The organism is Exiguobacterium sp. KRL4, assembly GCF_001870785.1.
Taxonomy (GTDB): domain Bacteria; phylum Bacillota; class Bacilli; order Exiguobacteriales; family Exiguobacteriaceae; genus Exiguobacterium_A.
On record NZ_MOLV01000028.1, the window covers coordinates 1 to 57,671 of the forward strand.

General features: G+C 48.1%; 50 protein-coding genes and 1 riboswitch (1 of these 51 running past the window's edge). Of the genes, 34 read left to right on the forward strand and 16 right to left on the reverse strand.

The features are described 5' to 3' along the window. Positions 1-172: 172 nt before the first annotated feature. A complete protein-coding gene (locus BLD48_RS13670; RefSeq protein ID WP_071500709.1) occupies positions 173-1,051 on the reverse strand; it encodes a helix-turn-helix domain-containing protein in 879 nt (292 codons plus the stop codon). Positions 1,052-1,196: 145 nt separating this feature from the next. On the opposite strand from BLD48_RS13670, the gene BLD48_RS16335 reads away from it, so the two are divergent. The 4 genes from BLD48_RS16335 to BLD48_RS13685 all read left to right on the forward strand — a co-directional run bounded on the left by BLD48_RS16335 (position 1,197) and on the right by BLD48_RS13685 (position 3,870). Continuing rightward, positions 1,197-1,343: a hypothetical protein gene (locus BLD48_RS16335; protein WP_161487724.1), complete on the forward strand. Its 147-nt coding sequence runs from the start codon at positions 1,197-1,199 to the stop codon at positions 1,341-1,343. 82 nt (positions 1,344-1,425) lie between these two features. Then, positions 1,426-2,637: a hypothetical protein gene (locus BLD48_RS13675; protein WP_071500710.1), complete on the forward strand. Its 1,212-nt coding sequence runs from the start codon at positions 1,426-1,428 to the stop codon at positions 2,635-2,637. Further along, positions 2,630-3,373, forward strand: coding sequence for a hypothetical protein (locus BLD48_RS13680; RefSeq protein WP_071500711.1), 744 nt, complete (start codon positions 2,630-2,632; stop codon positions 3,371-3,373). The genes BLD48_RS13675 and BLD48_RS13680 overlap by 8 nt, the downstream gene beginning before the upstream one ends. 179 nt (positions 3,374-3,552) lie before the next feature. Further along, positions 3,553-3,870 (forward strand): hypothetical protein, encoded by a 318-nt coding sequence (locus tag BLD48_RS13685; RefSeq protein WP_071500712.1) that lies wholly within the window; start codon positions 3,553-3,555, stop codon positions 3,868-3,870. A 75-nt stretch (positions 3,871-3,945) separates the two neighbouring features. On the opposite strand, the gene BLD48_RS13690 is transcribed toward BLD48_RS13685, so the two are convergent. After that, positions 3,946-4,356: a helix-turn-helix domain-containing protein gene (locus BLD48_RS13690; protein ID WP_236630041.1), complete on the reverse strand. Its 411-nt coding sequence runs from the start codon at positions 4,354-4,356 to the stop codon at positions 3,946-3,948. Positions 4,357-4,593: 237 nt separating this feature from the next. Here BLD48_RS13690 and BLD48_RS13695 point away from each other — a divergent pair, with 237 nt between their 5' ends. The 5 genes from BLD48_RS13695 (at position 4,594) to BLD48_RS13715 (ending at position 7,965) form a co-directional block, all read left to right on the forward strand. Beyond that, a complete protein-coding gene (locus tag BLD48_RS13695) occupies positions 4,594-5,088 on the forward strand; it encodes a VanZ family protein (protein ID WP_236630037.1) in 495 nt (164 codons plus the stop codon). 95 nt (positions 5,089-5,183) lie between these two features. Further along, complete coding sequence (locus tag BLD48_RS13700) at positions 5,184-5,393, forward strand: hypothetical protein (protein ID WP_071500715.1); 210 nt, start codon at positions 5,184-5,186, stop codon at positions 5,391-5,393. 124 nt (positions 5,394-5,517) lie between these two features. After that, the gene (gene tnpA / locus BLD48_RS13705) at positions 5,518-5,919 is read left to right on the forward strand and encodes an IS200/IS605 family transposase (protein WP_071500716.1); all 402 of its coding nucleotides are present in this window, start codon (positions 5,518-5,520) and stop codon (positions 5,917-5,919) included. 4 nt (positions 5,920-5,923) lie between these two features. After that, positions 5,924-7,000: an RNA-guided endonuclease InsQ/TnpB family protein gene (locus BLD48_RS13710; protein WP_071500717.1), complete on the forward strand. Its 1,077-nt coding sequence runs from the start codon at positions 5,924-5,926 to the stop codon at positions 6,998-7,000. A gap of 149 nt (positions 7,001-7,149) precedes the next feature. Next, positions 7,150-7,965, forward strand: coding sequence for an ATP-grasp domain-containing protein (locus tag BLD48_RS13715; RefSeq protein ID WP_071500718.1), 816 nt, complete (start codon positions 7,150-7,152; stop codon positions 7,963-7,965). A gap of 68 nt (positions 7,966-8,033) precedes the next feature. Here the strand turns inward: BLD48_RS13715 and BLD48_RS13720 are convergent, their stop codons facing one another. Both BLD48_RS13720 and BLD48_RS13725 read right to left on the reverse strand, forming a co-directional pair. Then, positions 8,034-8,792, reverse strand: coding sequence for a hypothetical protein (locus tag BLD48_RS13720; protein ID WP_071500719.1), 759 nt, complete (start codon positions 8,790-8,792; stop codon positions 8,034-8,036). 31 nt (positions 8,793-8,823) lie between these two features. Further along, on the reverse strand, positions 8,824-10,113 hold the full coding sequence (locus BLD48_RS13725) for an O-antigen ligase family protein (RefSeq protein ID WP_236630039.1): 1,290 nt from the start codon (positions 10,111-10,113) through the stop codon (positions 8,824-8,826). 327 nt (positions 10,114-10,440) lie between these two features. Between BLD48_RS13725 and BLD48_RS13730 the strand changes: the two genes are divergently transcribed. From BLD48_RS13730 to BLD48_RS13795, 15 genes are all read left to right on the forward strand, one after another. Continuing rightward, complete coding sequence (locus BLD48_RS13730; protein ID WP_071500720.1) at positions 10,441-11,091, forward strand: YveK family protein; 651 nt, start codon at positions 10,441-10,443, stop codon at positions 11,089-11,091. Positions 11,092-11,113: 22 nt separating this feature from the next. Beyond that, positions 11,114-12,985 carry a polysaccharide biosynthesis protein gene (locus BLD48_RS13735; protein WP_071500721.1) on the forward strand — a complete coding sequence of 624 codons (1,872 nt, stop codon included), beginning with the start codon at positions 11,114-11,116 and terminating at the stop codon, positions 12,983-12,985. Between the two features lie 12 nt (positions 12,986-12,997). Further along, on the forward strand, positions 12,998-14,260 hold the full coding sequence (locus BLD48_RS13740; protein WP_071500722.1) for an oligosaccharide flippase family protein: 1,263 nt from the start codon (positions 12,998-13,000) through the stop codon (positions 14,258-14,260). Between the two features lie 13 nt (positions 14,261-14,273). Then, complete coding sequence (locus BLD48_RS13745; RefSeq protein ID WP_071500723.1) at positions 14,274-15,566, forward strand: hypothetical protein; 1,293 nt, start codon at positions 14,274-14,276, stop codon at positions 15,564-15,566. Beyond that, positions 15,556-16,593, forward strand: a complete 1,038-nt coding sequence (locus tag BLD48_RS13750) for an NAD-dependent epimerase (RefSeq protein WP_071500724.1) — start codon at positions 15,556-15,558, stop codon at positions 16,591-16,593. The genes BLD48_RS13745 and BLD48_RS13750 overlap by 11 nt, the downstream gene beginning before the upstream one ends. Continuing rightward, entirely contained in the window at positions 16,583-17,932 is a 1,350-nt protein-coding gene (locus BLD48_RS13755; RefSeq protein WP_071500725.1) for a phenylacetate--CoA ligase family protein, read from the forward strand. Before BLD48_RS13750 ends, BLD48_RS13755 begins: the two co-directional genes overlap by 11 nt. Positions 17,933-17,944: 12 nt before the next feature. Next, the gene (locus BLD48_RS13760) at positions 17,945-19,288 is read left to right on the forward strand and encodes a nucleotide sugar dehydrogenase (RefSeq protein WP_071500726.1); all 1,344 of its coding nucleotides are present in this window, start codon (positions 17,945-17,947) and stop codon (positions 19,286-19,288) included. Beyond that, complete coding sequence (locus BLD48_RS13765) at positions 19,276-20,385, forward strand: glycosyltransferase family 4 protein (protein ID WP_071500727.1); 1,110 nt, start codon at positions 19,276-19,278, stop codon at positions 20,383-20,385. The genes BLD48_RS13760 and BLD48_RS13765 overlap by 13 nt, the downstream gene beginning before the upstream one ends. Positions 20,386-20,401: 16 nt before the next feature. Next, on the forward strand, positions 20,402-21,022 hold the full coding sequence (locus BLD48_RS13770) for a sugar transferase (RefSeq protein ID WP_071500728.1): 621 nt from the start codon (positions 20,402-20,404) through the stop codon (positions 21,020-21,022). Beyond that, positions 21,003-22,070 carry a lipid II:glycine glycyltransferase FemX gene (locus BLD48_RS13775; RefSeq protein ID WP_071500729.1) on the forward strand — a complete coding sequence of 356 codons (1,068 nt, stop codon included), beginning with the start codon at positions 21,003-21,005 and terminating at the stop codon, positions 22,068-22,070. Before BLD48_RS13770 ends, BLD48_RS13775 begins: the two co-directional genes overlap by 20 nt. After that, positions 22,067-23,221 carry an aminotransferase class I/II-fold pyridoxal phosphate-dependent enzyme gene (locus tag BLD48_RS13780; protein ID WP_071500730.1) on the forward strand — a complete coding sequence of 385 codons (1,155 nt, stop codon included), beginning with the start codon at positions 22,067-22,069 and terminating at the stop codon, positions 23,219-23,221. Before BLD48_RS13775 ends, BLD48_RS13780 begins: the two co-directional genes overlap by 4 nt. 23 nt (positions 23,222-23,244) lie before the next feature. Beyond that, complete coding sequence (locus BLD48_RS13785) at positions 23,245-23,988, forward strand: hypothetical protein (protein WP_071500731.1); 744 nt, start codon at positions 23,245-23,247, stop codon at positions 23,986-23,988. Between the two features lie 34 nt (positions 23,989-24,022). Next, positions 24,023-24,964: an LCP family glycopolymer transferase gene (locus BLD48_RS13790; RefSeq protein ID WP_071500732.1), complete on the forward strand. Its 942-nt coding sequence runs from the start codon at positions 24,023-24,025 to the stop codon at positions 24,962-24,964. Positions 24,965-25,180: 216 nt separating this feature from the next. Continuing rightward, on the forward strand, positions 25,181-25,582 hold the full coding sequence (tnpA, locus tag BLD48_RS16105; protein WP_083412338.1) for an IS200/IS605 family transposase: 402 nt from the start codon (positions 25,181-25,183) through the stop codon (positions 25,580-25,582). Positions 25,583-25,586: 4 nt separating this feature from the next. Further along, positions 25,587-26,663, forward strand: coding sequence for an RNA-guided endonuclease InsQ/TnpB family protein (locus BLD48_RS13795; protein ID WP_071500733.1), 1,077 nt, complete (start codon positions 25,587-25,589; stop codon positions 26,661-26,663). A 278-nt stretch (positions 26,664-26,941) separates the two neighbouring features. Here BLD48_RS13795 and BLD48_RS13800 read toward each other — a convergent pair whose 3' ends face one another. Together BLD48_RS13800 and BLD48_RS13805 are read right to left on the reverse strand one after the other, a co-directional pair. Further along, a complete protein-coding gene (locus BLD48_RS13800; RefSeq protein WP_071500734.1) occupies positions 26,942-27,553 on the reverse strand; it encodes an AmiS/UreI family transporter in 612 nt (203 codons plus the stop codon). 154 nt (positions 27,554-27,707) lie between these two features. Then, on the reverse strand, positions 27,708-28,961 hold the full coding sequence (locus BLD48_RS13805; protein ID WP_071500735.1) for a serine hydrolase: 1,254 nt from the start codon (positions 28,959-28,961) through the stop codon (positions 27,708-27,710). A gap of 159 nt (positions 28,962-29,120) precedes the next feature. Here BLD48_RS13805 and BLD48_RS13810 point away from each other — a divergent pair, with 159 nt between their 5' ends. Beyond that, positions 29,121-30,029 (forward strand): Gfo/Idh/MocA family protein, encoded by a 909-nt coding sequence (locus tag BLD48_RS13810; protein ID WP_071500736.1) that lies wholly within the window; start codon positions 29,121-29,123, stop codon positions 30,027-30,029. A gap of 103 nt (positions 30,030-30,132) precedes the next feature. On the opposite strand, the gene BLD48_RS13815 is transcribed toward BLD48_RS13810, so the two are convergent. From BLD48_RS13815 to BLD48_RS13825, 3 genes are all read right to left on the reverse strand, one after another. Beyond that, positions 30,133-30,762: a hypothetical protein gene (locus BLD48_RS13815; RefSeq protein ID WP_071500737.1), complete on the reverse strand. Its 630-nt coding sequence runs from the start codon at positions 30,760-30,762 to the stop codon at positions 30,133-30,135. Further along, a complete protein-coding gene (locus BLD48_RS13820) occupies positions 30,759-31,448 on the reverse strand; it encodes a zinc ribbon domain-containing protein (RefSeq protein WP_071500738.1) in 690 nt (229 codons plus the stop codon). The genes BLD48_RS13815 and BLD48_RS13820 overlap by 4 nt, the downstream gene beginning before the upstream one ends. A 356-nt stretch (positions 31,449-31,804) precedes the next feature. After that, positions 31,805-35,350: a CDP-glycerol glycerophosphotransferase family protein gene (locus tag BLD48_RS13825; RefSeq protein WP_071500739.1), complete on the reverse strand. Its 3,546-nt coding sequence runs from the start codon at positions 35,348-35,350 to the stop codon at positions 31,805-31,807. 143 nt (positions 35,351-35,493) lie between these two features. On the opposite strand from BLD48_RS13825, the gene BLD48_RS13830 reads away from it, so the two are divergent. Then, complete coding sequence (locus tag BLD48_RS13830) at positions 35,494-36,561, forward strand: glycerate kinase (protein ID WP_071500740.1); 1,068 nt, start codon at positions 35,494-35,496, stop codon at positions 36,559-36,561. A 123-nt stretch (positions 36,562-36,684) separates the two neighbouring features. Beyond that, complete coding sequence (locus BLD48_RS13835) at positions 36,685-37,254, forward strand: hypothetical protein (RefSeq protein WP_071500741.1); 570 nt, start codon at positions 36,685-36,687, stop codon at positions 37,252-37,254. Positions 37,255-37,345: 91 nt separating this feature from the next. On the opposite strand, the gene BLD48_RS13840 is transcribed toward BLD48_RS13835, so the two are convergent. Next, the gene (locus BLD48_RS13840; RefSeq protein WP_071500742.1) at positions 37,346-37,825 is read right to left on the reverse strand and encodes a glutathione peroxidase; all 480 of its coding nucleotides are present in this window, start codon (positions 37,823-37,825) and stop codon (positions 37,346-37,348) included. A 170-nt stretch (positions 37,826-37,995) separates the two neighbouring features. Here BLD48_RS13840 and BLD48_RS13845 point away from each other — a divergent pair, with 170 nt between their 5' ends. The 5 genes from BLD48_RS13845 to BLD48_RS13865 all read left to right on the forward strand — a co-directional run bounded on the left by BLD48_RS13845 (position 37,996) and on the right by BLD48_RS13865 (position 44,245). Further along, complete coding sequence (locus tag BLD48_RS13845) at positions 37,996-38,190, forward strand: hypothetical protein (protein WP_071500743.1); 195 nt, start codon at positions 37,996-37,998, stop codon at positions 38,188-38,190. Between the two features lie 241 nt (positions 38,191-38,431). After that, positions 38,432-38,584: riboswitch (cyclic di-AMP (ydaO/yuaA leader) on the forward strand. Between the two features lie 321 nt (positions 38,585-38,905). Beyond that, positions 38,906-40,546, forward strand: a complete 1,641-nt coding sequence (kdpA, locus tag BLD48_RS13850; RefSeq protein ID WP_071500744.1) for a potassium-transporting ATPase subunit KdpA — start codon at positions 38,906-38,908, stop codon at positions 40,544-40,546. 17 nt (positions 40,547-40,563) lie between these two features. Then, positions 40,564-42,627 (forward strand): potassium-transporting ATPase subunit KdpB, encoded by a 2,064-nt coding sequence (gene kdpB / locus BLD48_RS13855; protein WP_071500745.1) that lies wholly within the window; start codon positions 40,564-40,566, stop codon positions 42,625-42,627. A gap of 14 nt (positions 42,628-42,641) precedes the next feature. Then, complete coding sequence (locus tag BLD48_RS13860) at positions 42,642-43,163, forward strand: potassium-transporting ATPase subunit C (protein WP_071500746.1); 522 nt, start codon at positions 42,642-42,644, stop codon at positions 43,161-43,163. Beyond that, complete coding sequence (locus tag BLD48_RS13865; protein WP_071500747.1) at positions 43,160-44,245, forward strand: universal stress protein; 1,086 nt, start codon at positions 43,160-43,162, stop codon at positions 44,243-44,245. Before BLD48_RS13860 ends, BLD48_RS13865 begins: the two co-directional genes overlap by 4 nt. Positions 44,246-44,368: 123 nt before the next feature. Here BLD48_RS13865 and BLD48_RS13870 read toward each other — a convergent pair whose 3' ends face one another. Together BLD48_RS13870 and BLD48_RS13875 are read right to left on the reverse strand one after the other, a co-directional pair. Next, positions 44,369-47,953, reverse strand: coding sequence for an SH3 domain-containing protein (locus BLD48_RS13870; RefSeq protein ID WP_071500748.1), 3,585 nt, complete (start codon positions 47,951-47,953; stop codon positions 44,369-44,371). Positions 47,954-48,151: 198 nt separating this feature from the next. Beyond that, positions 48,152-50,185: a thioredoxin domain-containing protein gene (locus BLD48_RS13875; protein ID WP_071500749.1), complete on the reverse strand. Its 2,034-nt coding sequence runs from the start codon at positions 50,183-50,185 to the stop codon at positions 48,152-48,154. Between the two features lie 784 nt (positions 50,186-50,969). Here BLD48_RS13875 and BLD48_RS13880 point away from each other — a divergent pair. Continuing rightward, the gene (locus BLD48_RS13880; protein ID WP_236630040.1) at positions 50,970-53,690 is read left to right on the forward strand and encodes a chitobiase/beta-hexosaminidase C-terminal domain-containing protein; all 2,721 of its coding nucleotides are present in this window, start codon (positions 50,970-50,972) and stop codon (positions 53,688-53,690) included. A gap of 22 nt (positions 53,691-53,712) precedes the next feature. Here BLD48_RS13880 and BLD48_RS13885 read toward each other — a convergent pair whose 3' ends face one another. Beyond that, positions 53,713-54,069 carry a hypothetical protein gene (locus tag BLD48_RS13885; protein ID WP_071500750.1) on the reverse strand — a complete coding sequence of 119 codons (357 nt, stop codon included), beginning with the start codon at positions 54,067-54,069 and terminating at the stop codon, positions 53,713-53,715. A gap of 358 nt (positions 54,070-54,427) precedes the next feature. Between BLD48_RS13885 and BLD48_RS13890 the strand changes: the two genes are divergently transcribed. Then, the gene (locus BLD48_RS13890) at positions 54,428-55,306 is read left to right on the forward strand and encodes a CAP domain-containing protein (protein ID WP_071500751.1); all 879 of its coding nucleotides are present in this window, start codon (positions 54,428-54,430) and stop codon (positions 55,304-55,306) included. 319 nt (positions 55,307-55,625) lie between these two features. On the opposite strand, the gene BLD48_RS13895 is transcribed toward BLD48_RS13890, so the two are convergent. The 3 genes in view from BLD48_RS13895 to BLD48_RS13905 are tightly spaced (at most 35 nt apart) and all read right to left on the reverse strand, a layout consistent with a single transcriptional unit that may run on beyond the window. Continuing rightward, positions 55,626-56,441 (reverse strand): MetQ/NlpA family ABC transporter substrate-binding protein, encoded by an 816-nt coding sequence (locus tag BLD48_RS13895; RefSeq protein WP_071500752.1) that lies wholly within the window; start codon positions 56,439-56,441, stop codon positions 55,626-55,628. A 35-nt stretch (positions 56,442-56,476) separates the two neighbouring features. Continuing rightward, positions 56,477-57,142 carry a methionine ABC transporter permease gene (locus BLD48_RS13900; protein ID WP_071500753.1) on the reverse strand — a complete coding sequence of 222 codons (666 nt, stop codon included), beginning with the start codon at positions 57,140-57,142 and terminating at the stop codon, positions 56,477-56,479. Beyond that, positions 57,132-57,671, reverse strand: the 3' portion of a protein-coding gene (locus BLD48_RS13905; protein ID WP_071500754.1) for a methionine ABC transporter ATP-binding protein. The gene runs 474 nt beyond the window's last position; only the last 540 of its 1,014 coding nucleotides appear in the window; the start codon falls outside the window, past its right edge; its stop codon occupies positions 57,132-57,134. Before BLD48_RS13905 ends, BLD48_RS13900 begins: the two co-directional genes overlap by 11 nt.

The window sequence follows — 57,671 nt, forward strand, 5'->3', positions numbered from 1 at the left end:
TTTACTACTTGAATATTCAGTAAAGCGTGACATTGCAGGAAACGGTTTGCCACTTGAATATTCAGTAAAACGTGACATTGCAGGAAACGGTTTGCCACTTGAATATTCAGTAAAACGTGACATTGCAGGAAATGGTTTACCACTTGAATATTCAGTAAAACGTGTTTGATATTTATTTCAAATATTTTGCTTTAACAGATTCAATTATTTTTTTATATTCATCCATTTTGAGTAAATCAAATAAAAAATAAGCTTTTTCATAGATATCAGAAATAGTGGCTTTATCATACTGTAATTGTTCTAAGCAAGCTCCTTTTTGAGAAAAAAGTTGGCCTAGTAATGACATATCCTTAAAATTTAAACTTTGATCAATTGCGTCATTTATAAGTGCTAAGGCTTGTTCAGGTCTTTTAAAATCTAGAAGTATTTTTGAAAAATTATATGAGATCCTTATTTTGTTTATCAATAATTCATCACTATCAAAATTGAGATTTAGGATTTCTTCATAAACTTTGATACTATGTTGGTAAATTTTGTTTTCAGAATATAGGTTAGCAATAGCAGATTTGATACGGATCAACATATTGGGAGAATAGTGTATGGTTGAATATTTTTCAGATAGTTGCTGTAGTTCCACGATACAAGTTCGGTAATCAATTTTATTCAGTCGATAAGCACATAAATTAAAATAATATCTATATAATAAAGTGGATTCTAATTCTATTTCTTTGCTTCTAGAAAGTAGAATAAACTTTGTTTCTTGATAGATACTTGAAAATTCTTGATTTCTAAATCTTGATACAAGAGACTCGTCTATTAATTTTATTGAATTTTGCTGTTCTGTATGGTCCAAAAAAACTGTTATCGGCACCTGTAATCTTCGCGACAAAGCATAGAGCAAATCAACGGTCGGGGAATGTGTCCCGCTCTCAATTTTACTGATTTCCGCTTGGCTGCAAATGCCGTTCGCCAAATCCTTCTGAGTCAGATTGTGTTTCTTCCGAAGGCGGCGAAGGGCAAGACCAATCTGCGGTGACGTGAATTGATCCATCGGGTTCTGTCCTTTCTGTCCAGTGGATTTGAGAAAACGATACCTTTCTTATTATAAAAGGGAAAGGTGTCCGATACCAAGTTTTTACTTCGAAAAATCGTCAACGTGTTGTCCACCATTTTATCCGAAAGAAAGGGGAACTCCTATGAACTTCACCTTTAAAGAATCGCGCCGGACGATGATGTCTTACGGCTGGTGCTTAAATGCTGCTAACGTCTCGGTCGCACCCTTAGCTAGTCGAGAAATGGACCGGATCAAACCACCGGCGAAACGCGAACTCAAAACTTCATAATAACGTCTCTCGACGACGTGGCTTCATTCCGTCAAAGGTCTGAAGCCCTTTTTTAAAATCATCTACTGAAAGGAGCATGGACATGATCGGACTAACGATTCTTTCTGAAAGTGAAGGCTGGCTCCACCAACTTGATCCTACTGATGCGCTTGTTCAATTTTGTGAGCAACACCGTTTTTCAATGGATCGTTATGATTACGATCAGCATACCTTTTTGGATTTACTCGACTATATGGACTTTCAAGAGTTTGAACATTATCTGTTCATCTTGCGTGGACCGGGTGAACGGACCTTACGACTCGTCGCCTATTTACAACAACGTATGTTACATGTCCAGTTCCATTTGGTGAATGAACGAGGCGATGTCTTGTTTGGTGATCCGTATTTCTTAGAAGGACGACAGGTCCCACTGGATGCATCCATGATTCACGAACAACCGATCGAGCTACAGGACGCGATGATGTCCTTGTTCACAGGAGTCTATCCGGATACAGCAACTCGTCAGCCACAACCGTTACGCCACGTGTATGTCGAACACACCGCATTGCTGGATTCGATTGAACCTTCCTTGTTTGATCAAATGACGATCAACAGTTTGTTGTATATCGATCAGTCGACCCGACATGACTTGCCGGTCATCGAACTGATGAGCCGGACACCGGTCCTGCTCGCGTTTTCGGATACGTTGCCGTTTCCTATCAAAGAGCGCTTGGCGACTTTTGAACGGGAGGCGTTGCAAGCTACGATGGAGCAGTGGCACGAGACGAGTGTCGTGTCTAATCCCGCGCACCATATTGGCATCCTGGATTATGCGACACTTGCCGGAATGTCCGTCTCGCACCGTTTATTCATCTGTAGTGACGGGATATTCGCGGATTACGGAAAACAAATTTCACTCAGTTCGACGTTTGATCTGAACGTCTGTCAGTTACGCGAACGGCAGCTGCTGCAAATGGATCCCTTAGCTCCAGTTGCACAACTTACGCTGTATCCTGTCCTGTTTCAGCTCGCCTCGGCCTTTCAGGGGACCAGTCAGTTCGTGACACCGTACAGCGTATTCGAGTTACCCCGGACGAATGGAAAGATTGGACCTTTGTCCATGATCGGCATTCAAAATTCGGAAGGGTGTTTTGCTTTCGAATTGACGACGAATCAGTTGTTTGAGACGGATGAGGTGTTCCTCGCGATACTCGAGGCAGATCAGAAGGAACGGTTTGATGTGTTGCCAAAACGGCTCGGTGCGGACTATGAAGCAGCGATTCAGACGTACAAGGAGTTGATCTATCATGGATAACGCATTATTATTTGGCCCGTTTTCACGAAAAGGGAGCTATTCACGTGTTCAAGTCCTCGATAATCTGTTTGCTGACGACCGATTCGTCGCCCTTTACCAAGAAACATCCGCGTTACCGGAAATCGATGAACTGATGTTGTATCGTCGCTATTTACAAAAAGAAGACCGTGTCCTGCTGTATGGGACCTTTTCACCAAACTTATTTAATAGCTTGTGTCAGGAAGGGTACGATCTTTATCTCGTCGAACCGGAATTGAACCGGATCGCCGGAATTTCGTCTCGTTATTTGGATCGCGTCTATGGACTGAGTAATGAACTGATTGATGTGATGGGAAGTGGCGCCTTTGATAAAATCGTTTTACCCGGAACGACGATTGCACGGTATTCGCGGGGAGAACTGTTAATGTTTTTCCGAAACGTGCGACAGCTGTTGGCGACAGAAGGACAATTGCTCGTCAATATCCATAATGCGCAATATTTGAAGCAACATGTTCAACCGATTGCCTCACGACGAATTCAGGACTGTACGTTATTTTACGGTCAGAAGGTCGACAACAATCGACTGATTTTTAATCTGTATCTGAAATCAGGAGAGGATGAAAAGGTCAGCTACATGATCGAGCATCTGTATGAGCCGGATACGTTATTTGAGTTCGCGAAACTGTCCCGTTATACCGGGCGGACCTTATATGCCGGTAAAACAGTCACTATTTTGGAGTTGGATAAACTCGGGTGAAAGAAAAAGATTCTGCGTCCATCGGGCACAGAATCTTTTTTGACAAAAAAGTTCCTCAAATTGGATATAAATATTTTGAATACTAGTTTAACTAGGTCTAAAGGTGGGGTATTAAAGAAAGCAGTGCTTAATAGTCAATGTTACGATGCCAACATACAAACGGAGGATAGGTAGATGTTATGGATGAGAAGACGGCACAAGTAAAAGCGTTACAAGCCAGTTGTTTATCCTTTATCACAGCATTGTTTCCAGAAGAGACGTTTCAGTTCGTCGAGAAACAGGTTCTTCCGGACGCTTTTGGCCATACCGGAACGCATCTGACGTTCAAGTCAGCTGACCGGGAACTGAAACTCAGTTTTGTCAGTCAAGCACATAGTCGCTTTGAACGTGTTTTTTTGGCAGAAAAAACATCGAAATCCCCTTTTTTCAGCCGAATGATGGAAGCGACATATGAAGAAGGACAGTTGTACATTCATCATGTCTTAAAGTCCGATTAAGGTGTATGAAAAAACACGATGAGACGTGTACAGGAAGAATCCTGTTCGCTTCTCATCGTGTTTTTATGCTGTAATTTAAACTTTGATTGATTGTAATCCTTGTTGCAAAGCTTGATTGATCGACGTTGCCATCTGGTCCCGCACTTCTTGGGTGAGTAGACGCCCGTCAAAATAGACTTCGGTCGAAAGTGTTAGATGGACGAGGACATCTTCGAGGACGAGTTTGAAATCAAGTGGTTGAGTCGGCTCGAGAGACTGAGCCATGAACTCCTGCAATGAAGGATGTTGGACATACTGAGGGTCAATCAGATCAATCACTGTCGTGTTCAAAGCAAGTGCAAGTCGTTCCAGTGTTTGTGGATTCGGCATACGTTGACCACGTTCGTAGGCAGAAATCGATGTGACGGTTTCTCCGCATCGCTCTGCCAAATGTTTTTGGGTGTATTGATGTTGTTTACGTAATTGCATGATTTTTTTTCCGAGCATACGTTTCACAGGGCTCAACTCCTATTTTTGCGTCCTTGCATATAGTACTAAATAACCATTCTCATTATAGTGCAAACCTATGAAATGTAAAAAAAAGTTTTTACGGAAAAATAATTGCATGATTATGTATTTAATGGGTCGAAAATTTAGAAAAATTTTATTGGTTTGGCGAATTTAAGAATGGCTAAAAAAAGAACATGCTATTCTAATACAAGAGAAATAAAGGAGGTAGACATATTGAAAAAAATTCCTTGGTCCGGTTATGTGACCGTGTTGATTGTCATCATCTTGTTCATATCCAGTTCGATGCCGTATGAAGAGCAATCCTTAAAACCCGGTTTGTCCCGATATTTGAATTTAGATTTCGTCGAACAGTTGCGCTTCATTTCCTTTGATTATCACGGAGAGGTTAGTGTCGCAGCACTGGGGGCATCCGGATTCGTCGAATTTTTTATTCGAAAGGCTGCTCATGTCTCGATTTTCATCGTCCTTGGGATCGCGCTGATTGATCTGACCATACGGTTGCTTCGTCCTTACCTGTTGGCGGGACTATTTGCGTACACGGTAGCCGTCACGATAGCTGTCTTTGACGAGTTCCATCAGATTTTGACAGGCGGACGGACGGGACTGATTCAAGATGTCTTGCTCGATGGAACCGGTGCCTTGATTGGTATTGTATTGTATTTTTCGTTTTGGAAAAAAAAGACAAAAAAACATTTAGTCCGGATATAAGTCTTCTGCCCTAGTATTTTTTAAAGATAGCAGGTTTTCGGGTGTTGAGGTCGAATCATTAAGGCTAACACGATTAACAAAAAGGAGTGGATCGTATGCAAGGACCTCATCTATTGATCACGAGCGCCGGCCGTCGTGCGAAACTGGTCGAATACTTTGTCCAAGAGTTTAAGACGGGACGCGTCAGCACTGCGGATTGTAATCCATTAGCACCGGCACTGTATATGACGGATCAACATTACATCGTACCGAGGATAGATGAGGTTAATTACAGAATTTTTGAGCGGGAAAGCCCACTCCTTTAGGGGTGGGATGAAAGCTCGGTCGGATACGGAGTGCCCACAAAGAAGCCGAAGGTTCTGGCACTTCATGTATCCGAAAATCTTTTTTTGCGTTGCAGTAAGTTGTTCGAAATGATACGTTGTCAATATGAAAAACAACTATCGAAGAACCCAGACCACCGTCTCTCTGATCAATTATCATTTCGTTTTTTGCCCTCGGTATAGAAGGAAAATATTCCTTCGAAACGATGTAGAAGGACGTTTCAAAGAATTGGTGCAGGAGATCTGTGAAAGCTTAGAAATCCATACCATCGCCTTAGCATGCGATCAAGATCATACACATCTGTTCCTCAATGCCCCACCAACACTCAGTCCTGCTGATGTCATGGCAAAAATCAAAGGCGTGACATCTAAAAAATTAAGAGCGGAATTTCCTCATCTTCAACACTTGCCAAGTCTTTGGACGCGTTCCTACTTCGTTTCGACCGCCGGAAAGGTGTCGAGCGAAACAATCAAGCGTTATGTCGAGCAACAAAAAACAAGGGGGTGACACCTTGAATCAGACATTAACGGTGAACATCAAACTTCGTCCTACCAACGTACAACAATCTATTTTGAAGCGTATGATGGGAACTTATATCCACACGGCCAACCAACTTGTCTCAGATATGGTAGAGGCAGAAACGATGCTTAAGCTGACGAGCAAGAATGTCCAGTCTCATTTGCCTAGCGCCGTCAAGAACCAAGTCATCAAAGACGCCCAAAGCCTCTTCAAGAAAGTCAAGAAATCCAAATTCAAAATCATCCCTATCCTCAAGAAACCCTACTGCACATGGAACAACCAGAACTATTCGTTCGATTTCGAGTCGATTTCTCTCCCGATCATGATGGACGGTAAAGCAAAGAAGATGGCAATCAAAGCAGAAATGGTCGATAAATACAATCGCAATTTCTCACTCCTGAACAATAAGTTGGGGACGCTACGCATCACGAAGAAGTCGAACAAATGGATTGCCCAGATCGCTGTCACGCTTCTCACGACCGAGAAGACGGGCTCCAAGGTTCTCGGTGTGGATCTGGGTTTGAAAGTCCCGGCAGTCGCAACGAATGATGGCGACAAGGCGAGGTTCTTCGGTAACGGACGCGAGAACAAATATATGAAACGCAAGTTTCGTGCGAGACGAAGAGAGCTCGGTCAAAAGAAGAAGCTGAACGCAATCAAGAAACTAAACAATCAAGAGCAACGCTGGATGAGAGACAAAGATCACAAGGTAAGTCGTGCGATCGTTTCATTTGCGAAAGAGAATCACGTTTCTGTCATTCGCCTAGAAAGACTGGCGAACATCCGGCAGACGGCAAGAACAAGCCGTAAAAACAATAAGAATCTGCATACATGGTCGTTCTATCGCCTAGCAACATTTATTGAATACAAAGCAAATCTGGACGGAATCAAGGTCGAGTATGTCAATCCGGCCTATACATCTCAGACATGCCCTTCTTGCGGTAAAAGAAACAAAGCGAAAGATCGAACCTATTTTTGTCCATGTGGATTCAAAAAGCACAGAGATTTAGTCGGTGCGATGAATATTAGATATGCACCTGTGGTTGATGGTAATAGTCAATCAGCCTGAGAACCTTTAGGGTCTGTCTCAGGAGGGGTGATGGCACACCCTCATCTGAAGGCTTGAGCAAAACAGAAATGGACTGCGCTCGCACAAGCACTTCAGAATCCCACTCATCCCGAAGGGTGAGCTTGCGGCTTTAGCCGTGGGAGTGTCAAATCGATCATTTACTGCAGTTATGTCAGGTGGAAGGTGTGACCGCGATCATGTCGCTGATTGATCCGGAACTTGGTTTATTGGCACGAGCGGCTGAACGTTTCGAAGCACTTGGTGTAACCGTTGTCGTCTCGCCTTTTGAAGCATGTCAGCTCTGCTTGGATAAATATACGATGTATGAGTATTGTCTCAATCAAGGAATCGCCCACGCAAGAACGTATCAGGCACTGGAACCGTTTCGTGAAGCTCTTTCTATAGGTGAAGTCCACTTACCAGTCTTCGTCAAACCGCGTAGCGGAAGTGCCAGCATCGAAGTCAGGCAGGTCGAGACGTTCGAGGAGGTAGAACAGTTATTTTTAAAAAATGCGGATTTGATCGTTCAAGAACTTCTGGTTGGTCAAGAGCTTGGTGTCGACGCCTATGTGGATTTGATCTCGGGCCAAGTCACATCGATCTTCATCAAAGAAAAGTTGACGATGCGGGCCGGTGAGACCGACAAAAGCCGTTCGGTCGTCCGAGAAGATGTTTTCGAATGGATTGAACATGTGTTAGAAGATTCCGGACTGGTCGGTCCCCTTGATTTTGATCTGTTTGATGTTGCGGGGACGCTGTATCTGTCAGAAATCAATCCACGGTTTGGTGGGGGGTATCCTCATGCGTATGCGTGTGGTGTCAATTTCCCGGCACAACTGTTCCGCAATTTACTGCATCAGACCAATCCGCCGGAGATCGGGCAATACGCGGATGACTTGTATATGTTAAAACATGATACGGTCACGTTGATTTCAGCGGCCGAACTGCAACACATCAAACGTTAAGCGCAAAAAAAACGAGGAATGATTTCTTAGAGAAATCCATTCCTCGTTTTTTTGTGAAAAGAACTACGTCAAGAAATTGAAATCCGGGATCGTTTCAAACACTGGACCGCCGATGTCCAGCTCCCGAATAAGGCGTTGATGGTCGACGTGCTTGGGACAGACCGTCCTTCCGCCCATTTCCGGTAATGGATGATGCTGAGGGCAGGGAGCTCGCGCTGAGCTTGTGTCAATGCATCGAGCACATCCTCTTCGACCCACTTCCGGCGTGGTGGTGCAATGTCGAGGCAAGCGAGGGCATCGACCCACGATCCATACTTTCGGGCAATCGTCGCGACCGTCGGATGTCCGTTTTCCTGCGCCCAAATCGAATAGGTCTGGGTCGTCAAGCGCGGAAGGACATCCGATGCTTCGAGGAGCGCGTTGATGATTCGTTCTTCCGTCATACAGATCGAACGTGTCATCTCGATATGTGCTTCCTCAAGGGCCCGTGACCATGACCCGAAACGTAGATTGATTAACGTCAATGAGGGACCATGTTTCGCTTTTGCCCATTCCCGGTAACTGTTGCTGTGAAAGGGATGCAGACGTTCCGATGCTTCTTTGATGAACGTCAAGATTTCCTGATCGGAATAATACGGGCGGATCGATGACAATCCAGCAGCATGTAACGCTTCACGCCATGAACCAAACACGTTGATGATCGTCGTGATCGACGGGATTTCTTTTCCAGTAGACCAGCGGGCGTAGGTTTTTGCATCTAAGGCAGGATAGGCGATACTCGCTTCGATTAAGCTATCGATTACTTGTTGTTCTGTCCATTTCTTCATGATGTCATACCCCTTTCGTGTAGGTGTTCGTCTAGGTGTGGGTACTTTCTTGTGAAATCGTGCGACGGCGTGTCGCATAAATCAAAAAGCTGAGCCAGATGAAATAAAATCCGCTTGGTCGAATCAGGACACTTTCTGTGAACTGAAGCAACAGCAACCAAAGGCAGAGTAACAACAAGATGACTGATAAGGAATCGTCGTGACGGTAATCCCGAATGAATCGGACAAGAATCAAGAGGAATGAAGCGAGATAGAGCAGCAGACCGATTAATCCGAATTCATACAGGTAGACAATCGGTGTACTGTGGAACGTATAGAGTGTGCTTGGTCCGAGTTGTTGTTCGAGTCCGACGACAGAAGAACCGAGACCATGTCCAAACCAAAGTCGATCCACGGAAGCGCTCAGACCGGCTTGCCATAACGCACTACGTCCGTTGAGACTGATCAATTGCGCAAACAATGCATTGTTGAAAGAGATGGAGCCAATCAGGATACCGGCACCTAACAGGTAAAGACCGGTGACCTGGTACCGCAATCGTTTTTCTGGAATCAGTAAAAGGGTCGTCAACAACGCGAGCAAACAAAATGAGTAAATGCCAGTCTGAGAAGCACTTAGTAATAAACCGATGAAAATCAACGACAGGACCACTCCGGAAAAGACAAACGACCGAAGGCTACGTCGAGCGATTGCCTGTAAGACATACATCCAGGCGATCAGACCACCGGGGACGAGCCAGGCCGCAAACGCATTCGGGTTATTGGTCAAACTGGCAGACCGGAGAAAACCACCTTGTTCCCCGACATAAAGCTGCGACAAGGAAATCGGACCGAGTCGTAACGATTGGATATTATCAATCGGTACATATTCCTGTCCGAACGAGACGAGTAAGGCATAAGCTGCAAGACATAAGGCTTGGTATAAAAGAATGAGGTTCAACAGTTGAAACCAACTGACGAATGAACGAGCAGTGAGTGATAGGACGATGATGACAAAAAGCCACGTCGTAAACAGATGGAGTAACGAAAGCGAAGAAGCGGTAGCTGGGCGAAATAGAAACATGATGGTGTGAAACGTAACATACAGTAAAAATAAGGTAACGAGTCGTTGTGTCCAAGCACGTGGTGGGAAATACATCGGACGGGTGACGAGATAAAAAACGACAAATAGGACGAGATAGACGAGTGTGATCAGTACATTCCAGTGATTCGGCAGGACTTCATCCGTGAATGATAACGGACGTGTCCATAAATCAATCGTCACCCAAAGTGTCAGGATGAATAAGCCAATCGATTCAGGTATATTGACTGATTTTAACATCATTACTAGTATCTATCCACCCTTCATATAGGACTTATTACCGATTTTCCAGGTTCTTAATCATCAAATTTGTATTTACCCTTAATTTATTGAATATTTGCGCTTTTATTGGATGATTTTGATGAAACGGCGATCATTTTTATGTGAAGCGTCTTTTTTTCGTGAAACAATCTTTTTCGATGAACTAACGATATGCAAGCATGATGACTCCTCAAAAAAATATAATCATTTCCATCAAGCTCTAATTGTTTTGGTAGCCGTTTGGAAATAAGGTGTAACCATAACCAATGTCCAGCGAACGTGTCAGGTAACGAGAAAGAGGTGAACAACGTGAATTCCATTCATCAAAAAAAGACATTCAGCGACCATGTGACGACATTAAAAAAAGGCTGGTGGATTTTCTGCTTACTGGCCATGTTATTAGCGGGTGCCGGATATGCCGTCAGCACCTACGTGATTCCTCCGACGTATGAAGCAACCGCCTACATCCTTGTCGTCCCACAGGCAAATGCGGAAACGACATCGACGACGACACTTGTCAGTACCTATCAGGATATCTTACGAAGTCCGGAAGTCATCGATCAAGTCGCCCAAAAGATGGACGTGACCGATAAACGGATCTTCGATTTGACGGATCGCCTGACCGTCGCAAGTAACTTGGACTCCCAAGTCATCGCCTTATCGGTCACCGATCGGTCAGCCGAGCAAGCGGCGATTCAAGCCAATACGATGACAGAAGTCTTTCAGGATTATGTTCCACAGTTGATCAAAACGAGTAGTACGGAAGTCTTCTCGACTGCCCGGATCCCGACTAAACCGGTCTCCCCGAACATCCTGATGAACACGGCGATCGGCGGGATCCTCGGTCTCTTATTCGGCTTATTGATCGTCTATTCCCGGGCGCTCGGAAAAAAGTCAGTCGCTGAAGAAACGAAAGAAACCGCCTATCCCCAAGCTGTCAGCCGTCCAAGCCGTTCATGAATCGAGAAAGGAGGAGCACATCATGCAGCCCCCACCATTTCAGCAGTACCGCAGACATGTCAAGATCGGTCTGCTACGGTTGATCGACGCGACGGTCATCATCGCAGCGACCGTTGTGACGTTCTATTTCTTTAATCCTCTCAATCTCACGGCAAACTTTGAACTGATTGATGCCGTCGAAATCGCCTTGATTCAATGGGTCGCACTGACGCTTGTCGCTCACTGGATGCGCTTTTATCAAATCATCTGGCGATATGCGAGCCTGCGGGACTTAGGTGTCTTACTCGTCGTCGTCGTCGCGAGCAGCTTTGTCCTCCTCGGACTGGAATATGCATTATTCGACTTTGCCGTCGAACGAGCCGTCTTTCTCCAGACCGGTCTTGTCCTGAATGGGATCTTGTTCGTCCGACTGTTGATTCGTGGACGCAGCCTGGAGCTGAAACGAGAAAATCGGACGCTTGGGAAACGGACCTTGATCATCGGTGCCGGTGCCTCGGGACAGATGATCACGAAAGAGTTGAAACAGAAAAAGGCGCATATCCTGAACGTCGTCGGACTCCTCGATGATTTGCCGGAACTAAAGGGGATGATGATTCATGGTGTACCGGTCATCGGTACGATCGAGCAGCTCGAATGTATCATCGAAGAATTCAAAATCGAGGCCGTCGTCCTGGCGATTCCGTCCTTATCCTATCCCGACCGGGTCAGCCTGCTGAACCGGATCAAACAGACGAAGGTCGAAGCGCATACGTTACCGATGCTCGTCGAACTGGCCTCCGGTCAAGTCTCCGTCAATCAAATCCGAGAAGTATCGATCGCCGATCTACTTGGACGGGAGCCGGTCGAACTCGATATCACGGAAATTGAAAAAAGCGTCAGTCAGGCGACGGTCCTCGTGACGGGAGCGGGTGGGTCGATCGGATCAGAAATTTGTCGCCAGCTTGTGAAGTTTAAACCGGAACACCTCATTTTACTGGGGCATGGTGAAAACAGTATCTATCTGATCCGGCGGGAACTCGAAGCCACGACGGAAGGCATCACGTTACATTCGGTCATCGCCGATGTTCAGGATGCGGACCGGATGATGGACGTGATGCACCGCTTCAAACCGGATCTCGTCTATCACGCAGCCGCCCATAAACATGTGCCGCTGATGGAAGATAACCCAAGTGAAGCCGTCAAAAATAATGTCTACGGGACACGTAACGTCGCCTTGGCGGCAGAAGCAGCCGGAGTCAACCGGGTCGTCATGATTTCGACCGATAAGGCGGTTAATCCGACGAGTGTGATGGGGGCGACGAAACGGATTGCCGAGATGGTGATTCAACAAATCGCAAGGAACAGTCAAACGACCTTTGCCGTCGTCCGGTTCGGAAACGTCCTTGGGAGCCGCGGGTCCGTCATTCCTCTCTTTAAGGAACAGATCGCAAAGGGTGGTCCGATCACCGTGACCGATCCCGCGATGACCCGTTATTTCATGACGATTCCAGAGGCAAGCCGGCTCGTCATCCAAGCCAGTGTTCTCGCTGAAGGGGGCGAAGTGTTTGTCCTCGATATGGGAGAACCGGTCAACATCACGACACTGGCCCGCAACTTGATTCACCTGAGTGGTTTTACAGAAGAGCAGATCCCGATCGTCTACAGCGGTATTCGTAAAGGTGAAAAGTTGTATGAAGAATTACTCGCAACAGAGGAGGTCCACGAAGAACGGGTCTTCGAGAAGATTCTCGTCGGTAAGACATGCCCGTTCGGATCGATTGATCCGTATCTGCGCAACATCGCGGCAGCAATCGATGATGAACAAGCCTTACGGACGTATCTACTAGAAGCGACGAATCGAACCGACAAGATGCCGGAAACGATTCCACCGGCGATTCGGATCGCCCGGGAATGAGGGGGAGACGATATGAAATCAGCCCGGCAACTCTCACGTTTTAATCTCATCTTCATTGCGGATACGGCTTACTCGCTCCACCAATGGATGATTTTGACGCTGTTGATCAAATGGAGTACACCACTCAACATCGGTTACTTCAATTATGCTCTCGCCTTGACGGCACCAATCGTCATGTTTTGTTGGCTGAATGCCAGTACGATTTTGACGGCGGAACGGTCGGGGTTAAAAAACTTCAATTTGTTCATCAAAACACGATTTTCCTTATTGACGGTCGGGGTCTTCGTCCTTCTCATCGTCTATTACTTCTTCGGAGAAGCCGACATTCTGTGGCTGACGTTACTCGTCTATCTGAATAAGTACATGGAGTCGTTTGCGGATCTCGCATATGGATTCCTACAAGGACACATGGCCTTCAAGGAAGTCGCTGTCTCGAAGATTTTCCGAAGTCTCGTCAACGTATCGGGCGCGGCCTTGATTTTGTTCACGACCCATTCGATTCACGGTTTCGTTCTCGCTTTGGTCGCCGGTAACCTGATCATGCTGATTCTTTACGATTTACCGACCGTCCGGCGTGTCGGTCACGGATTCGAAAACCAGCGGATGAGCGAACGGTATCAGACGGGGCGACAACTGTTCATCAAAGCTGTCCCACTCGGCTTCGTCGCCTTGTTGATTGCCTTGAATGCCAACATCCCACGCTTGTTCGTCGGTCATGCGATTGGCACGGAAGAACTGGGCTACTACGCGAGTATCGCCTATCTCCTTGTGCTAGGAAGTCTTTTCATCCACTCGCTTGTCGCCGTCTTGTTGCCAAACTTTTCTTCTGAAAGTGGTGAACGGCAAAGCTTACCGGAGTTGCGGAGGCTGACCCGCTCGATGCTACTGATGACGAACGCAGTCGGGATCTTGCTGATCATCGGATCAATCTTTTTTGGGAAGTGGGGACTGACGCTCTTCTACAATGCGTCATTCGTCCAGTACCATACGATTTTCGTCCTGATGATGATCGCGTCGCTCTTTTTCTATAATTCGACCGTCGTTCAAGCGTTGTTGACCGGGTTTCAGCAATTCCGGGTCCAGACGATCGCCATCTTCGGCAGTGTCGTCGTCAACATCGTCGCCTGCAGCATCCTGATTCCGATGTACGGCTTGTACGGTGCGACGACCGCGTATGGGTTATGTGCCATCACCCAGATCGTTCTGTTGATTCCGGCGCTCTATCGTTCACTGTATCCCCGGAAACTGGCACTTGCGATCGAACAAAGTAGCTAAAGGAGGAGAAAACATGCGGCCGATCCTGATTGTCGTTGTCCTTGAAGCATTGCTCAGTCAACTGGTCCGACCGCTCTTTTTGACTTCTGAAGGTTACGTGGCGACACTTCTTGCCATTAACTCGGTCCTGTTGATGTTTTATCTGCTGAAACAGGCGGACACGACACCGCTGTTTCTGATTTTCGTGACCGCTTTTCTGCTCCGGTTGACGTTGATGTTAGTCGATCTGGAACTGTTCCGGCTCCCACCACATAGCGGTGACGATACGGAGGCATTCCATCTGGAAGGCTTGTTGATCTATACCGATCCGACGATGTTCAGTGAAGTCGTTCGGGGCAGCTATTCGAAATTTCTTGGTCTCTTTTATCTCGCATTCGGACCGGAGCGGATGTTGGCCCAGTATTTTAACGTCATTCTCGGTATTGTTTCGATCGTCATCTTTTCGAAAACCTTGATGTTACTGAAGTTACCGATGCATTACGTGCTGATCGTAACCGGGATGTTTGCTTTCTTCGCGCAAGGGTTGTTGCTTTCACCGATCCTCTTACGTGATCAACTGGTGGCGATCGGGATCGTCTACACGTTGTACTATATGGTGCGCTGGACGATGCACAAGTCGATGATGGATCTGGCACTCGCCTATACGGGCTATTTCATCAGTACGATGTTCCATTCAGGGCTTGCGGTCGGGATTCTGGTCCTTCTCGTCTACTTTTCCTTCTACAATCACGAGACGCAGCGGATGGATTTCGAAGCGTCGAAAGTCCAGCGTTTGCTCGTCCAGGTCGTCATCGTCGGTTTTATCGTCTACAGCTTCCAGGAAGTATTGTTCGCGAAATTCACCCACGTCTCGGAGAACGGGCAACTGTTCAGCGGGATGAGTTACGACCGTGGAGGATCCGCCTATCTGAACGGACTGACCGTGACGGGGCCACTCGACATGATCTTGTACGCGCCACTCCGGATGATCTACTTCCTGTTTTCACCGTTTCCATGGCAATGGTCGAGCGTGATGAACATCGCGATTTTCTTCGCGGACGCGGTGTTTTATCTCGTGCTGTTTGGTCTGACGATCTTGCACCTGAAGTATCTGAAACAACATCCTTTTGGCAGTGTGCTTCTGTTCATGTTGCTTCTGTTTCTCGTCAATGCCGTCATCTTTGGTCTTGGAACGGGGAATGTCGGAACGGCGATTCGCCACCGCTACAAACTGTTTCCGATGCTGTTGATTGTGTATACATCGATTCATTACATCCGCTATCAGGTGATTCATCACTTCGAGGAGGTCGAGAAACGTGCAGAATAAAACGATTTTAATTACCGGGATTGCAGGATTCATTGGATTTCATGCGGCACGTCGCTTTTTAGCAGAAGGGTACCGGGTCGTCGGGCTCGATGAAGTCAACGATTATTATGATCCGACGCTCAAAGAGGCTCGGTTGATCGAACTCGATCCAAGCCGTTACACGTTTTACCGCGTTTCTTTAGAAGATACCGAAGCGGTCGATCAGATCTTTGCGACAGAACAGATTGATTTGGTCCTCCATCTGGCGGCCCAAGCCGGTGTCCGGTACAGCATCGATCGGCCGGACGTCTACATCACCTCGAACATCGTCGGTTTCCTGTCGATTCTTGAAGCCTGTCGGCATCATCCGGTCGAGCAACTGATCTACGCCTCATCGAGTTCCGTTTACGGTTCGAATACGAAGATGCCGTTTGCGACGACGGATGCGGTCGACCATCCACTCAGTCTCTACGCCGCTTCGAAAAAAGCGAACGAACTGATGGCGCATACGTACAGCAGTCTTTACGGGATCAAAACGACCGGTCTTCGCTTCTTCAGCGTTTATGGACCGTGGGGACGTCCGGACATGGCCCTGTTCAAGTTCACGGAAGCGATCGCGAACGGTCAACCGATCGACCTGTACAACTACGGTGAGATGGGACGCGACTTCACGTATGTCGACGACATCATCGAAAGCATCTATCGGCTGATGCAGACGGAGCCGGTTGCGGATCCCCAGTTTGATAAAGCGAATCCACTTCCCGACCGAAGTTTCGTCCCGTATCGTGTCTTCAACATCGGCAGTCATAGCCCGATCCGACTGAACGAATTCGTCGCCTTGATTGAACAGCGGCTCGGCAAAAAAGCCATCAAACATGAATTACCACTCCAAGCGGGTGATGTGCCGGAAAGTTTTGCGGATGTGCAGTCCTTGTTTGAAACAATCGGTTATCGTCCACAGACGACGATCGAAGCAGGCGTCCATGCATTCATCGACTGGTATGAGCAGCATTATCGGCTGAAGGAGGGAGTTCAAGATGGCGCTTAAAGAAGAGTTGTATTATAAATCCCCGATATTCATTCAGAATATCTTAACTTCTCTTTACGGGAAAAAGTTGATGCAGGAACGATATGGTATGGGTTATGAGGAAAAAATCAAAGAATTAAGAGAAAAAGATCGAACGATCGACTACCGGATTGAACAGCTCGAGCGATTGAATGCCTTTCTGTTATTCGTTCAGACACATACACCTTACTACCAAAAACTGTTTCAAGAACATGACATTCGACTCCCCTTCACCTCACTGGATCAGTTACAGACGATACCGGTGCTTGAGAAGGAGACGCTCAGGCAACAAAACGCAGCATTCCTGTCAAACATCGACGCCCCGGTCCGCGGGCGGACTGGCGGTACGAGCGGAAAATCACTTCAAGTCGCCTTCATGCGAGAGGATGTCCAAGAACGGATGGCCCATCTCGATTACTTCAAAGAGTTACATGGATTTTATTCCGGCATGCGGCGGGCGAGTTTCACGGGTCGGACCTTGACGGCGGTTGATCAGAAAAAACCGATCTTCTGGCGGATGAACCGTCCGTTGAATCAACTCCTGTTATCGATTTTCCACATGAAGGAAGAAAATTTACCGGCGTATATCGAAGAGTTGAACCGGTTCCGACCGGCGGCACTTGACGGGACACCAACGGCGATGCTTGAAATTGCGCTGTACATGCTCAAATACAAGATTCAACTTGATTTTAAGTTGACCGCGATCTTTCCAACAGCGGAAACGGTGACACCCGAGATGCGGCGGTTACTTGAAGAAGCCTTCCAAGCACCCGTCTTCGATCAGTACGGTTCGTCGGAAGGGGCACCGATCATCTCGGAGTGTCGTGAGCGTAAGCTGCATCTCCATCACGAGACCGGCATCATCGAACCATACGGAGAGGGTGGTGAAGTCGTCGTCACCTGTTTTACGACCCGCGGGACGCCGCTGATCCGTTACCGGATTGGTGACCGGATGACGCTGAGTGACGCAACTTGTACATGCGGACTGAACGGTCCGGTCATCGAGTCGATTGACGGGCGAGGAACCAGTTATATCGTCAGTGAAAAGCGGGGCAAAGTATTCGAAGGAGACATCACGACGATCGCCCGTGAATTACCGAACTCGGTCTTACGCCTGCAGGTCGAACAATACGCATTGAATCAAGTGACGCTCCGCTACATTCCGGATGAACAATTGTTTGTACCGAAACACGAAAAGATCTTATTACGCGAGATGCACAAGTTGCTTGGCTCCTCGATGCAGGTGACGCTCGAGCCGGTCCGGCAGATGAAGCAGGAACCGAATGGGAAAACACTGATCGTCAGACAGTCGATGAAATAGGAGGAATCCATCATGAATAAGGCAGTCAAACACATCATAGATACGACAGCAGCCGAAACACGATCACTCCCTATCGCCAACCGTTCGATTGCCGTCGTCGGCCTCGGATACGTCGGTCTTCCCGTCGCCGTCGCCTTTGGCGAAAAAACGGAAGTCATCGGCTTTGACATCAAGGAACAGCGGGTCGCGGAACTAAAAGAAGGCATTGACGCGACACTCGAACTCAGTCCATTCGTCCTGAAGAATGCAGAAGTCGAGTACGTGACGGACGCAGGAGCCTTGCAGGCAAGCGACTTCATCATCATCGCCGTCCCGACACCGATCAACGCTCAAAACCAGCCGGACTTGACACCACTCCTTCGTGCCTCGCATCTTGTCGGACGACAACTGAACAAAGGCGACATCGTCGTCTATGAATCAACGGTCTATCCGGGCGCGACCGAGGAAGATTGTATCCCGGTCCTTGAGGAAGCATCAGGACTTCAAGCCGGCGTCGACTTCTTTGTCGGCTACTCTCCGGAACGGATCAATCCCGGTGATCACGAGCATACGTTCAAGACAATCAAAAAAATCGTCTCCGCTCAAAACGAAGAAACGCTCGACATCGTCGCGGAAGTCTATGAAGCGGTCGTTGAAGCCGGCGTCCACCGTGCCTCATCGATCAAGGTCGCAGAAGCGGCAAAGATCATCGAAAATACACAACGTGATTTGAACATCGCCTTGATGAACGAACTGGCAATCATCTTTGATCGAATGAATATCGACACACTCGAAGTACTCGAAGCGGCCGGGACGAAGTGGAACTTCCTTCCGTTTCGTCCAGGGTTAGTCGGCGGGCATTGTATCGGCGTCGATCCATTCTACTTGACGATGAAGGCGGAATCACTCGGCTATCATCCGGAAGTCATCTTAGCCGGACGCCGGATCAATGATACGATGGGGCGTTTCATCGCAACGTCGCTCGTCAAGAATTTGATCAAACAAAACATGCCCGTCCTCGGGGCTCGCGTGACTGTCCTTGGTCTATCGTTTAAGGAAAACGTCAGTGATATCCGGAATTCAAAAGTCGCGAACCTCGTTAAGGAAATCGAAGAGTTCGGGATTGAAGTCCAAGTGGCGGACCGGCTCGTCGCAAAAGAAGAGGCGAAACGCGAATACGGCATCGATTTAGTGGATCTTTCGGACTTAAAACCGGCAGACGTCGTCATTTTCGCCGTCTCCCATGAAGAGTACGTCGAAGGCAACTGGCTGCTTGCGCAACACTTGCTCAAAGTTGGTCGCGGAATTGTCATCGATATCAAAGGAATGCTGACACCAACAGACAAACCGGAAGGGGTGCATTTATGGCGACTCTAAAAATCCTCCAAGTCTGCGCCCTCGATACGACGGCAGAAACGATGCTTCAGCCTTTGTTACTCGCTCTTCAAAATGCCGGACACGATGTCGGAATTGCCTGTGCGGACACGGGAGCGGCGGACAAACTAGCCGCTCAAGGTTTTACGATGCATGACATCCCGATTGAACGGAAAATCGACTGGACAAGTAACTGGAAGACGATTCGCTCGATCGTCCAGATCTTAAAAGACGAACAGTACGACGCCGTCCATGTCCATACACCGGTCGCAGCGGCGCTCGGACGAGTCGCTGCCAAACGGGCCGGAACGAAACATATCGTCTATACGGCACACGGTTTTTACTTTCATGAAAAGATGGGCCGCGTCACGTATCAACTGACGTACTCGGTCGAGAAGTGGCTCGCCCGGTTCGCGACGGACTACCTGTTGCTCCAAAGTGCCGAAGACTACGAACTGGCGAACCGGAAACGGTTCAAAAACACGACCCGGCTGATGCACCTCGGAAACGGGATCGATTTGACCCGCTTTTATCCCAGCCCGCGTCAGACGAATGGTAATTTTACGTTTTTGTTCATCGGTCGGATCGTCGAAGAAAAAGGCATTCTCGAACTGTTGAACGCGTTTGAAGAGGTCGTTGCGGTTCAACCGGATACGCGGCTCGTCATCGCCGGTGAAATGATGGCAAGCGAACGGGATCAGACGACGAAACATACGTTCATGAAACGGATCCGGGAGATTCCCAACATCGATTATCTCGGTTTCGTCGAAGATGTGCCGACGCTCCTCCATCAGGTCGATGCCTTTGTTCTTCCCTCACATCGCGAAGGTGTTCCACGCTCCATCATCGAGGCGATGGCGACGGCAAAACCCGTCATTGCGACGAACATCCGCGGTTGCCGTGAAGAAGTCATCGAAGGGAAAACCGGTTATTTGGTAGAGGTCCGGGATGAGCAGCAGTTGACTCGGCGGATGCTCGATCTCGTTCAGCATCCAGACGCGGCATCGGAAATGGGACGGGCAGGTTTTGAACGGGCGATGAAACACTTTAACGAAGCAGATGTCATCAAGCGGCAACTCGATCTCTTTTCGACCTTATAAAAAGGAGGACGCCACCATGAAACGGACATTCGATTTCACAGTCAGTCTACTCGCTATCCTCGTCCTGCTGCCGGTCTACCTGTTCGTCGCCGTGTTCATCTTTACGAAGCTCGGACGCCCGATTTTCTTTAACCAGGTCCGTCCCGGCTATAAAGGCGAACTGTTTAAGATCTATAAATTCCGGACGATGTCGAACGAGACCGATGCGGACGGTAAACTACTTCCGGACGCCGAACGGATTCCAAAATCGGTCGAATGGGTCCGGCGGTTGAGCCTGGATGAAATCCCACAGTTTTTTAACATTCTTCGGGGACAGATGAGTTTCGTCGGACCACGCCCGTTGCTCGTCAGTTACTTGAATCACTATACACCGGAACAAATGACCCGCCACGACGTCTTACCGGGTCTGACCGGTTGGGCACAGATCCACGGGCGGAACGCAACGACCTGGCAAGAACGACTCGAACAGGATCAGTGGTACGCAGCGAACCAGACGTTCCGACTCGATCTGTATATTCTGTTGAAAACTGTTAAGATTGTCGTCTCTTCAGAAGGGAACTCGACCGATCATCAGACGGGAATGGGCGAATTCAAAGGACTTGACGGGGGTGTCCATCATGATGTCGTTAAGCGCTGAACGATTGATCCACGATCCGCGGGAATGGAATGCCCTCGTCGCGCGTTACGCTTTAGATTGTTATTACGACTACGCCTACTTCGAGCTCGCGGAAGAACCGGCAGCGATTCCGGAGATGTATATCTACCCGACAGAATTCGGCATCCTGCTTTATCCGTACCTGAAACGAAAAATCGATGGAACGAATTTTCAAGACATCACGACTCCCTACGGGTACGGCGGACCGGTCTTCATCGGCATCTGGTCCTGCGATCAAGTCGAGGAGGTCCGGCAACAATTCCGTGAATATTGCCATGCGGAACAGATTATCACCGAGACGATCCGCTTTCATCCGGTACTTGAAAATCAGGAACTCGGTCAAGTGTGGTGTGACACGGCAAACATCTTGCAGCAGACGGTGACGGTCAAGTTGACGGATCCGCTAGACGTAATTGAAAAGCGTTTTTCCTCGATGACGCGGCGAAATATCAAAAAAGCCCGACGTGAAGAGGTGACGGTCCGCGTTGCCCGTCCCGAAGAATATGCAAGTTTTATCCATCTGTATCGGTTGACGATGGAGAAACGTCAGGCCGATGCCCGCTATTACTTCGACGATGATTACTTTCAGCAACTGCAAAACGGACGCTTACCAGCAGAATTGCTCGTTGCCGAACGAAACGGTACGATCATCGCCGGTTGCATCGTCCTCTACGGACAACAATTCGCCCATTATCACCTCGGGGCGTCCGATCCAGCAGAACTCGCCGCCCGTCCGAATCATCTGTTGTTCGCCGAGATGATCCGCCGGGCCAAACACCTCGGAAAAACAGCCCTTCATCTTGGTGGTGGGACGACGAGGGAAAATACCGACAGCTTACTCGCTTACAAACGTTCCTTCAGTGATCTGCAGACAGCGTTCAGCCTTGGAACGTCGATTTTAAATCCCATGGTATACGAACAATTGTCGAACCGGCACTTGGAGCACCACGGATCGTCATCGCAGGACTGGTTTCCGCTCTACCGGACCCCAGTGCGTCAGCTGTCACGAAGAGGGGGGGAGTCATCATGAAACGTATTCCATTATCAATTCCACATCTCAGTGGTCAGGAAATACAGTATGTCACGGAAGCACTCGAAACGAACTGGGTGGCACCGCTTGGTCCGAATGTCGAAGCCTTCGAAGCGGGAATCCGTGCCTATAGCGGTACAGAAGCCGCACTTGCGACGAGCAGCGGGACAGCGGCCATCCATTTAGCGTTAGCGACGCTTGGCGTGACGGTCGGAGATGATGTCTTCTGTCAGTCCTTGACCTTCATCGCCTCGACCAACCCGATCCGGTATGTCGGTGCACGCCCTGTTTTGATTGATTCAGAACCGGACACGTGGAACATGTCACCTGCCGCCTTGCGCCGGGCGATGATTCAAGCGGCGACACGCGGCCAGCTCCCAAAAGCCGTCATCGTCGTTCATCTGTACGGGGTCGTCGCAAAAATCGAGGAGCTTGCAGCGATCTGTCAGGAATATGATGTGCCGTTGATCGAAGACGCAGCGGAATCGTTAGGATCGACCATCAATGGTCGGATGACGGGTACGTTCGGCACGTTTGGTATCTACTCGTTTAATGGCAACAAAATCATTACGACGTCAAGCGGAGGGATGTTGGTCTCGTCTGATCCAGGTTTGATCGAACGGGCGTTTTATCTCGCGACGCAAGCCCGGCAACCGGTCTTACATTACGAGCATACAGAAGTCGGCTTTAATTACCGGATGAGTAACGTATCGGCCGGGATCGGACGGGGACAACTCGAGGTGATTGAGGACCGGATCAAGGCACGCCGGACGATTTTTAACCGCTATGTCCGAGCGTTTGACGGCGTCGAGGCACGTCACTACCAACAGGAAATCACCGGTAGTCGGGCGAACCGGTGGCTGACAGCATTGACGGTACCCGGTGGAACGGAGCAACGGGATCAATTGATTCAACACTTGCAACAAAAAAATATTGAATCGCGCCCCGTCTGGAAACCGATGCACCTGCAGCCGGTCTACCGGGATGTGCCGTACATCACGGCGAATGATGTGGACGTCAGCCGTCGTTTGTTTGAAGAAGGGATTTGTCTACCTTCTGCTTCGCAAATGACGTTTACCGAGCAGGCGCTGGTCATCCGTTCAGTTCGTCAAGGACTCGTTGAAGACGTTCGGAGAAATGTGCAGCTATGAATGTATGGGAGGGAGACATCGTGATGAGCGATTTGGAGGAAACGATTGAAGCACTCCGTCTCGCTGCGAACGGGAAAAATGAACTGACGGCAAATACCTACTTTCGCTGGCAACTGAATACACAGTACCCAAGCGTCGCAGAAATCCTGATTTTATTCGGATCTTGGCAAATTGCTCTCGAGCGAGCCGGAATCGGTCACGTTCGGGTAGCCTTTACCAAATCGGATATCATCGAGGCCTTACGCGCTGCGAAGGAGGAACTGGAACCCTTCACGAGTGCGACGTACCGTGAATGGGCCCAGCAACATCAGGCGCCGAGCTTGACCGATATCGTCCATCAATTCAACTCGTGGCAGCAGGCATTATCGGAAGCAGAAATCCTAAAGGAACGGGTGCAAGAGATGGAACGCCGGATCATCGAATCGTTACTCGAAGCGCAAGAACTTTTACCTGTTTTGACAAGTCAGACCTATACGAAATGGGCAGTTGGAAAAAACCGACCGACCGTCGCGACCATCGCGAGACGGTACGGATCCTGGAGTAATGCGTTAGAAATCATCGGTATCGAACAACCGCGTAAACGCTGGACGGAAGAGGAGGTCCTGCGTATCCTGACAGAAGCGGCAGATGAACTGGACGGCTTGACGATTGCGCATTATCAACAATTCAGTGAGGGACGACAAGCACCGAGTATCGGTGTCATCACAGCCTTGTTCGGCAGTTGGAGTAATGCCGTGATGATCGTCTCGAACCAACGGCAATCGTAAATCGACTTGATTCGAAGGAGAGAGGGAAATCGTGATGAGAGAATGGAAGTGGCTAATCTTAACAGCATTAGGTATCGGACTACTCGTTTTCTTCGGATCAGGTGGGTACGTCTATCATCAAAACAGTCAGCTGGTCGAGGAAGTCGATGAACCGGTGGAAGCGAGTGTCCAACCAACGGAAACCGCTCAAGCGGAACAAGGAAAAAAAGCAGACCAGAAGAAACAAGCCGAGAAACAAACCGCGTCGGAAGCGGTATCGTTGTTACTGCTTGGTGTTGATCAACGCGGCAACGAAGCGGGGCGGAGTGATACGATCATCGTCGTGACGGTTAATCCGGAAACCGGTTCAAGCAAGATGCTCAGCATCCCGCGGGACTTGAAGACGGAGATCATTGGCAACGGCTCCAATGATAAGATCAACCATGCCTATGCGTTCGGCGGACCGGAGATGGCGCGTGAGACCGTCGAACACTTACTGGATCTGCGAATCGACTACTTTGCAGAAATCAATCTCGAGGGCTTCACAGACTTAGTGGACGCGGTCGACGGAGTGACGGTCGAAAATGATATCAATTTCTCCTATTACGAGATGCAGTTTCCAAAAGGGGAGTTGGCGTTAAGCGGCAAAGAAGCACTCGCTTATGCGCGGATGCGTTATGACGATCCGCGAGGCGACTTTGGGCGGCAGATCCGGCAACGGCAAGTCGTCCAAGCCGTCGCTGATAAATTGACGGCTGACTTTTCCTTGATCCGTTTCAACGACGTCTTGAGTGTTCTTGGTAAAAACGTCAAGACCGACATCCCGTTTCCGGTCATCCGGAAACTCGCGACGGATTACCGGGCCAGTTTAAAAAATGTCGAAACGTTATCGCTTGAAGGAAGCGGGGGGATTGAATCAGATAAGATTTATTACTGGCATCCGACACCAACGTCTCTGAAACAGGTCCGGACGACGTTACAGAACGAGCTTCAATGACGAACACTTTTCGTAAACCAATCGGAGCTGAATCAAAAAGGGGTTACTCTTTCTTTTACAGAATTTTTGAGCGGGAAAGCCCACTCCTTTAGGGGTGGGATGAAAGCTCGGTCGGATACGGAGTGCCCACAAAGAAGCCGAAGGTTCTGGCACTTCATGTATCCGAAAATCTTTTTTTGCGTTGCAGTAAATTGTTTGAAATGATACATTGTAAATATGAAAAACAACTATCGAAGAACCCAGACCACCGTTTCTCTGATCAATTATCATTTCGTTTTTTGCCCTCGATATAGAAGGAAAATATTCCTTCGAAACGATGTAGAAGGACGTTTCAAAGAATTGGTGCATGAGATATGTGAAAGCTTAGAAATCAATACAATCGCCTTAGAATGCGATCAAGATCATACACGTCTGTTCCTCAATGCCCCACCAACACTCAGTCCTGCTGATATTATGGCAAAAATCAAAGGCGTGACATCTAAAAAATTAAGAGCGGAATTTCCTCATCTTCAACACTTGCCAAGTCTTTGGACGCGTTCCTACTTCGTTTCGACCGCCGGAAATGTGTCGAGCGAGACAATCAAGCGTTATGTCGAGCAACAAAAAACAAGGGGGTGACACCTTGAATCAGACATTAACGGTGAACATCAAACTTCGTCCTACCAAAGTACAACAATCTATTTTGAAGCGTATGATGAGAACTTATATCCACACGGCCAACCAACTTGTCTCAGATATGGTAGAGGCAGAAACGATGCTTAAGCTGACGAGCAAGAATGTCCAGTCTCATTTGCCTAGCGCCGTCAAGAACCAAGTCATCAAAGACGCCCAAAGCCTCTTCAAGAAAGTCAAGAAATCCAAATTCAAAATCATCCCTATTCTCAAGAAACCCTACTGCACATGGAACAACCAGAACTATTCGTTCGATTTCGAGTCGATTTCTCTCCCGATCATGATGGACGGGAAAGCAAAGAAGATGGCAATCAAAGCAGAAATGGTCGATAAACACAATCGCAATTTCTCACTCCTGAACAATAAGTTGGGAACGCTACGCATCACGAAGAAGTCGAACAAATGGATTGCCCAGATCGCTGTCACGCTTCTCACGACCGAGAAGACCGGCTCCAAGGTTCTCGGTGTGGATCTGGGTTTGAAAGTCCCGGCAGTCGCAACGAATGATGGCGACAAGGCGAGGTTCTTCGGGAACGGACGCGAGAACAAATATATGAAACGCAAGTTTCGTGCGAGACGAAGAGAGCTCGGTCAAAAGAAGAAGCTGAACGCAATCAAGAAACTAAACAATCAAGAGCAACGTTGGATGAAAGATAAAGATCACAAGGTAAGTCGTGCGATCGTTTCATTTGCGAAAGAGAATAACGTTTCTGTCATTCGCCTAGAAAGACTGGCGAACATCCGGCAGACGGCAAGAACAAGCCGTAAAAACAATAAGAATCTGCATACATGGTCGTTCTATCGCCTAGCAACATTCATCGAATACAAAGCAAATCTGGAAGGAATCAAGGTTGAGTATGTCAATCCTGCGTACACGTCTCAGACATGTCCTTCTTGCGGTAAAAGAAACAAAGCGAAAGATCGAACCTATTTTTGTCCATGTGGATTCAAAAAACACAGAGATTTAGTCGGTGCGATGAACATTAGATATGCACCTGTGGTTGATGGTAATAGTCAATCAGCCTGAGAACCTTTAGGGTCTGTCTCAGGAGGGGTGATGGCACACCCTCATCTGAAGGCTTGAGCAAAACAGAAATGGACTGCGCTCGCACAAGCACTTCAGAATCCCACTCATCCCGAAGGGTGAGCTTGCGGCTTTAGCCGTGGGAGTGTCAAGTGCTTTTTCCTGTAGACGTCTTATGCACCACATGATTGTTTCGAAATGAAAGCAGGGAGGCGGATTTTAATATCCGCCTCCCTGCTTTGTATAAAACCGATGCTTAAGTGAACCTGAACGGTCTGTTTTTAGTTTTTCGAGCGGATGAGCGTTCGTAAGGGAACGAATTTGACCGCGGAATAGACGAAATAGAGGACCGTCATGATGGCTGCTGCACTCCAGACGAGTTGATAATTCACACCCGTCGTACCGAACCGGAGACCGACGAGAGCCGGAACGATCAACGTCAGCCAACTGAGTACGATGGCAACCCGTGCCGTCAAGGCGTCGATCTTGAGGTTTAAGCCCATACCGAGGAAGAACAGACCCCAGAGAACGAACCAGAAGACCCATGTGGCGCCACCGATCCAGTCACCTGTACTGAAGCTGACTCCGGCATAGAAGAGGGCAGCGATGGCTACGAACAACGAAAACCAGCCGACGCCACTGCCGTCGAGTCCAAATAAAAACGTAATCCCGACATACAGATACGTAAAGGCAAACAAGTAGATACTGGCATAACCGAACGTCAACGCCGGATCACCGGCTGCTCCGATGACGAGCCATGTCGCGATGAAGGTCTGCAACAACCCCGTCAATAAACTGAACAGACCGGCACTTTTTAAATCGACTTTGCCGAACAACGACAGACTATTTAGAAAGAGCGCAACGCCCCCGAATAATAAACTTATATTTCCCACATGAATTCCTCCGTTAAGACGTCAGACGTCTGATTGTTAACTTAACCATATGATGAATTCGCTTCCAATGCAAGTAAATTTTCGATGGGGAAATCAAGCCGAAAAAAGACTCTTGATGTCACTTTCAGAAGAAAGCGAACCCAAGAGTCTATTCTTACCGATTGAGGACCGAGCGTAACGTCGTTTCTGTTTGTGGGAGCGTTCCTTTTAACGTGACAAGCCCGTAACGCGTCGAGCCTTTTTTGATGAAGAAGACACGTGTATAAGCTGATTCCGGTGTATACCCCGTTTTGCTGGCGTAGACACGCGTGTCTCCTGGAAGTGACGTGTTCGTATGGTACCACGTCAACGTCCGAGCATACGGTCCTTTGACGGCTGTCTGGTACGATTTACGTCCGCTGACCGTCATCAAGTAACTGTACTTGGCATACGTATTGGCAAGCTTCTGCATATCAGCTGCTGTCGTATAGTGACTTGAATGATAAAAACCATGTGGATTCATGAAATGACTGGCTGACATGCCGATCGCTTTCGCCCGACTGTTCATCATGGAAACGAAATTCGATTCCGAACCGCCCGTACGAACCGCGATCGCTTTCGCCGCGTCATTGCCGGACCGGATCAGCATCCCGTTCAAGAGTTGGCGCATCGTGACTTTGTCACCGGACCGGAAACCAGCTGAACTGCTGCCGGCAGGAACGGACAACATCGAATACGTCAGTGTGAATGTCTGATCGAGTGTCCCTTTTTGGGCAGCCGCGTCATAGGCGACGAGGGCCGTCAATAATTTCGTCGTACTCGCCGGGTAACGGCGGGCAAAACTTTCTTTCGTCAGTTCATAGCCGGATGATCCAAGCTTGAAATAGCGCATCGAAGCAACCGGATAGCTGCCGCTTGACGGCGCAGGCGAGCTCGTTGTCAGTTTTCTGGCGACCTGGTCGGAGACATAATAATAATTCACGGTCCCTTTCACTTTGTACCAGCCATTCGAATAAGAAACGGCGTTGAATGTAGACTTGTATGTAGCAAGCCGTTTGATGTTTTTAGATGAGGCTGTACTTGGTGATGTTCTGACATTCGCACCGGCTGTCGAGTAGACGATGATTTTGTAGGTCTTGACGGAACTGGTCCCGACTTTCGCCGCCACCTGGTTTGAGAGGTAGCGATAGGCGTTTCCGTCCTTGATCTTGTACCAACCGTTTGAATAGGAAACAGCTGTAAATGTGGCCTTGTACGGGGCGCGACGCGTGATTGTCGCGGATGAACTCGTACTTGGCTTCGTCCGAATGTTCGCACCAATCGTCGATGTGACGATGACCTGATAGCTGGCAGCTTGAGCAGGTAAGGCTGGGAGACATAATGTAATAAGTAGGACGAGTGTCAAACAAATCCTGAATAATGACTTCATAAAAATCTCATTCCCTCCTTTTGCAAAATATGTTCTTATCATAAAACAAAAAAAGGAAATTCTCTTTTTTTTCAAAAAAGTTACTCTTCCTACACCGGAAGCATGAAACCCGGTAACATAGGGAATGAGAGCAAAAGACGTGTTCAAGGAGGAAATCAGATGAAAATTGCAGTCATTGGTTTAGGGGATATCGCCCAAAAAGCGTATCTGCCTGTTTATGCAGAGCGGACGGATTTAGAGGTTTACCTCGTTTCGACGGACCGGGAAAAAGCCGAGCGATTGCGGACGGCCTATCGATTCGCCGGAACGCTTGATTCGATTGAGGATGTGATCACAACCGGGATTCAAGTAGCGATGATCCATTCAGCGACAAAGGTTCATGCCGAGCAAGCCGGACAGTTACTGGCTGCCGGCATCCATGTCTACATCGATAAACCGGTCTCGCTCGAAGTCGAAGAAGTCCGGGCGTTGACAGAACAAGCAGCAGCCAAAGGGTTACATTTCATTACCGGTTTTAATCGCCGGTTCGCATCGGCGCACCGTGCCTTGCTTGAAGTCAAAGAGCCGAACGTAATCGTCATGCAAAAAAACCGGACTTCCTTCATCGAAGATGCGAAAACGTTTATCTTTGACGATTTTGTCCATGTCGCAGATACGCTTCGTTTTTTAACAAGACGTGGTGAGATTGAGAACCTGCAAGTCCGCGGTAAAAAAGTAGAGGGATTGTTGCATCATGTCACGATTCAATTTGAAGCAAACGGCATCACGGCCATCGGCATCATGAACCGGAACAACGGGGTGACGGAAGAACGGGTCGAAGTGATGGGACCAAATGAAAAACGTGTCGCAACCGACGTCACGTCGGTCGAACAGATGACAAAGGGTGGAACACTCCGGCTGCCGCTCGATAACTGGGAACCGACATTACGCAGGCGTGGTTTCGTCGAGATGGTCGATGCGTTCATCGAGACCGTCCATGGTCATCCATCAGCATCGGTGACAGGGGAAGACAGTCTGGCGACGCACGAACTCTGCGCAGAAGTCGTCAAACGGTTGGACGAATTGTAAGGCATACTCAAACCGGTCCTGTCGTCCGGAACAACATCAAAAAAACGAACGGTTTCTCTCGATCAAATGAGAGGAACCGTTCGTTTTTTGTATCTTGTTCTGCTTAGATTTTTTTCAATTGATAGACCAATTTTCCGCCGGGACCTTCGAACGTCAGTGTAAAACCGGATCGATTAAAGACGTAACTGACAAGACCTTCCGATAAGGCGAGGCGGGCGGACAAATCCGGTTCAAACCGAATCGATTCCGTATCATTGCGTGGTGCCTCAACCATTCCAAAGTCTAGATAGTCAATCGTTGCAACCAGTCCATCGCGTTTCGCGAAGGAGACGTCAATTTGTCCGGTCGCAGGAAACGATCGTTCTTTCAGACCCGTATCGAGTGTACTCCGTTCGATTTGATAGGTGCCTTCGACTTGTTTCAGTTGATCAAGCATCGCTTCTGCGCTTAATTGAAGGGACTTTGCCCGGAGCCGGATTGGATTGTCTTGCGCCAAGGCGAGTTGGTCGATCTTCCGAGCGATCTTGACGACTTCTTTGAAGTGATAGCTCGCTAATGCCGTTTCAAGCTGCACCATCAGTTTGGCAGGATCGTGCATCGTATCTTGACGTGTCGATTGATCGACGGCTTGCGTGTACTGTCCGAGCTCAAGCTCGGACTGGACGCCGGATGGCGGCACTTCTGTACAACCAGCCAACAGGGCACAAAACAGAATGATCACGAATTGTTTCATGCCTTCACCTCCGTGCGGACGATATGTGTGATTTGCAGATGATCCGTATGTAACCGCACGTTGTACCGGACATCATACGTGACCAGATGTTGACCGGCTGACCGCGTCAGTTGATACGTCTCGACCGTCTTGATTTGAAACGATGCGCCCTTTGAAACAAACCGTTCGAAGTCAACGGTGTGCGGATGTGGAGGAATCGGGCTGTCAGACGCAGCTTGAATCGTCCGTAAGGCGGCGACTTCCGAATGAAACGTCTCGAGCGTCGCGAATTGAATCGCCGAGAACGTCTCAAGCGTATCCGTTGTTTTCGAATAGGTGGCGGTTTCCGGCACTGTTTTCGTATACTGGCGGACAAATTTCAGGACGTCATAAGACGCCGGTGGGTCTTCTGACGAATAGGTTTGGTTATAGGCAGACATCTCATCGGACCAGTCTGCTATCGGTGAAGCCTGAACAGGCGGAGCAAGCGTCGTATGCGTGGATTCCGTTTGTGTCAGCCCGTACCAGGTGCCGACAGATCCAAGACCGATGACGAACACGATGATGAAGGATAACAAGCGTCGACTGGACGAAGGGGGATTCGGTGGGTCCAGTGTTTTTATTTTTTTGAGGACAGGGTGTTTGCAGTAGGAACACGCTGTCTCGTCTGTTTCTAAAGGGGTTCCGCAAAGTGAACAACGTTCCATTGACAAGCCCTCCTAGCGAACTCAAGAGTATATTGGTTAAGATGAATCGTATTTTTGAATATCTTATTCAGAATAACATTAATTGGAAATCAAATCAAAAGCAGATTGTCTGTAACCTTTGAATTCAGACGGGGTGACGCCAAAAAAGGAGTCACTCTTTTTTCACGCGCTTTCCTCAGGCTTATGTCTCTGACAGCGTACGTTTACGCTTTTTCCTGTAGGCGTTCGCGTGAAGCGAGTGATTCCTTTTGAACGAGATAAGGGTGGCAGACTTGTCATCTGCCACCCTCATTTTCTGTATAGAGAGTGACGTTTGAGTCAGTCTCTTTTGCTGTCATGTTAGTTGGTGGCACTACTCAAACGGAATAACTGCCATCCGGTTGTTCGGTTACGTCCAGTGCGTCCTCTGCAAAAAACGTATCGACGACACGTGATGCGGCCAACCCGTCTTCCATCGCGCAATAGGCTTCGCGGAAAGTGTCGAGTTGCGACTGGTAGTCGTTTGCCAGTCGTTTGATATTGGATAAGGCTTCGATAAACGCATCTTCTGTTTCAAGAATCGGTCCCGGCAAATCCTTGTAGTAGTCAAGATAAAAACCGCGTAATGTATCCCGGTACAAATCAAGATCATACGCATAAAAGAACATTGGCCGGTTCATGTTGGCGAAATCAAAGAACACGGACGAATAGTCGGTAATCAACAGATCCGTGACCAGATACAGTTCCTGAATGTCGGGATAACTCGTGACATCGATGAAGCGCTCACGGTGTTCAGCCGGAATGCTCGGCTTCTTCGTCACGAGGACGTGCGTCCGAATCAGGAAGACGTATTCGTCACCCAGTGCCTCCGCGACGCGGTCGAAATCAAACGGATAATCAAAGAAGAACTTCCCTTTGCCAAGCGACTGATGATCACGGAAGGTCGGCGCGTATAAGATGACCTTTTTATCGTCCGACAATTGCAGCTTCGTCCGGATCGTCTCGATGGTCTTCGGCTGATTGTTCGAGAAGAACAAATCATTCCGGGGATAACCGGATTCAAAAATCGGTCCGTCGTACCGGAACGCACTCTTGAAGATCGTCGACGCATACGAACTTGGTGACAAGAGGACACTCCACTGGTTAATCGAGTTCGTGACCCGGTCGACATAGCCTTCGTCCCGTCCATGGATCTCATCCAAGTCGAACAACATCTTCTTCAACGGTGTTCCGTGCCAAGTCTGGATGTAGGTCGTCTCTTCCCGGCGTCTGAAGTAATGCGGGAAGTTTTGGTTGTTGACCCAGAACTTTGCCGTCGCCAGATAATAGAAATAAGCGGGCGATAACCGTTTGATGACTTTAGCGTTCGGGTCACCGAGGTAGAGACGTTTGTGATAGACCCAGACGACTTTATAGTCGAGGTTCCGGCGTTTCAGTTCTTCATAGATATAACGTGGACTGTCGGAATATTGTTTACCGAGTCCACTCTCAAAGACAACGAGTTTCGGGTCGACCGGCAATCTTTGCATCAACCGGTATGCAAATTTCATCGATGGGAAGTAGAACCGGCTTCGACGATACAGGCGGAAAAGAATGTTGGCAGCTTCTGCTGTCTGAATCTGTTCGATCCAACTCCGTTTCTTTTTATAATCGACGATCGTCTGCAGAATTTTTTCCGAGTACGACGATTCGACCGGTTGCAAGAATGCTGCAGCACGTGCCTGATATTCAGGTGCCATCAAAAATGAACGTGCGGCGGTCGCCTCAAGATCTTCAAATAGTTCATCAAGCGTCGATGAAATCCGACCAGGCAACTCCTGTTCCAAATCGAGATAAGAACCTTTTGGTCCGATGAACCGAATCGGGTCGAACTGGAAGTAATGAACCGGACGATTCAAGAAGCTGAAATCGAACGCGACGCTCGAATAATCCGTCACAAGGAGCAGGCTTTCTTTCATCAAGCCTTGGACATCGCGTTCGCCTTGATGAATGACTGTGATCGGTAAGTTTTCAAAGTGACTCGTGTATTGTTGCATGTTCGGATGGAGACAAAAGACGATTTCGAGTTGATGCTCTGCAGCGAACTTGTGGAGTCGATCACTTGAAAGCAGCGTTTGGTACTGTTGATAATACTCCGACTCAAAAAATTGGAGTGGAGTTTGTAACCACGAACGCCATGTCGGGATGATCAACATCTGGCGTTTGACCTCAACGTCCTTTCGGAGCAGGGCATCGAAACGGGACAGACCGGTAATCCGGACTTCACGTTCCGGGTAGCCCATGTCTTGTGTCACCAGCCGTTTTTCCCGTTCTGAACTGACGAGGAATAAATCCGTATCAAAGGCCGGTGCAAATTTTCCGTACTGGTCATCCATATTTTTGGTACCAAGGACACCATGTTGGATGAAAATCCGATCCGCTTTCATCTTCCGTTTAAACGGTTCGGATTTTAGGGGATACAGGTATTCCGCATGGTGTGTCCCGATGACTTTTTTCGCCATCAAGGCATGATAGATATGTTCCTTGGACTTGAACGGTAACGCCTGACCAAGTTGTTCGACTTGATCGTATTCGTTCGAATCGGGATCGATGACATAATAGACAGGACGGTCCGGGTATGTCTCACGCATATATTTAAAGAAATGATACCCATTGTCTTGTGCTTTGTAAGGACGTTCCCCGACGAGCCAGGTATTCTTTTCGGCAAACAGGCGATACAGGGGTGCAAATTTCATCATGTGGTTCAAATACGTATAATTGTCATTGGTGAATTCGGTCATCTCAAACGAGAGATTCCGATGACCGACCGTGAAGTACGGGATGATATGCATCGTCGTCGCCTCGCCCTGACCCCGTGTCTCCGGCGTCAATTGACGTGTGATGTAACGCGCCCGTCCGAGACGAAGCAATGTCGATTCAGCTCGGTGATAATACTCAAGCGCGACAAACGCGTCATAGATTCCTTCCTGCAGGACCTGATGTTCGCGGTGCAGACGGGTCCAGTCGATGACGGTCCGGTACGTATACCGGTAGAGACCAAATTTGTCGGCACTGCGGGCATTGTCATACACCCAGTCGATCGGCACGGGAATCTGCTCACCCGTTTCTCGGTGAACGAGCTGTAACGTTCCTTTTTGGATGAACGCATGCCGAGTGAAGATTTTCCCTTTGATTTCCGTTTGATCGGCGACGGGACAATCAATCAAATCGATTTGCATCTTCGGTTTGACTTTAGGCTCTTTATTTAACAACATCCGCAGATTACCTTTCAGATCCGTATACAGATGGGCGGTATGTTGGAAATCCGGATCAATTAACGGTTTTAAGGGAGCGGCAATCCGTGTTTCCGAAAAACGACCGAGGATGATTTCACGTGTGAAGAGATCATCGGTAATCGTGGCGCGACTCGGTAAGCCGTTTGTTTCCCACTTCTCGAGCGTCGTGGGTTGGAAATCGGCTAGACGTTTCGAAAATTTGAGCCAAAACGAAAAACGTCCGGAAGGTAGATCGGATTCCATTTCCGTTGTATCTTCGGACTCATCTGCTTCTACTGCGGTCAGTTCGTCTTCCGCTATTTCTTCAAGCGATGCCGTTTCTTGCTCGGTGAGACTCTTGTTTTCCAAAACACGGTCGACGAGAGTCGGCAGCACGTCATGCGTCAGTGAAAATGAAAAATGACTGCCGCCTGTCGTATGGATATTGAGTAATTCGATGACCTCATTTAATTGATGATCGCGAATTAGTAGGGATTCGACCGTCACCGCCGGGTCAGACAGTTGACCTGTAATGGTCTGTTCTTGGAATGTCGAGTCGAGCTGCAAGCTTTGTTTAAACTTGGCGCGACGTGAAGTTGTTTTTTTCGGTTTTGGCAAGACGGAATTTCCGAATCGTGCCATCCGTAATAATGTTTTTGAAAGACTCACAGATTAGGACCTCCTCATGAAAAAATCGTCTGTTTTCGACGTCGAAAACAGACAAAACGTGTCGTGTGCATGACAATTATCATATCATATTTTAATTTTTTTGGATGGAAAAAATTGAGACGCATGAATTGGGAGGGATCAGGATGCATCACTTCATCTGCATCGACAGCTTCAAAGGCTGTTTGAGTTCGTCTGACGCAGCGCGTGCTATCCGTATGGGTATTTTAAACGCGGACCCTGACGCGACAATCGACTGGAGTCCTGTAGCGGATGGGGGAGAAGGGACACTTGCAGCGTTATCCGCGAATGGATTTCGAGAACTAACAGCGATGACGATAGACTTAGCCGGTCGTCCGATTCGGGTAACCTATGTCCAAAAAGGTCAGACCGCCGTGATCGAAGCCGCGACAATCTGTGGGCTGCACTTGAAACGGCCGGAAGATGCTGCGCTTTTGCTGGATACACGGGGTGTCGGGCGTCTGGTAAAACAGACTTTGGCGACCGGCGTATCGGATCTGTATCTTGCACTCGGGGGCACCGGGACGACGGACGGTGGGCTTGGTTTGTTGTCTGAACTGGGCGCTCAATTGTTGACGAAGACCGGCAGACCGGTTGCTTGGCAGACCAATCCGTTGCTTGAAACTGAGCGGATTGCACTGCCGTCACCAATCGATTCCTTACATGTCTTGGCAGACGTCACCGCGACGTATGCCGGGAAAACGGGGGCTGCCTACGTGTTTGGTTCGCAAAAAGGATTGACGGCACAACAGATAAAGTTACTGGACGCCCGGTTAAGCCATCTCGGACAACAACTTGGCGTGGAACACGTGGCGGGAGCCGGTGCTGCCGGGGGACTCGGTGGAGCGGCTTACGCACTAGGGGCATCGATGGAGTCAGGAGCGGCGTACATTCTACAACAGATTGGCGTCGAAGCGCGGATCCGTCAGGCGGATTATGTCTGGACAGGAGAGGGGCGGATTGATCACCAAACAATGATGGGAAAACTTCCGGCAACGGTCGTCGCTTTCGCAAATCGCTCGAGCGTCCCGTGCATCCTGCTCGCAGGAGAGGTCACCGAACGGTTGGAACAAGCATGGATATGCGAAACGATTCATGACCCGGACGAAGAAATGACGCTTGACCCAGTCGTCACGAAAAAACGGCTGACGCGACGTGCTGAACAAATCGTCCGACGGCTCATGACGAGATGAACGGGACAACAAAAGACAATTTCTTTAATTTAGGGGAATGGTTGGAGGGAACAGGAATGAAGGAGTATGACTTGGGGTAAAAGACATTATATTACTCTATCATTTGGAAGGCAGGTCACAATCATGATCAATCAGTCGATTCAACTCTCGTTTCGGCAAGTGCGGGCACTCGTCGAACATACATTATTGTTATTTAAGGAGCTCGATCAACAACTCGCCAATCGGGGATACGAGCCGATTCTGCCGGACGTCGTCCAAACGGAACATGGATTAAGTATCCATCAAACCAAGGACAGTGCAGAGTCCCTTGTCCCGCATTTTCTGACACGGTCCTACACCCGCCAAAATGAGAAGGTCTCGAACCATGCGTTGATCGTCTCGGTGCAATATACCCATCCGTTACACGAACGATTTGATCCGATCGTTCTAGTCGGAGACGTGATGTTCAAACAGCCGAAACAGACGACAAAATTATTACTCGACAAACCGTGGTTGTTAAAATATGCCGCATTTGAATCGACGGCGGCTGCTTCTTTTGAACCGACTGGAAAACGTTTCCGGACGCAACCGATCGAAGAAATCGAGTGGCTCGATGTCTGGGGACATCCGTTTACGGAGATGCGGGACGTCGAGGACGTCAAAGTCTTGACGGAAGAAATGATTAAAGGACACTTGGAGCCGGGGACACCTTGAGTGGATCTGGATGAATCCGACATCAAAAAAGTTCTATTTCGATGATTTATCGAAATAGAACTTTTTTTGTGATTTGTTGGTTAAATCGACTTTAGACAGGGACGACGATCCGCTCAATGGCTGCCACCAGATCAGTCGGGTTCGTTTTCGGCGCAAAACGAGTCACTTCCCCGTCACGCGTCACTAAAAATTTCGTGAAGTTCCATTCGATCTCCTGCTCGCCCGTCGTGTTTGGTGCAAGTGCCTTCAGCTCGGCGAACAGAGGGTGTGCCGTTTCACCGTTGACGTCGATTTTTGAGAAAACAGGGAACGTCACGCCGTAGTTCATTTGACAAAAACTTTGAATTTCTTCATCCGTTCCCGGATCTTGACCGGCGAACTGGTTACAGGGAAAACCGAGGACGACGAGTCCTTGTTTCCGATAATCTTGATGGAGTTGCTCAAGTCCTTCGAACTGCGGTGTCAAGCCGCATTTACTTGCTGTATTGACGATCAGCCAGGCTTGTCCCGGATAATCTTGTAACGTTGCGTCGGTTCCGTCGATCCGTTGAAAAGTCTGTTCTTGTAACATCTGATGATTCCCCCTTATCGTCTTAAAATCAGTGTACCAAACGGGTTTGACTTTCGCCTGAAAAACGTCTGCCTGGTGACAATTCTGTCACAATCAAGTGTCAGCACACCGGAATTTCTGCAAAATTTGGTAGACTACAAAAGACTTTGGAAGGAAAGGAGAGATGCCACATGAGAAAGATGTTGAAACAATCGCGTGTTGTCATGATCGCGACGCTTTGTCTTGTCCTGGTCGCAAGTGTAATCGTTTTGCTGACCCTCGAATTCGAACGCGATATTGTGATTCTTGTTTCTGGAGTGGTTGCCCTTTGGGTGACGATGCTAGCTCCTTTGACGGTCCAGACCAAATGGAATGAACAATCTTAAGTCTTGTTTGTTCAAAAAAACCGCAGTCCGATTTCCTGCTGAAGGATGTTTTTCCATTCAGATGAAAGAATCGGTCGTTGCGTTTTTTTTTCTTCTATAACATACATGTTAAAAACACTATTTTTATAAAATAAGTCATCAAAAAGTCTGATTATATTTTTTTTTGAAATACGCTTTACATCTTCAATTAATCGGAGTAATATCCATCTCATCAACGAACACTAACATGTTAATGCTTCGATCTCAAAGTACGCCGAGTTCATGATTGAAGCGGGGGACCCAACCGTCACGACACGTGACACGGGGTGAATCTTCTCAGATAAGAGAAGTAGGGCGAAATCCTAGGTATGCCCGAATCCGACAGCTAACCTCGCAGGCGTTTTAGGAGGGAACGACTCTTATTCAGTGATGCCAATTTTTAAAGGCGATGCTGGGGCCGTTACTGCCTCACATCGTCTTTTTGTCGTGTTTAATTGTAAAAATATTGAATAATATGGAGGTAATTGTATTATGGGCGAATTGTGGGTACTCCTTATGCTTGGATCGTTTTTTGCCGTCTCGTTTGGTCTGATCCGACTGATTGAACGGGTGCAGTGGAAAGCGGGTGATCGGAAATGACTTGGTTTTTACTCGCTACCGGTTGTATCGTCTTTTTATATTTAAGTTATTGTCTGATGTATCCTGAAAAATTCTAACAGCATAGGAGAAAGAAATCATGTGGACTCAATTCATCGTACAATTTTGGATTTTACTTGTCATTGCGCTCATTTCTGCGGTACTGCTCGGACGCTACATCGGCACATACTTCGCACCGGTGCATCTTCGGAAAAGTGATTCGCTCGGACGAGTCGAAAAACGTTTCCTGCACATGCTTGGCGTCGATGAACGCAAACAAGAACAGTCGTGGGTCGGTTACGCGAAAAGCTTACTGCTCGTTAATCTGTTGTTTTTCATCGGAGGATATCTGCTGCTTCGTTTTCAGGGAATGTTACCGTTTAACCCGAACGGTGCGGCTAATCTTGATTGGTCGACGGCAATGCATACGACGATCAGCTTTATGACGAATACCGATCAGCAACATTATTCAGGCGAAGCACTGTCGTACTTGTCACAGACCTTTGTCCTTGGAACGATGTTGTTCGTTGCACCGACGATGGCGTTTACAGTCTGTATGGCCGTCATTCGTGGACTCGCGAATCAGCCGCTCGGTAATTTTTATGCCGATTTCGTCCGCTTCATCGTCCGGATCTTGTTACCGATTTCATTTGTATTCGGATTACTCATGATTCTGCTTGGTGTACCGCAGACATTTGGTGGTGCGGTCACGGTCACGACGCTTGAAGGAGCAAAACAATTCATCTACCGTGGTCCCGTTGCTGCGTTTGAAGTCATCAAACAGCTGGGGAACAACGGCGGTGGATTCTTCGGAGCTAATGGCGCGCATCCGTTTGAAAATCCAAACGGACCTGTCAATTTCATTCAGATGTTCTTGATGTTGCTGATTCCGATGTCGCTCCCGATTGCGTATGGGAAAATCATCAACTCGGCAAAACAAGGCCGTCTCTTCCTCAGTGTGATGACATTGTTGTTCATCATGATGACGTTCGGTATGGCCGGAAGCCTATTTGCGAATCCGACTGCGCACGGTCAAGAGTTACGGTTTGGTCAAATCGGATCGGCTTTATACAGCTCGATTACGACGGCAGCTGAGACGGGTGCCGTCAACTCGATGCATGATTCACTCCATCCACTCGCTGGATTAATTCAACTCGGCAATATGATGTTGAACGTCGTCTACGGCGGGACGGGTGCCGGCTTCCTGAACGTCTTACTCTACGCTTTCGTCGCTGTCTTCTTGACGGGCCTCCTGATTGGTCGGACACCCACCTTCCTCGGGAAAAAACTGGAAACGTTTGAAGTCAAACTGATTGCGATTACGTTACTCGTTCCGCCGTTCTTGATCCTGGTCGGGACAGCGATCTCGATGTCCGTCGCTCCGGGACTCAGCGCGATTTCAAATCCTGGTCATCACGGCTTATCACAAGTGTTGTACGAATTCACGTCAGCAACGGCGAACAATGGATCTGGTTTTGAAGGACTGGGGGATGCCAATGTCTACTGGAACGTCTCGACGTCGTTTGCTTTGTTCTTCGGTCGCTATATTCCGTTGATTTTAATGCTGGCCATTGCTGGATCGTTAAAGGCAAAACCGTCCGTCCCACAAGATGAATTTTCGTTTAAGACAGATACACCACTTTTCGGCACAGTCTTCCTCGGTACGGTCGTACTCGTCGGTGCGCTGACATTCTTGCCAGTGCTCGTACTTGGACCGGTCGCGGATTGGCTGACGATGTGAACAGGAGCTAATGAGAAATGATGGAACAAGTAAAATACCAACCAACTGAGCAGGAACCAAACCTTCCTGAAAGAGAAGCGAAATCTGCCGTCAATCCATCGATCGCGAAACAAGCGACGATTGATGCTTTCAAAAAATTAAATCCGGTGCATATGGTGAAGCAACCGATCATGTTCGTCGTCTGGATTGGTTGCCTGCTGGCAATCGGCTATACGGTCTTCATCGATGAGATGCGCGGTTTCAACTTAGCGGTCAGCATCATCTTGTTTTTGACCGTCTTGTTTGCGAACTTCGCCGAGTCGATTGCCGAAGGGCGTGGGAAGGCGCAGGCAGACTCGTTAAAAGCCTCAAAAGCCGATGTCATGGCCCGGAAACGTGTCGGACAGATGATTGAAAATGTTTCATCGGCAACGCTGCGAAAAGGCGATATCGTCTACGTCCGGACCGGCGAGTATGTACCGGGTGACGGAGAAATCATTAAAGGGCTGGCATCGATTGATGAATCTGCGATCACGGGCGAATCGGCTCCCGTCATCAAAGAAGCGGGCGGCGATTTTTCATCGGTCATCGGCGGAACACTCGTCGTCAGTGATGAGATTGAAGTCCGGATCACGAGCAATCCCGGAGAATCGTTCCTCGATCAAATGATCGCCCTCGTCGAGGGAGCGAGTCGTCAAAAGACGCCGAACGAATTGGCGCTGTCGACACTCTTAACCAGTTTGACACTCATTTTCTTACTTGTTGTCATGACGTTACCCGTCTTTACGAGTTATTTGGGATTTGAATTATCCGGTCCCATCCTGATCGCCTTGCTCGTCTGTTTGATTCCGACAACGATTGGCGGATTGTTGTCTGCGATCGGGATTGCCGGGATGGACCGGGTGACCCGGTTCAACGTCATCGCGATGAGCGGGAAAGCCGTTGAAGCAGCAGGGGATATTCAAACGATCATCCTTGATAAAACCGGGACGATCACGTTCGGGAACCGGATGGCGTCCGATATCACGCCGGTCGGTGATCAGACACAGGAAGCGGCGTTTGCAGGCGCGATCCTCTCTTCGCTTGCGGATGAGACACCGGAAGGACGTTCGGTCCTGGAACTTGCCGGACTGCGAAACATGCCGATCGATCACGACAAGTTACAAGGGGCAGAGATCATTCCGTTTCGGGCCGAGACACGGATGTCGGGACTCGATTTAACAGATGGACGACGCGTCCGGAAAGGAGCGGGACAAGCGATTCAACAATGGGTCGCAGAACAAGGTGGTGTGATTCCGGATAACCTTCAAACGACGGTTGATCAAATTGCCCGTCTCGGTGGGACACCACTCGTCGTTGCGATTGATGAGACGATCTTAGGTGTCATCTATTTGAAAGATACGGTCAAGCCGGGGATGCGGGAACGGTTCGATCGTCTGCGTGAGATGGGGATTAAAACGGTCATGTGTACGGGCGATAATCCGTTGACGGCAGCGACGATTGCCCGGGAAGCCGGGGTCGATGATTTTGTCGCGGAATGTACACCGGAAGATAAGATCCGAGTTATCAAGCAGGAGCAGGAAGCGGGACATTTGGTTGCGATGACCGGAGACGGCACGAATGATGCGCCGGCACTGGCCCAAGCGGATGTCGGACTTGCGATGAACAGTGGGACACAGGCAGCCAAGGAAGCAGCGAATATGATTGATCTCGACTCCAATCCGACAAAAATCATCGAGGTCGTCGAAATCGGTAAACAGTTGCTGATGACACGAGGTGCCTTGACGACATTCTCGATTGCTAATGATGTCGCGAAGTATTTTGCAATCATTCCGGCGATGTTCATGGTCGCGATTCCAGAGATGGAGTTGCTCAATATCATGCGACTTGATTCACCGACGACCGCGATCCTGTCCGCATTGATCTTTAACGCCATCATCATCCCGATGCTGATTCCGCTCGCTATGAAAGGGGTTTCCTATAAACCGATGACAGCCGATCAGTTACTTGGACGGAATTTATTGATCTATGGTCTCGGTGGGGTCATCGTTCCCTTCATCGGCATTAAAATCATCGATGTCTTGCTCGCAAGCATCCTATAAGGAGAAAAATAACAATGAAACAAGCCATACGTGTGACGGTTTTCATCACAGCATTATGCGGGATCGTCTTTCCCGCGTTACTGACCCTGTTTGGTCAGTTGCTCGTACCGGATAAAGCAGAAGGTTCACTCTTGCAACAAAATGGAAAATTCATTGGATCGGAATTGATCGCCCAACCTTTCACGTCGAAGCAGTATTTCCACGGACGTCCATCGGCAGTCGATCAATTAGCGGGAGCATCTGCTGGGGATAACCTAGCAGCATCCAACCCGGAGCTTGGCACGAAGATGATGGAATTAGAGAAACAGAACAACCTGGACGGACGTTCGCTTCCGGACGATGCCCGCGTGACATCCGGTTCTGGCTTCGATCCGCACATCTCGCTTGACTATGCACGGGCACAAGTGAATCGTATTGCAACCGAACGGGATCTCGCGCGTGATGAAGTCCGACGGTTGATTGATCAAGAAGCTGGTAATCACGAATATGTAAATGTGCTGTTGCTGAATCTCGCGCTTGATCGGAGTCAATCATGACACGAGGGAAGCTGAAGCTGTACATCGGCTCAGCTCCCGGTGTCGGAAAAACGTATAAGATGCTTGCAGATGCTCATGCCTTAGTTCGGGAAGGAAAAGATGTCGTCATTGGTCTGATTGAGACGCATGGTCGCCGTGACACGGCAGAGATGATTGGACGGCTCGAGCAGGTTCCGTTACTCGAAGTGCACTACAAAGAGAAGGTTTTTCTTGAGGTGAACGTCGAGGCGATCGTTGCCCGGAAGCCGGATATCGTTTTGATTGATGAACTGGCGCACACGAATGCTCCCGGATCAGTTCGAAAAAAACGGTATCAGGATGTCTCCGTCCTGCTTGAAGCGGGAATCAATGTCTATTCGGCCGTCAACATCCAACATTTCGAAAGCTTGTTGTTTAAGGTGAAAGAAATGACGGGGGTCGAGGTCCGGGAACGGATTCCGGATCCCTTCCTCGGTGAGGCGGACGAGATTTTACTGGTCGACGTGACACCGCAAACCTTGCGCGAGCGATTGGAACATGGAAAAATCTATAAAAAAGAGAAAATCGAACAGAGCTTGAATTCTTTTTTCTCCTTACAGAATTTAGCGAGCTTACGGGAGTTATCGCTCCGGCAAGTCGCAGATGAAGTCGACGATCAAGTGTATCAAGCCCGTCTGCTGATTGAAAAAGATCCGACATTACTACAGGAACGAATTTTGGTTTGCGTCCAGTTGAATGAAAATGCGCGAAAGTTGATTTACCGTGGATTTCGGATGGCGAGTCGGATGAAAGCGGATCTCTATATCTTGACGATTTTACCCGGACCGGAAAACAAACTTTCCGCCAATCAAAAAGAAGTCCTCGCCATGTTGCGCGAGAGCGGTTCGCTTTTTGATGCGGAAGTTTTGATCCGGATTCAAGGGGATCGTTCGATTGCCGCGACCATCACGGCAGTCGCGAAGCATCACCGCATCACACAGATCGTGCTCGGTCAATCCGCCCGGACCCGGTGGCAGGAAATCCGGCGCGGCTCGATCGTCAATCAGATCATGCGTCAAAATCGGGGCATCGATCTGCAAATCGTCGCTGATGATCAAGTCTGACAGGATGTCTCTTCCGCGTAAATGCAGGAGATGTCTTCCGCTAGGCTAGAACGACTGAAAGCACAAAAAAACATCCAGGCAAGAATCGATTGATTCAATGTCTGGATGTTTTTAGTGTGTCGTTTAACGTGCGAAGACCGGAATATCGAAGACAGCCGTATAGCTTTCCATCTGTTGATAGAGGTTATAAATCTGAGTCGTTTGTTTAACAGCCCAGCCCATATCCGTCGCGTACTGGTGAACACCAGGACGCATCGGACTCCAACGCATCTTGTAGAGGGTGTTTTGATCATATTGATTGTGGATATACTTTGTACTGATAAATTCAGCGCCGCCGATGATCGCGGCTTCTGGTGTGAACCAGCCTTGGCTGTAAGCGTACGCTGCGCCTGTGTTGATGGCGTCGTAATCATATGCGCCGATGCCGTACATGTTATAGACAGTCCGTCCGTTCCAGACGACACCTGTTGCCAGTGTCGAAGAACCGTTGCCTGTTTCAAGCAAGGCATGTGAAATCAGGTATGCTTCGTTTAATGAATACTTCGCTCCCGCATCGATGAAGGCTTGTCCGCAGCTCCCTGTCGTACACTTCCCGAAGATACCTTTTGTCGCAAGAATCTTGTTCAGTGTCGCAGCCGTTGCACCTGTTGATTTTGATAAATCAAGGAATTGATAGTAAGCCGATGATTGGCGATCGACTTTCAATGGATCAGCCGTGTTACGGACATCTGCTTCGAGCGCATTCAACCAATAAATCGTTGAATAGCGTGTAGTGGATGTATAGACACGTGGATACGTCGTATAGAAACCACTGACGTTTTGATACACCTTGATCATCGTGCTCGGTTCAAATTGACCATAGACGTGACTGGCTGTCGTCGCGCCGGACCGGATGTTAAGAGGTGTCGTTGCCGTGACGCTGGCAATCGTGCCGTTGACCGGATCAAGTGATCCACCCAAGCGGACATAGCTCGCGCTGACATACATCAGTTTCGAGGCATACAGATCTGTTTGCGGTGGTGGATTCAGTTTCATTTGGGCACTGATGAAGCTGTCAAACGTATACGGCGTCGCGACTGAATTGTAGATATTTAATTTCGACGACGTCATGACGAGTGTCCCGTTGTACGCATACAGCGTCTTCCCTTCGTAGGAAATTTCATACCAGTTGCCGATTTTCCCTGTGACGGGTAATACCGTATCAAGTGGAACCGAGGCAACTAGCTGATACGCATCACCGACATATGACCGGAGCAAAGTCGTTCCTGTTGCCCGGATAAACGATTTTTCGATTGGTTCATAACTGATTGGTGAAGTCGGTTGACCGAGTTTGATGTAACCGATTTTTCCATTGACGGTTACTTGATGCCACTGTACGTTTGCAGACGTCGTGACAAGCGTTTTTGTCGTATAGACGTTGCCTTTGTTTAATGTGGCAATCGTTGCGGATGAATCTTTTGCTTCACTTTTAACAGCGATTGGTGCATCGAGTAAGAAGCGGACTTCCGGAATTACGTTTGTTTCCGTAAATTCACTTAATGTCGAAACAGCGGCATAACCACTTTTCCCACCATAGGTGATCTTCATCCAGTTCCCGACTTGTCCCGTTACGGTGATGACGGTATCACTCGGAATCGTCGTGAGGGAAGCGTAAGAAGGACCGGCATATGAACGAAGTGGTGTCGTGCTAGACGTTTTATACTTCGTTGCGGGCAAGGTTTTGTAGGCAATCGATGTTCCTTGATTTACGCGAACGTAACCCGTTTTTCCATCGACTGTCATCCGGTGCCATTGTTCAGAACGACCGTTCGTGACAAGTTGTGTCGTGTAGTAGACGTCGTTGTTCGTTAACGTCGTCAACGTATCGGCTGTCGAGTGATGCGATGTTTTGACATCAACCGATTTCGACAAGACAAATCGGGAAGCCGGAAGTGTCTTTTTCGTAATCAGTTCCGTCATCGTGTTCGCAGTGACATAACCGGTTTTACCGTTAGAAGAAACTTTGTACCAGTCTTGGATTTTTCCGATGATCTGGACGTTGGTACCGTTCGTAATCGTTGCGATAGTCGCATACGAATTACCCGCATATGTACGCAATGCTGTAGTAGCGGTTGCTTTCATTGCTATATTTTCCGGTGCATAGGAGACCGGTGTACCTTGGTCGACCGGGATGTAACCTGTCTGACCGTCTTTTGTCACACGGTGCCATTTCGACGAACCGTTCGTAACGAGTTGATTGGTTTGGTAGATATCGTTTGTTTTGAGCGTCGTGATCATCGTTGCTGTTGCTTTTGGCGCAACTTTCATCGCGACGTCCGTTTTAAGCTTGAAGTCCGCTGTCGGAATCGATTGTGTCAACACATGATCGGTAAAGGTCGTGCTTGACGCATAACCTGATTTCCCGCCGTACGATACTTTATACCAGTTGCCGATTTGACCTTGGATCTTGATGACGGTACCACTTGGAATCGTTTTGACGACACCGTAAGAAGGGCCGACATACGAGTGAAGTGCTGTCGCCGTCGTTGTTTTCAAAGAAAGATCGTGCGTCGTATAATACTTGATCGTTTTTCCTTGATTGATTTTGACGTAACCTGTTTTACCGTCTTTTGAGATTTTGTGCCACTGTTCGCCCGTCGAATTCGTCACGAGTTGGGTCGTGTAGTAGACATTGCCTGTTTGTAAACTGGCAAGTGTCGCACTAGATGAAAGTGGTTTTGTTTTAATTTCGACTGCAGTTGATAATAGGAAACGAGATGCTGCTAATTTCACAGTCGCTGTGTATTCAGCAAGTGTTGCAGTTAAGACATAGCCTGTTTTTCCAGCATACGTGACACGATGATAGAGACCGGATAAAGCGGTCGATTTGACGATGGATCCGCTTGGAATCGTCACGAGTGGACGTTTTGTACCAACCGTCGTATCATACAAAACTGTCGAAGCTTTTGTCTTGAAGGCCGTTTCTGGAATCGTCGTAATCTCTTGTTTAGATGAACCGACGAATGCTGCCTTATGCATGTAGCCTGATTTTCCAGCATACGTGACATTGTACCAGTCGCCAATGCGTCCCGTCGTCTGAAGCGATGTCCCGGTCGGAACGACGAGCTGGCGGGGGTAAGAAGTCCCGGCATACTGACGCAAAATGTATCCATCTGTCGTCGTCAACGTCGTTTTTGATAACTTCGTGTAGCTGATTGGTGTTGCGTTGAGCGAACGAACATAAGCGGTCTGACCGTCATACGTCACGCGGTACCAAACTTCGCCCAATGAATTCGTGATCTTTTGTGAGCTGTAGTACGCATCCTGTTCATTTAATGTCGCGATGACAGGAGCTGTCGTCGACGCTGATTTGTGAAGCGTCGTCTTTTTTGAGACGAGAAAACGTTGTCCCGTGATGCTTTCTTTCTTGTCGTATGCTGCTAGATATTTTGACGCGACATATCCCGTTTTTCCGTCGTATGAAACTCTTCTGAAGTGGCCAGAAGACGACACATACGTGGATGAAACGATAGTTCCGGTCTTGATCGTCAACAAGCGTTTCCGTGAAGATGTCGTTTTATCATACAGATAAGTATCGGTAGACAAACGATAGGTCGTTGGTTTCGTCGTCGCGGCCTCAAGTGAGGGGCTGTAAGAAACGAGAATGCCAAGGACCATAATGAAGCTGACCAGCATCTTCAAGGTTTTCGTGAATAGTGTCGTGTTCAAAGATCGTATCCTCCTAGTTAGAATTCGTCCGAAGACGTATCGGGCTCTAGGATGTCAATTCTAAGGTGTGAAATTAATTTGCCTATTCTTACTATCGACAATAAAACATTTATCTACAGTATATTTAGATTTTTTTTGAAAAAAGGGGTTTAGTTTTTTGAAAAACCCTTCTGTTTCAGGAAACAGAAGGGAATCGAATCATTCGATGATCTGATGGAGGAGTTCCGAGAGGTTCGTTGTCGGGCGTTCGCACTGAAAGTCTTGGCACAGATAAGCAGTCGGCTGCGAATCGATGAGACGATAGTCCGCGATAAAGGGGGCGACTTTTAGAAGAGTTTCTTTTTTGCCGACGAGCAACGAAAGTTCCGGCAGGCGTCGTTTATGAAGGTCTGCCAAGAACGGTTCAATCGTTTCGAGTGAATCCGTCAACACGATTAATTCTTTTGGTTCTAACCAGGTCCGGACATAGGCACTTAATAAACTCGCAAAACCGGTTGGCTGTGACTCGACTTCTAAAGCAAGTGCCGAAAAGACGTGCTGGGCACGCTCGCGATAATCCGTTCGCCCTGTCAGCTGTGACAGACGAATGAGATTCAAGACAGCGGTGCTGTTTCCAGCCGGCTTCACACCGTCATAGATATCTTTTGGGCGTACGAGCAGCGTCTCATTCTCGACAGAAGTAAAGAAAAAGCTACCCTGCTCATCACCAAAGTCCTGAATCATTCGATCCGTCAGGCGGAGTGCTTGCTGGATGTAAACGGTCTGTTGCGTCGTTTGATGCAATTCCAGATAGGCTTCCGTCAAAAAACTGTAGTCGTCAAGAAACCCATTTCCCTGGATGTGACCTTCCCGATAACGAACGCGTAGCCGATCGTCATCCATCAGATGGGTCTCGAGGAAGGTCAAAGCGCGTAGCGCGACATCGGTGTAGTGGTGGTCATCAAACACCCGTCCTGCCTTCGCATAGGCAGAAATCATCAAAGCGTTCCAAGCTGTCAGGATTTTGTCATCTCGAAATGGACGGACGCGTTGACTGCGGACGTGGAGTAAGGTCTGTCGTTCTTGTTCGAGTTGGAACAATGTTTTCTGAACGGTACGTCCGTTATCGTCCGCAAATTGTTGAACGGATTGATCGGTCCGTCGAAAGACATTCCGGCCGTCAAAGTTCCCTTGCGGCGTAGCTTGATAAAACCGTGGGAAAAGGGCGTCTTCGCCAAGGACATCCAGGAGCTCGTCATAGGTGAACGTATAAAACGTCCCTTCACGACCTTCGCTGTCCGCATCTTCTGCGGAGTAAAAGGCACCATCCGGAGACAACAAATCGCGTTCGATGTACGTAAACACTTCTTCCGCATACTGTTTGAAGCGTTCACGACCGGACACTTGATACGTCTCGATGCATAACGTCGCAAATAAAGCATTGTCATACAACATTTTTTCGAAGTGGGGAATGTCCCATCGTTCATCGACCGTATATCGACAAAGACCAAAACCAATCTGATCGGTAATTCCACCATCGCGCATCGCCGTCAGTGTCCGAATGACCATCTGCAAAGCCGTTTCATCTTCTGCGAACCGGTAGTAATCAAGCAGGAATGTCAGCAGTGAAGGAGATGGGAACTTCGGTGCTTCGCCAAATCCTCCATTTTGGACATCAAACTGACGCATCGCTTGATCAAATGTGTCATGGATCAGTGTTTCATTTAATTGACCTGTTGTGTTAGCAGACGTCACATCCGTCAATGCTTGAATGATTTCGTTACCAACACGTTTGATTTTTTCCGGATCCGTCCGGTAATGTTCACTCAGTTGCAAGATGACCTGGCGAAAGCTGGGACGGTTGAATTGAGGTGTCTTCGGAAAATAGGTCCCGATGTAAAACGGAGTCTGATCAGGTGACAGAAAAACGCTTAGGGGCCAACCGCCTTGTCCGTTCATCAGTTGTGCTGCCGTCATGTAAATCTGATCGATATCCGGACGTTCTTCACGATCGACTTTAATCGAGACGAAGCGCTCGTTGAGCATACGTGCCGTCTCTTCATCCTCAAAACTTTCATGCGCCAGGACATGGCACCAGTGGCAGGTCGAATAACCAATCGATAAGAAGATCGGTTTGTTCGTCGCTCGGGCGATGGAGAACGCTTCTTCTCCCCACGGATACCAGTCAACCGGATTCGTAGCATGTTGAAGCAAGTACGGACTCTTTTCATGGATCAATCGGTTCGTCATCATCTGTCTAAAACCTCTTTTCTTCTATAGTAATGTCGTTAGGAACAGCGTTCACTTAACGATACCGATTTTTTTAAGACGAATCAACGTAGAGCCGATTTCGTAGAAATAGATATTCCTAGAAAAAGATTGACTTTATAAAATAAAATGTGATATATTAAATTTTGTCATGAATCGGGGATGATCACTCATGTGAGAATCCATCACTAAAATACACAATTTAATAATCAGGTCAGGATTTTTAGACCTTACTGACAAATGAGTCAGACATAAGTCATCGCTTTTATTTTGTCCTTCTTCTGTTCTTTTAGAAGAAGTTGACCCAGCAAGATAAACCTTCCATTCGATACTTTTCAGCTCATTCCGAGCGAAATTCTAAAAATCCCAGTAAATACGCAACCCAACGCGTAACTTGATTCTTGCTAAAACGCTTGATTCAGCTGGCGCGGCCAAGGAGCCGTAACAACGAAAGAGAGGTAGGGCTTTCGTCGTTTCAGGTGTTTTGATCACCTGTATCCTCGATTCTCATGACACCTAAAAAACAGACACGCTGAGAAGGCGTTTTTTTTATGTCTTTTTTAATCCTTTTAACAGACAAGAGAATTGAGATGACACGTAAAGGCGAATGATTATTTTTTGTAAGCGTTAACAATTAATTCTTTTACGAATATTAGAGTATTTTTTTACATAAAACATACACTATTAGCAAATATATCTGATAATATAAAGAAGTGTCAGAAAATTCATAGGGGGTCAACATCATGAAGAACGGCAGTACGTTTGGGAAGTGGGCATTGGTCGGAGCGTTAACAGCAGGAATTCTTCCACAAGCAGGAATCACGGTCGGGGCAGAAGGCGAAGGCGTCATCTTGTCCGAGTACATAGAAGGATCGAGTACAACAAAGCGATCGAGATTTATAATGGTTCGGGGCAAATCATTAACTTAGCCGATTATACGCTTGTTCAATATACGAATGGTGGACCAACGGAAGCAAAAATCACGCTTTCAGGGACGATTGATCCGGGCAAAACGTTTGTCATCGCGAACTCAAGTGCCAATGCAGACATTAAAGGGAAAGCACAACAAACAACAGGATCATTGAACTTTAACGGAAATGATCCGGTCGCCTTGAAAAAAGGCGATGTCGTCCTCGACATCATCGGACCGGTCGGATCAAGTACCGACTTTGCAAAAGATACGACACTTGTCCGCAAGACCAACGTGACAGCAGGATCAAAAACGTACGAGCCGTCGCAGTGGACAAGCTTACCGGTCGATACGCTGACGGACCTTGGGAAACATGCTGCTGAAGCAGGTGACATCGTCGTTGCACCAACGGCATCACCGGTCGGAGAAGTGGAACGTGGCGATCAAGTCACGTTGACAGGTGAAGGAACAATTCACTACACGATCGACGGTTCGACACCAACGGCAGAAAGTCCGGTTTACTCAGGACCGATCACGATCAATGACGAACTGACGATTCAAGCAATCGCAATCAAAGACAGCAAATCGTCGGCCGTCTCGACATTCAAATACTACATTGCTCCGCCAATCACAAAAATCAGCAACATTCAAGGCGTCGCACATACGTCTCCATACGCGGATCAACTCGTGCGGACGACAGGTGTCGTCACGTATATCGTGGATGCAAACAACTTCTACATGCAGGACCCGAACCCGGATAACAACAGTAAAACCTCAGAAGGTGTCTTGGTTTATGCGAAAAACCATGGTGCTGCAATCGGACAAACGGTCGCGACGACAGGTTACGTCAAGGAATGGTTGCTTGGCGGATACAGTGACAAATTCGATACGGATCTTGCCGTTACAGAAATCAGTACGGTCAATCTCGTCAAGGGTGCCTTGAATACAGGATTGCCAGCAAGTATCGTTCTCGGGGAAAATGGTGTCTTGATTCCGACGCAAGTCGTCGATAATGATTCGTTTGCTGAATTCGATCCAGCTGAAGATGCAATCGATTTATATGAAAGTGTCGAAGGCATGCGCGTCGCACTTCCGAACGCCATCGTCACTGGACCACAAGCGAACCGGACGATTCCAGTACGGACACAAACGGCGAGCAAGGACTACACGAAACGTGGAACACCGATCTTAACGGCAGATAACGTCAACCCGGAGCGCCTGTTTGTTGAAATGGGCAGCAGCTCATACCGGGCGAAATCGGGCGACCGTTTTGAAGGAACGATTGAAGGCGTCATGAGTTATAACTATTCGGCATATAAAGTACTTGCCAAAGCAGTGGATTTACCGACATTGATTACGAGTGAAGTCGATCGTCAGCCAACGAATATCGAAACAGGTGATTCACGTCTGACAGTCGCCTCATACAATGTAGAGAACTTTGCCTCGACAGCAGATGCCGGAAAAGTTGACCGGGTTTCAGAAGGTATCGCAACATTCCTGAAAACACCGGACATCGTCGGTTTGACAGAAATGCAAGACAATGACGGCGCGACAGACAGCGGCACAGTTGATGCCTCGAAGTCGTTCGAGACTCTGATCGCCGCAATCGAAGCGAAGACCGGTGTTCGTTATGCGTATACGGATATCGCACCGGAAGACAAAAAAGATGGCGGACAGCCGGGTGGAAACATCCGCGTCGGTTTCTTGTACAATCCGGCACGTGTCTCACTTGCGCCAGGTGAAAAAGGGACAGCAACGGAAGCAGTCTCGGTTGAGAATGGTAAAGTGACGAAAAATCCGGGACGTATTCAACCAACGGATCCAAACTTCGCAAGTTCACGGAAACCGCTTGTCGGAGAGTTCATCTTTAAAGGTGAGTCGTATCATATCATTGCCAATCACTTTAACTCTAAAGGCGGAGACGGAGCAGACTTTGGTAAAAATCAGCCACCTGTCCGTAAAAGTGAAGTCCAACGTCATGCGATTGCCAAAATCGTGCAAGATTTCGTCAATGAACTCGAAACAGAAGTTAAAGAAGCGAACGTCGTCGTTCTTGGTGACTTAAATGACTTCCAGTTCTCAAAAACACTTGATATCCTCAAAAGCGATAACTTATGGAACACGGTGGACGATCTTCCAAAATCAGAACGTTACTCATACGTCTATAACGGAAATGCCCAAGTGCTCGACCACATCTTGATTTCAAAAAATCTAAAACCGTATACGTCTTCTGATATCGTTAACATCAACTCCGATTATATGGAAGCGGACGGTAGTGCGAGTGACCATGACCCGGCAATCATCTCGATTCAAGGAATGGAAAGTGCTGTTGCGGTCAACGGAAAAGCGGAAATTGGAAAATGGCGTGCCGTTCAAAAAGGAAAACATATCTTCATTGAACGTCAACTTGCTGGGAAGTGGGATAAAGCGAGTGAAACGCATGCTGATCAACAAGGGGATCTACTTGAATTACGTGTTTCCCAAGGTCGCCCGTACATCCAAGTGAAAACGAAAAAAGGGAAAACAATCTGGCTTGAATTATCAAACGGTTATAAATTAAAAGAAACAACGAAATACTGATAGCAAAATAAAAAAAGCGGACTTAATTGTCCGCTTTTTTGTCTGTTCGGATAAAAAGTGAGAAAAAAGACAGCAAACTGATGGAAAGAGTAAGCAGTAAAGCGAGATGTAACGGGATGGAACGGAACATGTACATGAAGTGGATGATGATCAGAAGCAGAATAATGGCGAGACCGGGAATGAATTGTTTGCGCAATAAGTGACCGACACCCGGTACAAGAAGTTCAAAACCAAATCGCTGACTGATATGGACTTCTTCATGGGCATTGGCGATACTGAACGAAACCGTCAGTAAGACTAAAATCATCCATCCGGAAAACAAATACTGCTGGATTGGCAGAAACGTAATCGATTCGTAAATAAAATAAAGTAGGATCATGGCATACTCCTTTTGAAGTAGATATTATATAGAATTTCCTTATTTTTTCCTTACGAGTTCTAATGATAGCGAGGGTTTTCGGGAACGGCAACAACATTTAAAGGGAATAAAAATAAAAGAATGTTCACACATTTTAACAACAGGGAAAGAATAGTTTATTTTATGTATGATAATGGTATGAGAATGTGATGAATAAAGACGTCAGACCTCTTTTACATGGAAAGTTTGAAATGTGTCAAAAGTGTGAAAGGAAATACTAAATCGTGTGATTTAACTTGAAACGATAGCTTAGACTGTTCGAACGGACTCGTTTCTTTTAAAATTAGGGAAATGAGACGAATGAGGAGGCAAAATACACATGAAAAAGTGGTTAGTGCTCGGAGTAGCAGCGGTCGCTTTCTTTAGTTATGAGAACATACCGATGGAACAAGCAGAAGCGGACTACCCGAAAAGTGGAGGAGCGCTGATTGATCGATATACGAGTGAATATCCGGGTTACGACTGGGAAGTGAGACGGACAACAACGGAGGAGTTCGTCGCTCTGACGAAGGACGGAAAGGATTATGGAAAGTACCGTTCGAAAAACGGTGTGACGACGCAAGGAGCCGTCTTGAACAAAGATACGGAAGCGACGCTTGCGAAAAAAGGCTGGAAAGCCGTCAAGTCGTACCGGAAAGGGAATACAAATTATTTGTTGAACCTCGATCATGCTGCGGTCTATGAAAAAAATGACCGGTACGTGACGTATTTCTTTGATCAACACGACGGTAATAAAGTCAAAGCGACACTTGCAATTCCAAAGGTTGTTGAAGCGAAAAAAAGTGGTTTCTATGGAACGGCTTCGAGTGCGTTACGGACAACGGATGAGAAATTGATGTTGCGCCTGATGAACTGGGACCGGGCAGAGTACAAACGCGGGGCACTGACTCCGTACAATGCACTGAAACCTGTCACGCGGGCACACAGTGAGAACATGGCGAAAAACAATTTCTTCTCCCATACCGATCCACAAGGACGCGATCCGTTTGATCGGATGAAGGCGAAAGGAATCCGTTTCTCGACAGCCGGAGAAAACCTGTCGATGGGCTACCCGAACGTCTTTGCGGCACACTGGGGGTTGATGAACTCAAAAGGACACCGCGACAATATCATGAACAATGATTTTAAACAGGCAGATGTCGGTGTCGCTTTCCGGGAAAACTCGCCGTACTTCACGATTAACTTCCGGACACCGTAAAGTAACACTTAAAACTAAAGCGTATATATCACCCCGATTTTGCGAAAGCAGGATTGGGGTTCTTTTGTAGGTTCAATCTGTAGATGGATAACGCGCCATCTAGATTTGAATCCTATCTTGAAAAATGAGAGCGGGCTTTTGATTGACGAAGCCTTGTCTTCTCCACTCGCTTTTCTCTGGCGAAAGACGTGACTTCTCCAGGAGTCAGCATTCAATGGAAAACCCCTGAAACCGTTCCGAATCCTTTTTGTAAGGGGAGGGAGCTGTTTCAGGGGTTTTATATCATCTTTAGATAAATTAATCGACAAAAGGAGTTACGTCAGTTTGCCCACTCGGGTTTACTGAAACCTTTAAAGGACTTTTTGATGACAGCGTTAAAGTCATCTGACTCCACGACAGCCGTCAAGTCTTTCGCGAGCTGTTTCTTTTCATCTGCTGTTTTGACAGCAACTAAGTTACGGTACTGCTCGTCCATTTTCTCGAGTGCCAACGCATCAAGTAAATCGAATTTCGCAGCAAGAGCAAAGTTTCCAGGGACAGCAGAAATATCAACACTCTCGATTGCACGTGGTAACTGTGCTGCCTCCAGTGGTTTGATGACGAGTTTTTTTGGATTCTTGACGATGTCTTTTTCAGAAACCGTCAACGGATCAGCATCCGGTTTCAACTCAATCCAGCCTTGTTCAGCGAGTAAGTTCAAGGCACGGGCTTGGTTGGTCGGATCGTTTGGTGTTGCGACTTCTGCGCCTGTCTTGACGTCATCAAGCGACTTATAGGATTTACTGTATAAGCCCATCGGTGCCGTCGGAACAGTGATCAACTCTTTAAGATCGAGGTTCTTTTCCTTCGCGAACGTCTTCAGATAGATCGAGTGTTGGAACAAGTTCGCGTCGATGTCGCCGCTGCCGAGCGCGATGTTCGGCTGGATATAATCGCTGAATTCAACGATTTCGACTTTATAGCCTTTCTTTTCAAGACCAGGCTGAATCGCTTCTTTGACCATGTCACTGTAAGGACCGCTCGTCGCACCGATCTTGATGGATTTGGTTTCTTCTTTCGCACTGCTGTCGCCACAGCCGGCAAGAATCCCGGCTCCCAGTAATCCTGTTGCTAAAAAGGCATATCGTTTTTTCATAGTCATTCTCTCCCTTAGTGGTCCCTATTTTGGATTTAACGTTTATCAGCACGACGGGCCAGTTGATTGCCGAGTCCTTGAATACTTTGGACGATGACGACGAGCACGATGATCGTCACAATCATGACGACGTTATCGTACCGGTAATAACCAAAGCGAATGGCGAGGTCACCGACACCGCCGCCACCGACGATACCCGCCATGGCGGAGAAGCCGATCAAGCTGATCGTCGTCAACGTCACCGCTTGAATGATACCGGGAAGGGCTTCCGGTAACAGTGCACTGATGATGATCCGAGAGGGCGTTGCCCCGCAGGCTTCAGCAGCTTCGATCAATCCCGGAGAAATTTCACGGAGTGATGTCTCGACGAGTCGGGCGAGAAACGGAATGGCAGCAACGCTTAAGCTGACGGAAGCCGCCGTCGGTCCGATCGTATTATTGAGTAACAGTTGCGTCAGCGGAATCAAGGCGACGAGTAAGATAATGAACGGTAACGAACGAACGATATTGACGAAAAAGTCCATGATGCTTCGAACGAAGATGTTTTGGAAAAACAGTCCCCGATCGGTGATGAACAGAAAAATTCCGAGTGGAATCCCGATGATGAGGGCGAAACCAAGTGAAATTCCGACCATCAGGGCCGTTTCGCCTAACGCTTTGAGTAAGTCGGGTAACATCGTTTGGATCCGATCAAGCCACATCTTGAATCACCTCAAGTGTGTGGAGTTGTTCTTCAAGCCAAGTGAGCGCCCGGTTGATATGAAGCGTCGGACCGGTCAGGCTGACGATCAAGACCCCGAAGGCGACGTTCTGGATATAATCGACCTTGCCGTGCAGGATGCTGACCGAGATATCAAATTGTTTGATCGCTTCTGACAGCGTACTCTCGCCGGTCTTTTCTCCTGTGAATTGGAGACGGATGATTTTTCCGGGTGTTGTTCGCAAAATTCGTTCCGGCAACTCGATTTGGAGTGCTGTATCGACGTAATGTTTTGTGACGTCATGGGTCGGTTGACTGAATATGTCGTAGGTGTTTGCGACTTCGACGACTTCACCGTGAGCCATGACGGCGACGCGGTGACAAATCTGTTTAACGACTTCGATTTCATGTGTGATCAAAATGATTGTCAAGCCAAGTCGTTCATTCAAATCCTTGAGGAGATCAAGAATTTGTAAGGTCGTTACAGGATCCAGTGCCGAGGTCGCTTCGTCACATAACAGGACACTCGG

Excerpts from the sequence above, each read along its gene's own strand:
- BLD48_RS13670 (WP_071500709.1), bottom strand. The coding sequence starts at position 1,051 with ATGGATCAATTCACGTCACCGCAGATTGGTCTTGCCCTTCGCCGCCTT.
- BLD48_RS16335 (WP_161487724.1), top strand. The coding sequence starts at position 1,197 with ATGAACTTCACCTTTAAAGAATCGCGCCGGACGATGATGTCTTACGGC.
- BLD48_RS13675 (WP_071500710.1), top strand. The coding sequence starts at position 1,426 with ATGATCGGACTAACGATTCTTTCTGAAAGTGAAGGCTGGCTCCACCAA.
- BLD48_RS13680 (WP_071500711.1), top strand. The coding sequence starts at position 2,630 with ATGGATAACGCATTATTATTTGGCCCGTTTTCACGAAAAGGGAGCTAT.
- BLD48_RS13685 (WP_071500712.1), top strand. The coding sequence starts at position 3,553 with ATGGATGAGAAGACGGCACAAGTAAAAGCGTTACAAGCCAGTTGTTTA.
- BLD48_RS13690 (WP_236630041.1), bottom strand. The coding sequence starts at position 4,356 with ATGCTCGGAAAAAAAATCATGCAATTACGTAAACAACATCAATACACC.
- BLD48_RS13700 (WP_071500715.1), top strand. The coding sequence starts at position 5,184 with ATGCAAGGACCTCATCTATTGATCACGAGCGCCGGCCGTCGTGCGAAA.
- tnpA (WP_071500716.1), top strand. The coding sequence starts at position 5,518 with ATGAAAAACAACTATCGAAGAACCCAGACCACCGTCTCTCTGATCAAT.
- BLD48_RS13720 (WP_071500719.1), bottom strand. The coding sequence starts at position 8,792 with ATGAAGAAATGGACAGAACAACAAGTAATCGATAGCTTAATCGAAGCG.
- BLD48_RS13725 (WP_236630039.1), bottom strand. The coding sequence starts at position 10,113 with ATGATGTTAAAATCAGTCAATATACCTGAATCGATTGGCTTATTCATC.
- BLD48_RS13735 (WP_071500721.1), top strand. The coding sequence starts at position 11,114 with ATGCAGCCCCCACCATTTCAGCAGTACCGCAGACATGTCAAGATCGGT.
- BLD48_RS13740 (WP_071500722.1), top strand. The coding sequence starts at position 12,998 with ATGAAATCAGCCCGGCAACTCTCACGTTTTAATCTCATCTTCATTGCG.
- BLD48_RS13745 (WP_071500723.1), top strand. The coding sequence starts at position 14,274 with ATGCGGCCGATCCTGATTGTCGTTGTCCTTGAAGCATTGCTCAGTCAA.
- BLD48_RS13755 (WP_071500725.1), top strand. The coding sequence starts at position 16,583 with ATGGCGCTTAAAGAAGAGTTGTATTATAAATCCCCGATATTCATTCAG.
- BLD48_RS13760 (WP_071500726.1), top strand. The coding sequence starts at position 17,945 with ATGAATAAGGCAGTCAAACACATCATAGATACGACAGCAGCCGAAACA.
- BLD48_RS13765 (WP_071500727.1), top strand. The coding sequence starts at position 19,276 with ATGGCGACTCTAAAAATCCTCCAAGTCTGCGCCCTCGATACGACGGCA.
- BLD48_RS13770 (WP_071500728.1), top strand. The coding sequence starts at position 20,402 with ATGAAACGGACATTCGATTTCACAGTCAGTCTACTCGCTATCCTCGTC.
- BLD48_RS13775 (WP_071500729.1), top strand. The coding sequence starts at position 21,003 with ATGATGTCGTTAAGCGCTGAACGATTGATCCACGATCCGCGGGAATGG.
- BLD48_RS13780 (WP_071500730.1), top strand. The coding sequence starts at position 22,067 with ATGAAACGTATTCCATTATCAATTCCACATCTCAGTGGTCAGGAAATA.
- BLD48_RS13785 (WP_071500731.1), top strand. The coding sequence starts at position 23,245 with ATGAGCGATTTGGAGGAAACGATTGAAGCACTCCGTCTCGCTGCGAAC.
- BLD48_RS13790 (WP_071500732.1), top strand. The coding sequence starts at position 24,023 with ATGAGAGAATGGAAGTGGCTAATCTTAACAGCATTAGGTATCGGACTA.
- tnpA (WP_083412338.1), top strand. The coding sequence starts at position 25,181 with ATGAAAAACAACTATCGAAGAACCCAGACCACCGTTTCTCTGATCAAT.
- BLD48_RS13805 (WP_071500735.1), bottom strand. The coding sequence starts at position 28,961 with ATGAAGTCATTATTCAGGATTTGTTTGACACTCGTCCTACTTATTACA.
- BLD48_RS13810 (WP_071500736.1), top strand. The coding sequence starts at position 29,121 with ATGAAAATTGCAGTCATTGGTTTAGGGGATATCGCCCAAAAAGCGTAT.
- BLD48_RS13815 (WP_071500737.1), bottom strand. The coding sequence starts at position 30,762 with ATGAAACAATTCGTGATCATTCTGTTTTGTGCCCTGTTGGCTGGTTGT.
- BLD48_RS13820 (WP_071500738.1), bottom strand. The coding sequence starts at position 31,448 with ATGGAACGTTGTTCACTTTGCGGAACCCCTTTAGAAACAGACGAGACA.
- BLD48_RS13830 (WP_071500740.1), top strand. The coding sequence starts at position 35,494 with ATGCATCACTTCATCTGCATCGACAGCTTCAAAGGCTGTTTGAGTTCG.
- BLD48_RS13835 (WP_071500741.1), top strand. The coding sequence starts at position 36,685 with ATGATCAATCAGTCGATTCAACTCTCGTTTCGGCAAGTGCGGGCACTC.
- BLD48_RS13840 (WP_071500742.1), bottom strand. The coding sequence starts at position 37,825 with ATGTTACAAGAACAGACTTTTCAACGGATCGACGGAACCGACGCAACG.
- BLD48_RS13845 (WP_071500743.1), top strand. The coding sequence starts at position 37,996 with ATGAGAAAGATGTTGAAACAATCGCGTGTTGTCATGATCGCGACGCTT.
- kdpA (WP_071500744.1), top strand. The coding sequence starts at position 38,906 with ATGTGGACTCAATTCATCGTACAATTTTGGATTTTACTTGTCATTGCG.
- kdpB (WP_071500745.1), top strand. The coding sequence starts at position 40,564 with ATGATGGAACAAGTAAAATACCAACCAACTGAGCAGGAACCAAACCTT.
- BLD48_RS13860 (WP_071500746.1), top strand. The coding sequence starts at position 42,642 with ATGAAACAAGCCATACGTGTGACGGTTTTCATCACAGCATTATGCGGG.
- BLD48_RS13865 (WP_071500747.1), top strand. The coding sequence starts at position 43,160 with ATGACACGAGGGAAGCTGAAGCTGTACATCGGCTCAGCTCCCGGTGTC.
- BLD48_RS13875 (WP_071500749.1), bottom strand. The coding sequence starts at position 50,185 with ATGATGACGAACCGATTGATCCATGAAAAGAGTCCGTACTTGCTTCAA.
- BLD48_RS13885 (WP_071500750.1), bottom strand. The coding sequence starts at position 54,069 with ATGATCCTACTTTATTTTATTTACGAATCGATTACGTTTCTGCCAATC.
- BLD48_RS13890 (WP_071500751.1), top strand. The coding sequence starts at position 54,428 with ATGAAAAAGTGGTTAGTGCTCGGAGTAGCAGCGGTCGCTTTCTTTAGT.
- BLD48_RS13895 (WP_071500752.1), bottom strand. The coding sequence starts at position 56,441 with ATGAAAAAACGATATGCCTTTTTAGCAACAGGATTACTGGGAGCCGGG.
- BLD48_RS13900 (WP_071500753.1), bottom strand. The coding sequence starts at position 57,142 with ATGTGGCTTGATCGGATCCAAACGATGTTACCCGACTTACTCAAAGCG.